The sequence below is a fragment of the Nonomuraea sp. NPDC049637 genome (assembly GCF_040675235.1).
Lineage (GTDB): Bacteria > Actinomycetota > Actinomycetes > Streptosporangiales > Streptosporangiaceae > Nonomuraea.
Window position 1 is genome coordinate 161960 of the sequence record NZ_JBFAOM010000011.1, and the last position, 57320, is coordinate 219279.

Below are 57320 nucleotides of genomic sequence, written 5' to 3' on the forward strand. Positions count from 1 at the left end.
CGTCCCCTGTGCTGTCGTCCCCTGTGCTGTCGTCCCCTGTGCTGTCGTCCCCTGTGCTGTCGTCCCCTGTGCTGTCGTCCCCTGTGCTGTCGTCCCCTGTGCTGTCGTCCCCTGTGCTGTCGTCCCCTGTGCTGTCGTCCTACACCCCATCCGCGGCGGCCCCGACGAACGTCCCCTTCCCCTTCACCGTGTGCACGAGCTGCCGCCGACGCAGCTCCCGCACCACGTTCCGGACAGTTGACCGCGCCACGTCGAACTCGGCCTCCATGGCCAGCTCGCTCATCACCGCCTCACCGGCCAGCAGCTCACCTCTCAGAATCTGACCCTCGATCATCTCGGCAATCTGCACATAGATCGGCACGGGGCCGTCTCGGTCGAGCATGCTCATACCTTAGACGTCTGGATACAAGCAGATGAGTGAATCTCAATCCTGGGGCCACGACTCTTCGGGCGACACGTAACTCCCACGCTGCGGCACGGTGTAGATCCATCCCTGCTCCCGCAACAACGCCATGGCCCGCCGCACCGTCTCGCGCGCCACGTCGTACTGCTGCACCAACGCCGTCTCACCCGGAATCGCCCGCTTGGGCTGGAAGTGCCCCGCCCTGATCTGCTTGGCCACATCGGCAGCGATCTGCCGATAGAGCGGCACTTTCCGCTGCTTACGCGGCGCTTCATCAGGTGCACCGACGAACGTTCCCTCGCCCTGGACCGTGTAGATGAGCCCTTCCTCGCGCAACACGTGGATGGCCCGGCGGGCCGTCGTCCGCGCGACCCCGAACTCGTGCTGAATGTCGGCCTCGCTCGGCACGGGATGCCCGGACGCGAGCCCCTCGACCCGCCGTCGAAGGATCTCCGCGATCTGTACGTAGATATGGGTGTCGCCGTCGTAGTCCAGCACACCGGCAACATAGACGAAGGTGTACGAGCCCTCCCATATCCTCCTGCCTGCTCAGACAGAGTCATCTTTCCGAATAGACGAGCGGATACAACCAGACGTATTCTGCGGCCATGACCGTCCTCCTCCTGGACTACGAACACTGCATCGGCATCCACCTCCCCGAACCCTGTCCAGACCGCACAGTCATCCACTGGTATCCCACGTACTCCCCCTACGAACGCGTACGGGTCCGGGCATATACCTGCCACTGCGCGCCCCTGATCTACGAGCTCTGCCAGATCGGCGGGCAGCGCTTCATCCGCCGAACTCGCAAGAACGGCAGGACCCCGATCCGGGAGGAGACTGTCCGAGGCTCCACGCTCAAGACCGAGTTGCTCTGGGACAGTCTGCTGACCGGCAACGCCCGATAACCCGGGCACCTACCAGACCAGTACTCAACTTCGGCTCATCCTCTTGGCCCTGGAGGACCCCGGCCCCTGGCTGCTACCTGCAGCAGCACGACCCCCCGCATTGTCTGCCCGCCTGAGGCCACCCATCGGGAGAGCCTGACAGAACCAGCCCTCTCGTCGAACGCACCCCTCAAGCTCCCGTGCAGCTCAAACGCGGCGCTGCGGCCCCGCGTAGGCCCGCTTCTGGAGACCTCTTCGTCGCGCGACACGAACACTCTCTACATACGTGCGGCCGTCCGAGTGGCCGGCCGCGCCAGCCCGCCACGATGGCAACACCGCCACAAAGCTCGCAGATCTCGCACCAGAGGCTTCTCGAGATCCCTTGCCCTCTGGATATAGTCATGCGCCATCCTGAGCAACGCTTGGCAGCCCCGGTCGCCGTACTGCAATTTCGCCAACAAGCTGTCACTCAAGCCCGATTTTCCTGACTATGAGGGACACATCGGCATTCCGTCCGAAGCCGGGCCGGAAAGAGAGAAGTAGGAGCCACAGTTCCAAAACAGCTTTGCATGCCATCTCGAAGGCGGCACACTGTTCCTCGCGGCCATCACGTTGGCTCCTTCGTTCTCGGACAAGGCCCTAGAAGGAGTACGGGATGGCCGTCACCATTTCCCGATACCGTCCCCACTCCTGGCCGATCCGCTCAAACCAGCCCTGAAACCGGCCTCCAGCATCATCGCCATCAAACGTCGGATCGGTCAAGCAGCCTCATTCAAGAGCCCCCAACCTGAACCGGGGGCTCAAATGCCACTCAGGCATCATCTTTCGCCAACAGGCGATCCAATCTGAGCCCGAGATCATCGAGCTGGAACCGTAGCCCTTCCAACATCGTCAACGTCTCCTCCAGGCTGGCCTTGCAGCTCTCGTCTATCCGTTCCCGAAGGCGCGCGATCTCGAAGTTGAGGATCTCAAAGTCCCGCCCGACCCCTGAGCGAACCTCGACGATCTCCGCCCTCGCCGTAGCCAGCCCGGCCAACACCGCATCACGGCCACCCGTACACGAGCGAGCCTCCAGCGCCTGCAGACGGAGTTGTAGATCGAGGATCTCCACCTCAACGTTCACGAACCCCCACCCCTTACCAGTGGACGACGAGGGAACCCGCCCACGGCGGCCGGCCCCACTTGCTGCGAGCACATATTGGCAAGACGCCCCTGCCTGAAGCGATACCCGTCAAGCCGCCCGGAGTGGTTTTCTTCCTCCGGCGTCCCAAGCATTTCCTGTGAACGTCCACATCCGCCCGTCTTGTCGGAGGAAATAACCTCACCTAGGCGAGGAGGATCAATCCGCCGCCCCCAGCAATGGACCGCCCGCCAGACCGGAGCGCCTAAACAGCCACCCGGACCGAAGATGATTCATCGATCAGTCTGGCTCGCTCGGATGTAGAAGCACGCAGAAATAGGGATGCAGCGCTGTCATGTCACCTCATGCCGGCCAGGTGCGCCGGAGTCTGGTAATCCTTGGCCGAAATCCTGATATGAGACGGCAACCTGCCGAAACAGGTACCGCAGAATTAGCTGAACTCGTGGGTGTCACACACCCTGCTGACTGGCCCACCGCCCGACATACAGGGGAGCCGTTCGTAATAGGCGGCGGGCCGGCGACCGAAGCTCAGTCTCGTCCGAACTACCACACACGGCACTCGTGATCACCATCCTTCACACAGAGTGGCCCTGGACCAACGACGTCACGAGACCTCCCGTTACCTCGTCGAACGCGGCCGCCTCTGCCGCTTGCCGCCCAACGTCCCGGCCGAGGGGCGCAGGCAGCCACCGCATTCGCCGCGCTCCTTGTGCGCATTGACGTGACCTGTCGGCAACGGAACAAGCTCGCTGGCCCACCCAGTGACCCTCCGAGCGAAGTCGTCCGCGACCGCACGGGGCGACACATCTAAAAGGGCAATACTCACGACGCTGACTGCCCCCGACGTCAAGGCCTGACACTCGGGTCCTCGCCGCCGATCCCCGGCGACACAGCGAGGAGCCCAACGACGTCGGCAGCCCCACCTCAACGGCAACAGCAGCGTTCAAGCGGTCACCCAGGGCGCCGGTCGTCACCTTGGCGACATCAGGCGCCCGCTACAGCCGATACATCCACCGCATAACGAGATCCTTCGGCCTGATCCCCGCCCTTGGCCGCAGAGTGACCTGCAACGGACAACCTCTGGAAGAGCCTCACCTGTCGTCCAGCAATGTGGCGAGTAGGCGATGATCAGCCTGACGCTTGATCCTTGCCCGTGGGCCTGATGAACCCCATGCGATGCGCTACACCGCGTCTCCCGCCGCCCCTCGCTCACGAACAGGCCGATCGAGGCCGGGATGGCAGGCGCCCTGCCCAAACACCGAACAGGCGCCTGCCAGCACCAGCGCCCTCACTTCAACCTTTACGCTTCCCCATCTTGATCACCTCGGTCAGCCGGAGCTCCAGGCTCGCCAGCACCGGATCTCTCTGCTGTACCGCTCCGGACCCCGCCTCGCGGCCAGCCCCAGCCGACGGCCCGATGTCGTAAGTCATGACAGCGCCAGGATGCACCACAACATCGCCGTTCATGTGCCTACCGATGCCTTGCGCGGCCTGCACATCTCTGAGCAGACGCCCCCAGGTTCCGTCCGCCGCCCAGCGGCGCTGCCGTTTGTAGACCGTGATCCAGCATCCGAACCGATCCGGGAGGCTCCGCCAAGGCGACCCGGTGCGCGCTTGATAGAGCACCCCGTTGATCAGCATTCGCTGGTCTCCGCGCCGCCGGCGTCCAGCGTCGCCGTCAGGCAGCAACGGCGCCAGCCGTTCCCACTCCGCATTCGTCAGGTCCGTATGGCGCATTTATCCCTATCCTCGACTGCTTTATACTCTCAGCCTCGTCACAAAGGACAATAAGGACGGCCATCGCAAGACTCCTTCGAATAGCAACGATTCAAGGGGTGAAGGAGGCTTGCAATGGCCGCAGGAACAAGTGTGCCTTCTTCGTCATGGTCAGCGCAGCAGATCGGCAAGGATTGGCCAAAATTTTCGAGCAACTGCGACGAGTGCGTAGACCATCACCGACCGTTCCTCATGACTACCGTCTCGCTGCAACAGTAATCTGTCACACGAACAGCCACATCCTAGAGACAATGGACAATCCGGCCCAATGTCTCCTGGAATAGCTAAGCGTGAGCCTCGGGCATGTGACTTGCCTCAGCGCCGCCGCGTCACGCTTCCTTGGCGGGCGGATACAGTTGTGGGCTTCCGTGTGCTGCCGGCTGTCGAGACGACTCAGAGGCCGCGGTCCGTTCTTGCTGTCGGTCCCTTGCCCACGAACTAAAGCGTGGTCCCGCGCATCCCGGAGAGCACGGGACCACGCTTGCACGAGTCTGTTGGCCGGCCGACGTCCATTACGGCCTCAACTCGTGTCATTAGGCTCTCATGACCGCCTCATGCGCTTCTCCTGTTCGACGCTATCGGAGGATGGTTCCTTTTGGGCCCCCGCGTTCGCCCGCCCGCCGCGGTCGTGGATGAAGGTGATTCACATGGAGATCCGCCTCCAAGCCGCATCCGTGATGATGAGATGGTCGAGGAGACGTAGCCCCACTGTCCGGGCGGCCTCGGCGAGGTGGGCCGTGACTTCCAGATCGGCCTCGCTGGGATCGAGAGAGCCTCCAGGGTGATTGTGGGCAACGCCGAACATGGCGCCACCGGTGGTGAGCACAAGGGAGATCGTCTCCCGTACGGGCACCGTCGTGTGATCGGCGCCGCCCTCCGTCAACACCGAACGTTTCAGCACGCCGCCCCGCGTATCACAAACCACCACGACGAAGCGTTCGTGCCCGAGGCCACGCAGTAAGGGGGCACAGACCTCCGCCAGGTCAGATGTGCTGGCGATGCGCATCCGCGCAGGTTCCGACGCCGCACGCCGTACGAGATGAAAGGCCGCCGCCACGCGCGCGGCCTTGGCCGGCCCTATGCCTCGCAGTGTGAGCAGCCGGTGCGGATCGGCGCGCCCGAGCGCATCGAGATCGCCGCAGTGTTCGATGACTTGACTGGCCAGGTCCAGCGCGCTTGCCCCGCGAAAACCGGAGCCGAGCAGAACGGCCAGGAGCTCCCGGTCGGCAAGCACCGCCGCGCCGCTCGACATGAGCCTTTCTCGCGGCCGATCGCGCTCGTACAGATCTTTGACTCGCATTCGCAACCTCCGCACCCGTTCTATCAACGAGGACCGACAATCTCAGCCCCCGAATTCCAGTCCGATAAAGGATGCAGTGCGCGGATATATCGCGCTTGACTTACGTCGATGGTAACCCTGTGCCGCGAACGCGAGGAATGGCCACCTTCGCAATGCCGTGACGCGTATCAAACCCAGTCAGTGATGATCTCGCGCAGCGAGATTGGAGGGATGTTCTCGGGTCTCCATATGGCCGCCGGCCGGAACGCGCGATTTGCCCGCTTTGATGTGGGCCCCGTTGCTGGTGGTGATTTGACGAAGCCTTGCCCGGGTCGCCTGACAATGCCGTCTACGATTTCACGGCAAGCTTTCGACCGCTCTTGTTCGCCCGAAAGAGTCACAGTATTCTCGGACATTCGATGCCATACAATAAAAATCGGATAGTCCTGGATCGGCGCTTTTTCGTGACCGCGCATGTGGTTCCGGAAGCTGTTCTGATGGCTCCGCTGGAGACTCACTCCCCAAAGCGGTGACTGTCGCGCTAATTCCGACTGGGGACAGCGCAGCTCACTAGCATCGATTCGGAGATCGCATCGAGCGCGAGCCATACCAACCACCCCGAGGCTTCACCCTGGGCATATCTCCGACCCCCGTTGTCGGCAGCTGGGCGTATCGTCGACACGAGTCGCGCTTCGGTGGTCCGAGGCCGTCGACCGCCTGCTCGCGGTCTTCGAGGCCATTACGTCGTTGGTCGGGAAGACGACGCCTTGCAGATGCGCCTCGCTCGCCGCGGCGGAACGGCGCTCCTGGCCGTCAGTTCATCCCTCTCACATCCGGGCCTTCAACGCGTCGACCTCGCAGCCTGGCGCAAACGGGTCGAAGCCGTGCTCGATGAGCCATCTGATCGCCAGCAAGCTCCGTGAGGACCACCACCCGCGGATCACGTCGAGGTCGACGTCGGCCCCATAGCCGGCGATCAGATCGTCCAGGCGCTCCTCGTGTCCGAGCGTCAAGATGGCGAGGTCGAACAGCGCATCACCCTGGCCCGCCTCGGACCAGTCGATCACGCCGGTGACCTCGTCACCGTCGACGAACACGTGCGTGATCTGTAGGTCGCCGTGCGTGAACACCGGTTTCCATGGCCGGAGCGCAGCCGCGGCAACCTCGCGATTGCGCGCGACCAGGTCGGTCGGAAGGACGCCATTCGTGACGAGCCACTCGCATTCGGCGTCGAGACGCGATGTGACCTCGTCCAGGCTCTGACCAGGCCATGGTGGCAGGGGCGCGTCATGGAGCCTCCGCACGGCGGCACCCACTGCGGCCCAGGCCGCCGGCGACGCGACAGACGGCTCGCCCAAACGTCCGAGTGCGGTCCCTGGAACAGTGGCGAGCGCGAGCACGGGCGGTTTGCGCCACAAAACCTCCGGCGTCGGGATCGGCGCCATGGCCATTGCTTCGACCTCGACGTCAGTGCGCGCCTGATCGGCGTCGATCTTGAGAAACACGTCGCAGGCACGCAGCGTCGCGCGCTCGTTATGCGCGACGACGACCTCGATCTGCTCCACGTCGGTCATTATCGCGAGGATGACTATCGACGTCGCCAGGTTATTCGCGTGCAGTTGGGCGGCTGATCACGTCCTGCTGCCCGCCGTTGTGCAGGACACTGACCATGACGGATCAGGTCGTGAGGCGTCCCACGCCCGCAGGCGCAAGCCGCCATCAGCGACGGGATGACTCAGCTTGATCTACGAACAGTGAAGCCTGTGCGGCTTGCATGGACCTCCGCCGCCAGGACTGATTGGAGGTAAGCAGCAATCCGCACCTCAGGTTGCAACGGGCTCCTGACAAGCTCTGACGCGAATCCTTATACCAAGGCCGAAGGTGGAGTTGCAGCCGGAAGAGGATTCGTTGTGAGGCGACCGAGTACCAGAACATCCCCGTTGGGGCCTCCGGCGCGTAGTCCCCGTGTGGAGCTCCGCGAGGGCGATGGGGCAGGGCGACTCTTACCACGCCCTCCGGACAATCAGTAGGCGCATAGCGATCCGGCTTGTGCTCCTTCGGTTCCTCAGGCGTCGCTTCCCGTGGGGCCTTCAGGCGGGTGCGTGAGGCTCCAGGCGGCAAGGAGCGGCGCCACCCGGAGCCCGGAACCGGTCAGACGGGCATGCTGTACATCACTCTGAAGCGATCGCCCGGAATGACGATGTCGCTCGTTTCGACAGGACGTTCGCCGGCCCAGTGCGTACGCTCCACATGCAGAACGTGAACCCCGGCCGCCAGATCGAGCGCATCGCTCTCGGCCGGTTGAGGCACCCGGGTGTGGATGCTCTCGACGACCTCAGTGATCTTTATGCCGTGCGCGTACATTCTCGCGACCAAGCTACGGCGTTCCTCCTCGGTGTGGGCGACGAACGCCATCGGCTCGTAAGCGGTGACAAGCTGAATCGGCTTGCCGTCTCCCCGAAAGACGTAGTGCGTTCTGGTCAGCGTGGAATGTTCGTCGATGCGTAGACGTCTGGCGATGTCGGGGCTGGCGTCGGCCGGTTCGCTGTGCCAATCCCACGTCACGCGTCTGCCTTGGGACTGCAGGTCGGACGCGAACGGCGCGGGGTGGTCCAGGAAGCGCCATCGATGCAAGGGTGTCAAATTTGGACGATCCCTGACGTAATGACCTGAACCGACACGGCCGATGATGAGACCCTCGCCCGCGAGGACGCGTAGAGCGTGACGGGCGGCGGTCTCGCCGACCTGGTACTTACGGGTCAGTTGCGCCCGTGAGGGAATGGGCGCGCCTGGGGGGAGGGTGCCGTCGAGGATCTGCCGCCGGATGTCTTCGACGACACGCAGGTAGACCGGATCTGAGGTGGCCACTAGTCCATCCCTGGGGGTTCGTGTGAGGCGTTGCCCCATGTTGCCGTATTCGACAGGTAACCGACCGTCATCGATGACTGCTGGAACCCCAACTTTGCGATGGCGAAAAATTATCGGAGAAACCCTGTAACGCTGATGTAAGGGACACCGATTCTCCGGTAGAGGTCGTCGATGTGTGTACCCCCGAGCACATATCGGCGACCTCTTCCATGCGCGCCCTCAGGTGCGGCCGTTGACGCATGCTCCCGCAGCTCATTCAGTACGTCGAGCTCCAGTTCCTGTCTTTTCATGGCATGTCCCCATCACCTTGCCGGAGGGACGGTTAGGGACGCACGGCAGCGGAGTTCTGAGAGAAGGACCTGTCAGATGGGAACGGAACAGCACCACGCTGCTCTGTCCTTGCCGGGCGCCCGCGTGACGGCCACAGCTACGCGTGCCCGCGAACGCGGAGAGTGATGGGCCGACCGGGCACACGTGATCAGCTACGGCAGGAGTCCCAGCTGCGGTGCTCAATGAGCGAGACAGCAGCCGAGGGCAGCGCTACCTCCCGCAGGGGCGCAGTACCCGCAGGGCAGTCAGCACCGGCCGCCGGCACCCGCAGCGCCATCAACACCCGGAAGGTCAACACCCGGAAGGTCAACACCCGGAAGGTCAACACCCGGAAGGTCAACACCCGGAAGGTCAACACCCGGAAGGTCAACAACACCGGCAAGGTCTCCGGCAGCACACGCAGGGCCATCAGCGCCTGTAGAGCCATCAGTGCCGACAGGAGCCGTCGGTCGGCGGATTCCCCACGGGTCAGTGCTCTCGCCGAGGGGTTGTGCGGCGGTGCAGCGTCGGAGTGCCCCTCTAGGTTGATGGCTGACGACAGCGGCTGGACTTCGTGGCACATACCCCTGGATGTGGCCGGCACCAGGAAGAGTGGTCCTCTGATATCCCAAAGAAGTGGCTGTGTCGTAGAGGCCACCTTCTCCTTAGGTTGTGAGATTCCGTCTTCGTCTTAGTTGTCGGCGCCGTCCATCCTGTGGGCCCGGCTGTCTGAGGCCGTGCTTGTAAGGAGACCATGTGATCAGCATCGGCAAGCTCATGCCGTCCGACCGGGATGTGTGGGAGAGCTTGTTCCGGGCGTACATCGACTTCTACCAGCGAGTCGAGCCCGACGAGATGTATGCACGAGCCTGGCAGGAGTTCCAGGCAGACACCCGGCTGCACGCCTTCGGCGCGAGACTGGACGGGCGGCTCGTCGGCATTACCCACTTCTTGGTCCATGCCAGCACCTCGGCCCCTGACTCGGACGTCTGCTATCTCCAGGATCTGTTTACCGCTCCTGATGTCCGGGGCAAGGGGGTGGGACGCAAGCTGATCGAAGCTGTCGCGGACTGGGCTCGGGATGGCGGCTGCTCCCGTGTCTACTGGAACACTCACGAATCGAACAGCACCGCGCGCCGTCTCTATGACAAGGTGGCCGAGAACCGAGGTTTCATCAGGTACCAGATCGAACTGTCCCGGTAGGGGGCGCCGTGGGGCTGATCTTTGCTCTTCGGGCCCGTCCGGGGATAGGCGGGTGTGGGTGGAGATGATGGGGGCTCGGCTGTCGGCGAGGTGATCGCGAGCGAAGTAGATCGGGTTACCCCATGCGGTTATCCTTGTCACCTTGCTCCTCCGAATGCCTGTGAATGAGGGCAAATGGCTCCGTCGGGCTGGCAAAGCGGGGTGGCGACGTCCAACGTTTTTCCGAATCCAGGTAGCGTTCGCACTATGGCATCGCCAACTGGAACCGCCGAAGCACCCTTCGGTCGCATGCTGACCGCGATGGTCACGCCGTTCACCTCTGACGGCGACGTCGACTACGAAGGCGTACGACGCCTGGCCACCTACCTGGTGGACGAGCAGCGCAACGATGGCCTGATCGTCAATGGGACGACAGGCGAGTCGCCCACGACCTCGGACGATGAGAAGCGACGGATCGTCAGCGCCGTCCTGGAGGCCGTTGGCGACCGCGCCGCCGTAGTGGCGGGAGTGGGGACGAACGACACACGCCACACCGTCAAGCTCGCGAAGCAGGCGGCGGAGGTGGGCGCCCACGGGCTGCTGGTGGTGACTCCCTACTACAACAAGCCCCCGCAAGAGGGGCTCTACCAGCACTTCACCCTCGTGGCCGACGCCACCGAACTCCCGGTGATGCTCTACGACATCCCCGGGCGCAGTGGCGTGCCGATCAAGACCGAGACGTTGATCCGTCTGGCGCAGCACGACCGCATCGTGGCCGTGAAGGACGCCAAGGGCGACCTCTTCGCTGCCAGCCAGGTCATGACGGCGACCGATCTTGTGTTCTACTCCGGCGACGACCTGCTCAACCTCGCCTGGCTGTCCCTCGGCGCCGCAGGGTTCGTCAGTGTCGTCGGACATGTCGTGGGCTCCGAACTGGCTCGCATGATCGAGTTGCACAAGAGCGGTGACGTGAAGCAGGCGCTGGAGGTACACGGCCAGGTGGCTCCTGTAGTGGACGGGATCATGCTGAAGGCCGGTGGCGCGATCATGGCAAAGGCGGCGCTGAGCTTGGTGGGTATGCCGGTGGGACCGGTACGTCTGCCGCTCGTGGCCGCGACGGAGAAGCAAATCGCCGAGCTGCGTGCTTGCCTGGTAGCCGGCGGGGTGAAGTTGACAGACGCATAGGAACGGGGAGGAACCGGGAGTTTTGAGAACACGATTTGACCATGGGGGCCGGGCATGAGCCATCCGCATCCTGAGCTTGGCCCCCCGCCGGAGCTGCCTTACGGCGGCCTGCGCATCGTCGCGCTCGGCGGGTTGGGGGAGATCGGCAGAAACATGGCCGTCTTCGAATACGACGGCCGGCTGCTGATCGTCGACTGCGGGGTATTGTTCCCTGAGCCCGATCAGCCGGGCGTCGACCTGATCCTGCCCGACTTCGAATACATCAGGGACAGGCTCGACGACATCGAAGCCGTCGTGCTGACCCACGCCCACGAGGACCACATCGGGGCGGTGCCTTACCTTCTGCGCGAGCGGCGCAACATTCCGCTCATCGGATCCAAGCTCACCTTGGCCCTGATCGAGGCCAAGCTGACGGAGCACCGGATCCAGCCGACCAAGGTCGAGGTCGTCGAGGGCGAACGGCACATCTTCGGGCCCTTCGACTGCGAGTTCCTCGCGGTGAACCACTCGATTCCCGACGCGCTGGCCGTGGCGATCAGGACGCCCGCCGGCATCGTCCTGCACACTGGTGACTTCCGCATGGACCAGTTGCCGAGCGACGGCCGGCTCACCGACCTCGGCGGCTTCGCCAGGCTCGGCACCGAGGGCGTCGACCTGCTGATGTCGGACTCCACCAACGCCGAGGTGCCGGGCTTCGTCACCAGCGAGCGGGAGATCGGGCCGGTCATCGACGAGGTGATCCGCACCTCGGAGCAGCGGGTGATCGTGGCGAGCTTCGCCTCGCACGTGCACCGCATCCAGCAGGTGATGGATGCCGCGGCCAGGCACGGCCGCAAGGTCGCACTGGTGGGCCGATCGATGGTCCGGAACATGGGGGTGGCTCGTGATCTGGGCTACCTCAAGGTGCCGCCGGAGTTGATCGTCGACTCGCGCGACATCGAGCAGTGGCCGCCGGAGGACGTGGTGCTGGTCTGCACCGGCTCCCAGGGCGAGCCCATGGCGGCGCTGTCGCGGATGGCCAATCGCGATCATCCGATCCGCATCGCCGAGGGTGACACCGTGTTGCTGGCGTCGTCGCTGGTGCCGGGGAACGAGACCGCGGTCAACAAGGTGATCAACGGGCTCACCAGATGGGGCGCTCGTGTCGTGCACAAGGGCAACGCCAAGGTGCACGTCTCCGGCCACGCGGCCGCAGGCGAGCTCCTCTATGTGCTCAACCTGACTCGCCCCTCGAACTTCATGCCGGTTCACGGCGAATGGCGGCACCTGCGGGCGCACGCCAAGCTCGCCGCGCTCACCGGTGTTCCCGACGACCACATCGTGATCGCCGAGGACGGCGTCGTCGTGGACCTGGTCGACGGCAGAGCGAAGATCGTGGGAGCGGTTCACGCCGGGTACGTCTATGTCGACGGCACCTCGGTGGGCGAGATCACCGACACCTCGCTGAAGGACCGCAGGATTCTCGGCGACGAAGGATTCATTTCGGTGGTCGTCGTGGTCGACTCCGCCACCGGCAAGCTCACCGCCGGCCCCGAGATCCACGCACGAGGCTCCGGTATCGATCCGGCGCAGTTCGAGGAGTTCATTCCGCAGATCGAAAGAGCTCTTCAGGACAAGGCCGCGGATGGCGTGGTCGACATGCAGGAGATCCGCCGGGTCGTGCGTCGCACGGTCGGCCGTTGGGTCAGCGACACTTACCGTCGCCGACCCATGATCATTCCCGTCGTGCTCGAAGTCTGAGCCGCTGAGCGGTACGGCAGGCACCTGAGCCTGCCGTACCCACGGTTGCGGAACGAGATGGCAGAGGGTGTATCGCAACAAGGTCCATGGAGCGGGCATCTCAAGCATCCCTCCTGCGTATGAGCCAGATGGCGGTCAGCAGGGGAAGAGCTGCGTACAACACCAGCACGGTGGCGGCCGCAGGCGGAGACAGAAGTGACCCGTACACCGACGTGGTGATGAGCTCGCCGGTGATCTCGCGGGGAAGCGCACCGATCATGATCGAGCCCAGCCGCTCACTCCAGGGCTCCGGGATGTTGCCCACGATCATCGGAATGACGTAGATCAATCCCACCAACAAGGCGATCGCGCCGGTGGCGGAACGCAGAAGCGCGCCCAATCCCAAGCCAAGCAGCGCGAATACGACCACCGTGGAACTCGTGACGAGCAGGAACGGAAGCTTGTCCGCGAACGACGTCAGATAGGCGCCGGAGAATCGGTCGCCAAGCACCCAACGCGAGACGAAATACGTCCCGAACACCGCCACCGGACCAATGACCAAACTCAATACACCGACCACGACGGCCTTCGCAGCGAGAAGCGGCCATCTCCGGGGGACGACCGTCAGACTCGTTCTGATCAAGCCGGTGGCGTATTCAGATGTGATGGCCATTGTGCCCAGGACGCCCATGCAAAGTTGCGGCACGATCACCAGGACCTCTTCCAGATCCGCTATCCGGGCAGCCGGACGTTGCTCCACGGGAGCGTCGTCGTACATGCCGGCCGCCATGGAGGCCAAGGCAAGACCCAGAAGAATCGTGCCGAGACTGATGCCGATGATGAGATAAGAAGAGCGAACCGAACGAACCTTCAGCCACTCAGAGGCGAGAACACTCATACGTCCCTCCGCTTGAGCGAGATGAAACCGGCAACGAGCGCGAGCACCGGGTAAGCCAGGAGGACCAGCAGCGCGGCCCACGGTGGAAGAAAACCGTCTCCAAGCCGGGACGACAGGCGATCGCCGGCCAGCTGGGGAACCAGGTTCGGCAGCAGCAGTGATGCGGCACGCGTGTTCCACGGCGCAGGTAGGTAAACGACAACACCAGGCAGGACGAACAGCAAGGCCACGACCGAGATGAGCGCGCCAGCCGTCGACCGCGTGGCCATGCCCAGGCCGAGCCCCACCAGAGCCAGCGCAGTCACCGAGGCCCCCGCGGCCAACAGCATCGGCACGTCGTCGGCCAGCGAAGTCTCATTGAAGCCCAGCCGGTGGCCATTGGCGATCAGACGGCTCGCCGAATAGGTGACCAGAAGGATGACGTGAGCCGCAGTCAACGTGGCCAGGCCGACGACGACGGCCTTGGCCAGAAATAAGGTGCTGCGCCGCGGAACGACGGTAAGACTGGCGCGAATCATCCCTGTCGCGTATTCGGACGTGACCGCCAGCACGCCGAGCACAGTGAGGCTCATCTGCAGGAGGGGCAGGAAGCCCTGTTCCGGCGCGGCCGCCTGCAGCGTTCCCCGATCTTCGGCGAGGTCGCTGACGTAGAGCGTCCAGATCACGCCGAGCACAGCCATGAGAGCCGACGCACCCATTGCGTGCCAGGTGGAAGTCACTGACCGGAGCTTCAGCCATTCGGCCAGCAGGGCCGCCCTCATCTCGCCGCTCCGAACTGGACGCTGCTCGCTGTCAGAGCCATATAGGCGTCCTCCAGCGAGGGATAGCGCGCGGTCAGCTCGCTGACCGTGGAGTGCGCGACCAACCGCCCCCGGCCCAGGATCACGATGCGTTCAGCCGTCAACGCCATCTCGCTCATCAGGTGACTGGAGAGCAGAACGGTCCTGCCCTCGGCGGCCAGTGACCGCATCAGGTCACGGATCCAGCGCACTCCGTCGGGATCGAGGCCGTTGACGGGCTCGTCGAACAGCAGCACACCAGGATCGCCGAGCAGCGCAGCAGCGATGCCGAGTCGTTGTTTCATGCCGAGGGAGAAGCCGGCCACGCGTTTGCGTGCCACACCCGCCAATCCGACCTGCTCAAGCACCTCGGCCACGCGTGTGGCACCGATGCCGTTGGTGGTGGCCAGGCAGAGCAGATGGTTGTAGGCGCTGCGCCCGCCATTGACCGCACTCGCGTCGAGCAGCGCCCCCACCTCGAACATGGGCTTGCGCAAGGAGGCATACCGTCGGCCGCCGACCAGAGCCTGGCCGGAGGTCGGCGCGTCCAGGCCGAGAAGCAGGCGCAGCGTGGTGGATTTGCCCGCGCCGTTGGGGCCCAGGAAGCCCGTCACATGGCCCGGCTCGACCTCGAAGGACAGATCATCCACGGCGAGCGTGTCGTCGTAGCGCTTGGTGAGGTGCTGAAGTTCGATCACGCTGAAGAAGATGCGGCATGCCGGGCCGGCGGCGCATCAGACCACGGTTCGAACTTCAAGGTCAGACCCTGGGCTGACGTGCACGGCTCGGCGAGCGGCTACCGTTCAACGCGTGAACGAGAACCATCCCTTCTTCGCCAGGCGTTGGAGCCGCGGTCAGCTGATCGTGCTCGATCTGGCAGCGGGGCTGGGGTTCGCGTTCGTGTTCGTCACAGCGGCGGTCACCGCGCCTGGGATGCCGCCGTGGTTGAAGATCGCCCTCCCGTGCGGGCTGGGCCTGCCGTTGGCGGTACGAAGGCTGTGGCCTGTGCCCGTCTTCTGCTTCACACTGACGCTTGCCCTCTTCGCAGTTGCAGTTGACGTGGTGGGATATGCCTGCATCGCACCCGCTTATGCGATCTATATCGTGGCGACGTCCGACAGGTTCGGGGCCGTGCTGCCGTCCTCGGCCATCGGTGTGGTGAGCATGATCAGTGTGTTCGGACTGGTGGTCGCCGGTGGCGCACCGCGCGGGGGCACGCCTGCTTGGCTCGTGCACATCGATCAGCCGCTGGTCGGCATCGCGGCGCTCGGCGGAGCCTGGACCATAGGGCGGGCCGTCCGGGAACGCAGGCTGTACGCCGCTCGTGAGGCCGAGCGAATGGCCGAGCATGCAGTGACGCAGGAGCGGTTACGCATCGCGCGGGAATTGCACGACGTCGTGACTCACAGCGTGGGCTTGATCGCGGTCAAGGCCGGCGTGGCCAATCACGTGCTGGCGACCAGGCCGGAGGAAGCCCACGACGCCTTGCGTGTGATCGAGACCGCCAGTCGGAGTGCTCTGGTGGAGATGCGTCATCTTCTAGGCATGCTCCGTTCGACTCAGCTGCCAGATCTTGCTCCCGTTCCGGGTATCGCGGGCCTGGAGGGCTTGGTGGCGCAGGCGAGGCAAGCTGGGATCGAGGTCGAGCTTGATCTCCGGATTGGCGGAGATGAGGTTGGCCAGGGAAGTCCTGGCTTGCGGGGTCAGGCTGACAGCACGCCATGTGGGCAGCGAGGCGCGGGGCCTGGCGAAGTAGGCGGGCCTCACGACGGGGAACAGGCCACGCGGTGGGACGGTGACCGCGCGCTGGATGAAGGCTTGTGCGGAAGAGTCGTCGCCGCGAATGGAGTGGGGGAACGACGAGGAGGCGGTGCGACGCAGGAAAGACGGTTGCCCGATGGCGTGGAGTTGTCTGTGTATCGCATCGTGCAGGAGGCGCTCACGAACGTGGTCAAGCATGCCTCACCGACTCGCTGTCGCGTCTCTGTCGTAACGGACGCGGGCGAGGTGCGGATCGAGGTGGTTGACGAGGGCCCAGGAAGGCGCGTGTCGCCCGGGGACGGCTCCGGCCATGGACTGATCGGGATGCGGGAGCGGGTCATGATGTACGGCGGAGTCTTTGAGGCAGCGAGTCTGCCTCGGCGAGGGTTTCGTGTCTTCGCGCGTCTGCCGTTTCAGGAGGCCTCATGATCAGAGTGGTCGTTGCTGACGATCAAGCTCTGCTCAGGGGGAGCTTCACGATGCTGGTCGACTCCGAGCCTGACATGACAGTGGTGGGCGAGGCGTCAACCGGTGCTGAAGCAGTGGCGGTCGTCTTGGAGCATCGACCCGATGTGGTGCTGATGGATGTTCGCATGCCGCACATGGATGGCATCGAGGCGACTCGGCGGATCGGGGATGTCTCGCGGGTTCTCGTGGTGACGATGTTCGACCTGGATGCGTATGTCTACGACGCACTTCGGGCCGGTGCGAGTGGGTTTCTACTCAAGGACACGCCGCCTGCTGACCTGCTCGCTGCCGTTCGCGTGGTTGCAAGCGGTGAGGCTTTGCTGGCGCCAACGGTGACGCGACGCTTGATCGAGGAGTTCACGAAGACCCCGGTGGTGCTTCGCCCGCAAGGACTGGACAGGGTGACGGAGCGGGAGAGAGAAGTGCTGCTGTTGATCGCTCGTGGGCTGTCCAATGGGGAGATCGCTGATCATTTGCAGTTGAGCCTGGCCACTATCAAGACACATATCGGCCGCTTGCTCGCGAAGTTGGATGCTCGTGACAGAGCGCAGTTGGTTATCGCGGCGTACGAAAGCGGGTTGGTTACCGCAAGGGGGTGATGCAGAGGGCCTGGATCGACCATTGCTCAGTGCTTTCTGTGGCGGGTCGGAGGTCTCCGCAAGAGGCGGATTTGTAAGGCGAGTGTCGAGACCGCAAAGCCGAATTGGGTGTATTGGGCGGTCGCTTGCCGTCGGTCGTCTGCATGTAGGGAAAGTGAGTACTTCGGCCGCACTTCGTGATTTGGGTCGTCTGGATGGTTGGGCGTAGTTGCGAGCGGTGGGTTCGGGGCGCTACGGGAGCCATCATCTGCCGGATGCGTAGCAATCGATGTTGATCGATTCTCGGCTGGTAAGGTCTTAGAGCGCTTAACAGAATGATCTCTGTTGTGCCTTGATCTCTCGCTGTAGTCGAGCGAGAGGGAGCGCGGGTGGCCAAGGTGAAGCTGTGGGAGGTCAGGGAGGAGTCGTGGTGGGTGATTGACCGTTGTCACCGCAGCGACAGCGGCGGTTCCGGCATCCGGGACGTAAACGGCTGGATGACTGGCTGGCGTTGCAGGGCATCCTGTTCGTGCTGCACACCGGGATCGTCTGGGAGCACCTGCCGCAAGAGCTCGGCTCCGGCGCTGGCATGACGTGCTGGTGAGGCTGGGCTGAGTGGAACAAGGCCGGCCTGTGGCAGCGGCTGCACGAGGTCCTGCACGAGGTCCTGCTCGATCGGCTGAGGGCGGCCGACGCGCTCGACTTCTCCCGCGCCGCGGTGGACTCCTTCCGGATCAGAGCGCTGAAAGGGGGCGCAGACCGGTCCGTCGCCGGTCGATCGAAGGCAGGTTGGCAGCAAGCATCACCTGATAGCCGAGGCCACCGGTATCTCGCTCGCGGTGATGCTGATCGGTGCCAACCGCGATGACGTCACCCGGTTGTGTCCGCTGTTGGACGCCATCCCGAAGGTACGCGGCAAGCGCGGCAGGCCGGCCGCGTCAGCGTCCTGGCGTGGTGCTCGCTGACCGCGGCTACGACCGCGACGAGTACCGCCGTCTCGTCCGCGAGCTGCAGATTCGCCGGCTGATCGACCGTTGCGGCACCCGAGCACGGCTCCGGCCTGGGCAAACAACGCTGAGTCGTCGAGCAGACCTTCGTCCTGCTGCACGGCTTCCGACGCTGGCGTATCCGATGGGGGTCCAGGCCGATATCCATGAGGCGTCCCTCAAGCTGGCGTGCCTGCTCATCTGCTGGCGGCGTCTCACCTCATTGCGTTAGCTGCTCTTTGAAAGCGGGGCCGCCGGGGGTCTGCCTGGCGGTGGTCCTCGGCAGACCCCTGCTGAGGTGTGGCGTCAGGATGAGACGGGCTCACTGGACCCGCCTGATGTTGGTGCTGAGGTGTCCAAGGCATGCCCGGTTCGGGAAAGGGGCGGCTGGACTCGTTGGCCGTTGGCTTGGTGGGGGCTGGCGCAAGCGGCATGGGGGCGTACTGAGGATGGACATGGTGGCGCCTGTTGCAGGTTCAGTTCGACCGTGATGAAGACGGTTGCCCTTCGGGGGAGTTGGTGCCCGCTCGCCGTGTTTGTGGCTCTTGGGTGCGGCCGCGGACGGTAGGTCCAGAGGGCAAGCCGACTCGAAGGGGCGGCCCGCGCGGGCACAGGTGTAGGGGTTGGTGCTCGCGCGGGCCGGAGAGGAGGAACCGTAGGTGCCCGCGCGGGCAAAATGGAGGGGGATTCTAAGTGCCCGCGCGGGTGTCAATGGGATCCGGCATCGGATCGGTCTGTCCTACTTCGAACAGATTGGTGTGGAAACTGTTCGCTGTTTCGGCTTGCTCAGGGTGAAGATTACTAGCCGGTGGCCTAGTTGTGGGAGTGAATTCTTATCTTGATGCTGGCGGAATGGTGAAGGAGGGGCAGCCTCGGGGGTAGTGAGGCTAAGTGCTTTCTTTGGCGTTTTGTGCGGGATTGTCGTGAGTTCGAGGAGATTGTCTAGGGGGTTTGAGTTTTTTGAGGGTTCCGGGTTCCCTGGGTCAGGGAGGGTGGTGTGGCCCCTTGGGGGTGGGTGTTCTTCGGGTCGCGCTTCCGCCAAGACGCGTTCCCATGTTCCGTCTTCGGTCCAGCGTTTGTATCGTTCGTAGCAGGTTTGCCAGGGGCCGTAGCATTTCGGGATTTCTTGCCAGGTCGATTCGGTCTCAAAACGCCACAGGATTCCGTTCACCATTTGCCGGTGTCCACGCCGCGGGCGGCCAGGGCCTGCGGTGGACGGGAGTAGGGGGGCGATCCGGTCCCATGCTTTGTCGGTCAAGTCGCTGCGTGTTTCCACGGCTCACTATTTAAGCGGGATCCGAGGGGGGGGTAAGGGGCTCCTGGGGGCGTTCTTTGGCCTGGAGGTGTGGGCGGGAGGCGGGAACCGTGAAGATGTCTGGTCTTTGGGTGTCAGGTCACAAATTATCAAGGCTTATGTCGTTTGGGAACTTTTGGGGGTGGCGATGTTGCTCTTGCGGTATGTGGTTGTGGTAGTTCCTCGTTGGTTGCTTGAAGTGTGTGCGGGCAAGGTGGCTAGCTGGGCGTGTTGCTGGCGCGGTGGGGTTCTGCCGGTACATGGGGGCTTTGTTTTGCGGGGGCGCAACTCTCTTGATTGGGGCGGGTTCTCGGCGTGGGTGTAGTGGGCTGGCCTTTGGTGTTGCGCGAGAAGGGCTGAGGGTCGATTGATTGAAGCATGCAGGGCGCTCGTCGTTGTGGTCTGCGCGTTAGAAGGCTGAGCACGCTCGGTGTGGAGGAGAAACTGTTCGAGCTGTGTTTGGCAGCAAGTTCAAGTCCGTCAGCGGTCTCGGCTGGTGGCTGATTAGGAATGGCCGCTGATGGTCGGCTCGTCTTCCGCGGGGTGGTTGAGAGGAAGGTCCATCGACTCTTGGGGAGCGTTGAGGGGCTTGAGGCGTTTGTGGTGCGGCGTACCTGGTGGCGGCTGCATGGTGTCGTGCAGTGGTAGGCAGGCAGGCGGGGGAGGGGCTGCGTCTGTGGCGAGGGCACGGTCTCAGGGCATGGGGGAGAGGGCGGCAGCGGAGGGGATGAGAGGGGTGACCTCTCGGTTCTCGTGGTGGAGGGGGACGAAAAGTAGATTTGTTCTATGAGTGATGTACGGGTGGTGTTCCGGAAGTACGGCGGGGCGTTGCACTGGAACCATCCGGGCACGGTGCTCGGAGACGATCAATATGGGGTTTGGGTGGCCGTGCCCGGCGGGACGGTTGCGCGCAAGGGGCATGGGCCGGCCATCACCTGGGACAACCACGCGACCATGCTGTTCCCGCGGGATGCCTGGTGGGCGGCATCGTTCAATGCGGCACCGCATCGCACTGAGGTCTACGTGGATGTCACCACGGTTCCCGAGTGGCGAGATGACGAGGTCACCATGTTGGATCTCGATCTCGACGTGATCAGGAAGCGGGACGGCCGGCTCATTCTCGACGATGAGGACGAGTTCGCCGAGCATCAGGTGGTGCTGGGGTATCCGCCGGAGTTGGTCGCCGGGGCGGAAGCGAGTGCGCGGTGGCTGATGGATGCGGTCGGGGCTCGTAGAGGGCCATTCGGGGGAGCGCACGTGAAGTGGCTCGCGATGATGGAGTGAGTGCCGTCGGTTCGGATGGTGGGTAGTGGGGCGGCGAGCTTGGGCTTGCGTCGGCGGCTGACACGGTGAGGTGTGTTGGGGCGTCGGATGAGGCTGCTGGCGCTGCTGCTCAGGCGGGTCACCTTGGATTATGGACGGCGATGGTGCGAGGTGGCCGAGGGAGCGCCTGATTTGTGGTGAATCCTGCGTCCGTAAAGGCGCGGTGGATGGCCTGCCGTGGCCTGATGCTGAGGGCGGCTGGTGCAGTTTCCTTTTGCTTGCGCTGGTAAGTGAATGTTCGCCCGTTGGCGAGGTCGCAGGCGAGCAGGGTGGTCTGGGACCGTCGTTGGGTGGTCGATCACCGCTTGCGGCATCGGCTCACTGGCGAGCGTCAGCGACCTCGTGCGGACTTTCCGTTGTGTGGATTTGAGCGCTTCAACATCGACGAGTGCGGGTGCATCGCTGGGCTTTGCGACGGTGGGTCGTTTCGGGACAGGGGCATCGGCGGGGGAGGTCGGTGGGGACCGGGCGGGACTAGGCCTGGGGGCGGATCGGCAGGTACGAAGGCGGGATCGGGGACGTCCAGGACGCGGTGTGCCGGGGTGCGGGGTGGCGGCCCGGGTGGAGTGGTAGCCGGCGGCCAAGGCGATCGTGTCGACGCTCAACCCAGCCCAACCCAACCCAGAACAAACAGCCCAAGCCAAGCCAACCCGGCCCAAGCCAAGCCAAACCAACCCGGCCAAACCAACCCGGCCCAACCCGGCCCGGCCAGGCGGGCGGGCGGTGGTCGGGTTGCCGATGACGTCTCAGGGGTGGACGTAGGTGACGTTCACCAGCGGGGGAGCTTCGCGGAGAAGGCGGGCTCGATGCGCCGCATGTAGGTCGTGTCGTCGCGGGCGCGGATGCCGCAGGTCTCGTACTGCTCGTGCATGACCGCCAGCGCGTCGCGGTCCAGTTCGACGCCCAGGCCGGGGCCGGTGGGCACCGGTACGGCGCCGTTCACGAAGCGCAGGCTGCCGGGGAGCACCACGTCCTGGCCGTCCTGCCAGGGGGTGTGGGTGTCGCAGGCGAAGGTGAGGTTCGGGGTGGCGGCGGCCAGGTGGGTCATCGCGGCCAGGCTGATGCCGAGGTGGGAGTTGGAGTGCATCGACAGGTCCAGGCCGAAGGTGCGGCACAGGGTGGCGATGTGCGTGGATCGTACGAGTCCGCCCCAGTAGTGGTGGTCCAGCAGGAGCACGCCGATCGCGCCGGCGGCGATGGCGGGGGGCAGGTGTTCGGGGGTGACGACGCACATGTTCGTGGCGAGCGGCATCGGGACGGCTCTGGCCACCTCGGCCATGCCCGCGATGCCCGGCGTGGGGTCCTCCAGGTACTGGAGTGCGCCGTCGAGTTCGCGGCCGACGCGGATGGACGTCTCGACGGTCCAGGCGGCGTTGGGGTCCAGGCGGAGGGGGATGCCGGGGAACGCCTCGTGCAGGGCGCGGATGCCGGCGATCTCCTGCTCGGGCGGGAGGACGCCGCCCTTCAGCTTGATCGAGGAGAAGCCGTGCTCCGTGATCAGGAGGGTGGCCTGCGCCACCAGGGACGCCTCGTCGAGGGCCGGGCCGAAGCGGTCGGGGTCAGCGTCGGGGTGGCCCGCCCACTTGTAGAACAGGTACGCGCTGTAGGGGACGGCGTCGCGGACGCGGCCGCCGAGCAGGTCCACGACGGGTACGCCGGCCGCTTTGCCGCGGATGTCCAGGCAGGCCACCTCGAAGGGGGAGAAGACCCGGTCGACGCTCTTCTCCTTGGTGGCGACGCCGGTCAGTCCGTGCAGGTCGGTCACGACGTCGCCGACGGTGGCCGCGATGCGGGCGTGCATCTCGTTGGTCGCGTGGACGTCGAGCCCGAGCAGGACCTGTGCGCACTCGCGGACCTTGGTGAGGTGGCCGAGGTCGCCGTAGGTCTCGCCCAGTCCGGTGATGCCCTCGTCCGTGACGATCTCGACGACGGTCCGCAGGGCCCATGGCTCGTGCACGCCGGCGGCGTTCAGGAGGGGCGGATCCCGGAAGGCGACGGGGGTGACGTGGATCTGCCGGATGATCATTTCTGAACCGCCGTCCATATATGTGAACAATGGCCAGATTTGTGGACAGGCTGCTGCGACTGTAAGAATCGGGCCGAGAAAGTGTCAAGACTCCGAAGGGCCACTCGATGATCTACGGATACGACCCCAGGACCGGTGAGACCGTGGGCGGCGGGCTGCCCGAGACCGACGGCGCCGGGGTCGACTTGATCGTCTCCGCGGCGACGGCTGCGGGCGCCGCGTGGCGCGCGACGCCGGCGGACGAGCGGGCGGCGGCGCTGGAGGCCGTCGCCGACGCCCTCACCGCGCACGTGGACGAACTGTGGCAACTCGCCGACCGGGAGACCGCGCTCGGTGAGGTACGGCTGCGGGGCGAGGTGGCGCGTACGGCCGGACAGTTCCGGCTTTTCGCCCAGGTCGTCAGAGACGGCGGTTACCTGGAGGCCGTCATCGACCACGCGGACCCGGCGCTCGCGCCGCCGCGGCCGGACGTGCGGCGGATGAACCATCCGCTGCCCGGGGTCGTCGCGGTGTTCGCGGCGAGCAACTTCCCGTTCGCGTTCTCGGTGGCCGGCGGGGACACCGCCTCGGCGCTGGCCGCGGGGTGTGCAGTGGTGGTCAAGGCACATCCGGGGCATCCGAACACGTCCGAGCGGGTGGCGAAGATCGTACGGAATGCCTTGCCTTATCCGGACCTGCTCGGGCTGGTGCAGGGGATGCAGGCGGGCGCCGACCTGGTACGCCACCCGCGGGTGGTCGCGGCCGGGTTCACCGGGTCGGTGGCGGGCGGCAAGGCGATCCAGAAGCTGATCGACGAGCGGGAGACGCCCATCCCCTTCTACGGGGAGCTGGGCAGCGTCAACCCCGTGGTGGTGTTGCCGTCGGCGCCGGCGCAGGAGGTGGCGAGCGGGTTCGCGGCGTCGCTGACGCTGGGGGTCGGGCAGTTCTGCACGAACCCGGGGCTCATGTTCGTGCCCGAGGACGATGAGTTGCGCAAGGCGCTGGTCGCGGCGGTGGAGGGGACGAGCGGCGGCCCCATGCTGGCCGAGCGGATCAGGGACGGGTACCTCGGCGGGCTCGGCCGGCTCGGCGAGCTGACGCTGCTGGCGGAGGGGAAGCCGGGCGAGGGGGCCTGGGCGGTGGCGCCCAAGGTGTTCACGACCGATCTGAAGTCATTCGGGGAGCGGCTGCCGGAGATCGCGGAGGAGTGCTTCGGGCCGGCGGCTGTTGTGGTGACTTATCGGGAAATTTCGGAGCTGAGGAGGGTGCTGGAGCGGTTGGAGGGGTCGCTCACGGCTACCGTCCATGGCGGTGATCCGGAGGAGGCCGAGGGCATCGTCGAGGTGCTCGGGCGGAAGGCGGGGCGGCTGATCTGGAACGGATGGCCGACCGGGGTGGCGGTCTGCTGGGCCATGCACCACGGCGGGCCGTGGCCTGCGTCGACGTCGGCGTACACGTCGGTGGGGGCGACGGCGATCGGGCGGTGGGTGGCGCCGGTCGCGTACCAGGACTGGCCGGAGGCGCTGCTCCCGGACGAGCTCAAGGACGCCAACCCCCTCGGGATCCCGCGCCGGGTGGACGGCCGCCCGCAGACGGCATGAAAGGCCGCCCACGGCCTTGAGACGGCGCCGTCGCCGTCGAAGGGGGTCACGGGAAAGCCGTCTAAGAGGGGCACGGGAAAGCCGTCGAAGGGGGTCACGGAAAACCCGTCTAAGAGGGTCATGGGCAAGAAGAGAACACCACCGAGCCACATCGGCAGTCCTTCCAACGGGAGGGTCTAGCGGATGCCCTCCCTGCGCAGAGTGGCAGCCAGCTTGCGGGTGTGCCTGATCACCGCTTCGGTGACGCGCTCGATCTCGGCGGGCGGCAGCGCGGCCGGCATCGAGCAGCTGATCGCGTCGGTGGCCGGGATGCGGTAGTCGACCGCCACGGCCACGCAGGCCACGCCGGGGGTGCCCTGCTCGCGTTCGAGGGCCCAGCCGCGGGTGCGGACCTGGTCGAGCTCGCCGGTCAGCTTGGTCAGGTCGGTGATGGTGTGCTCGGTCAGCGGCCGCAGCGGGTCGGGCAGCAGGGCCACGACCTCGTCGTCGGTGAGCTGGGCGAGCAGCACCTGGCCGAGCGCGGTGACGTGGGCGGGCAGCCGCCGGCCCACCCTGGGGATCACGTGCCCGGCCTCGCGTGACTCGCGGGTGGCCAGGTAGAGGACGTGGGCCTCGTCCCGGCGGGCGAAGTGCACGGTCTGGCCGGTCTCGTCGCGTAGGTCCTCCAGGGTCTCCTGGGCGAAGGGCAGGGCCGGGTCCTTGTCGAGGTAGGCGGTGCCGGTCAGCAGGGCGTGCGGCCCGATCCCGAACGCCCCCCTGGTCGTGTCGGTCTCGACCCAGTTGAGCTCGACGAGGGTGCGCATGAGGGCGTGGAGGCTGCTGCGCGGGAAGCCGGTGCGCCGCTGGAGCTCCGACAGCGTCATGGGGGCGGCCGACTCTGCCAGGGTCTCCAGGATGCGTACGGTCCGCTCGGCGGACTTGACCAGCTGCGGCTCCATGCTCGTCCCATCTCGGCGGCGGCTTCCGGTGGGTCAGAATATGGGATCCCGTCCAGATACATGGACATCGCACCCCGCGCGAACTGGCCGCTGAACCGCCGGGAAGCGCCTTCCGGGCGGCCTCCTGATGGTGAGACATCAGACCGCCTCCCGTTCGCATTCGCGGACACGGCATTCGCGGACACGGCATTCGCCGCGAATTGTGTACAACGGTCGGCATGCGCATTCTCATGACCGGCGCCGCGGGAAAAGTCGGCACCCTGCTCCGTCCCCGGCTCGCCCGTCCAGGCCGCACGCTGCGGTTGTCCGACCTCCATCCGGTCGAGCCGGGCCCGGACGAGGAATGGGCGGGCGCCGACCTGGCCGACCGCGCGGCCATGGCCGAGGCCATGAAGGGCGTGGACGCCGTCCTCCACCTGGGCGGCCAGAGCCGCGAGCGTCCGTGGGACGACATCGTGCACGCCAACGTCCACGGCACCCAGGTCCTCATGGAGGCCGCCAGGAACGAGGGCGTACGGCACCTGGTGCTCATGGGCAGCCACCACGCGGCCGGCTTCCACACCAGGCCGCGCGACGGCTCGGACCTGCCCGACTACGCCTTCCCGCGCCCTGACACCTTCTACGGCGTCAGCAAGGTCGTCATGGAGGCCCTGGGCAGCCTGTACCACGACCGGTTCGGCATGAACGTGACCGTGGTCAGGCTCGGCACCTGCACCGAGCGCGCGGCCGACACCCGCGGGCTGGCCACCTGGATCTCGCCCGGCGACCTGGCCCGGCTGGTCGAGGCCGCGCTGGTCGCGCCCGGCTACCACGTCGTGTGGGGCGTCTCCGGCAACGCCCGCCGGTGGTGGTCGCTGCAGGAGGCCCGCCGCCTCGGCTACGAGCCCCGCGACGACTCCGAGCCCCAGGCCGCCGCCCTCGTCACAGAACAGGGCGAGCCCGACCTGTCGGACCCGGTGCACGACCGCGCCGGCGGGGTGTTCACGCTCAACGAACTCGGCGGCGCCTGGTAGGCAAACGGTTGCAGAAACCTTGACGCCGGGACCGCCGAAGGTCAAGGCTTGGCTCTGGCAACCGTTTGCAAGGAGGACGGCCATGACGGTGACGATCAAAGACGTCGCCCGCGCCTGCGGCGTGCACGTCTCGACCGTCTCGCGCACGTTCTCGGCGCCGCACCTGGTCAATCCTGCCACGCGCAACCGGGTGCTGGCCGCCGCCGACGACCTCGGCTACCGGCCCAACAGGGCGGCCAGGGCGCTGACGACCGGCCGCACGTTCAACCTCGGCCTCATCGTCGCCGACATCGCCAACCCCTTCTTCCCGCCGCTGATCAAGGCCGCGCAGGCGCAGGCGCGGGGGCGCGACTACCACGTCTTCGTGGCCGACACCGACGAGGATCCGCGGGTCGAGGAGGAGCTGATCCGCACGTTCGCCAAGCAGGTGGACGGCGTGCTGCTGTGCAGCCCCCGGCTGTCCAACCGGATGATCGAACGCCTGGCCGAGGACGTGCCGTTCGTGCTGGTCAACCGGCGGATCAAGGGCATGCCCGCGGTGCTGATGGACGTCGGCAAGGGCGCCAGGCTCGCGCTGGAGCACCTGGCCGGGCTCGGCCACCGCAGGATCGCCCTGCTGTCCGGCCCGCCCGGCTCGTGGACCAGCAACGAGATGCAGGCCGCCGCGGCCGAGATGCGGGGCCTCGACCTGCTCTTCTTCGGCCCCAACCAGCCCACCGAGTCCGGCGGCCTGGCGGTGGCGCCCGAGGTGGCCGCCTGCGGGGCGACGGGCGTGCTGGCCTACAACGACCTCGTCGCGCTGGGCCTCCTCGAAGGGCTCACCGCGATGGGCGTCGACGTGCCGGGCCGGATCAGCGTGATCGGGTTCGACGACATCCTGCCGGGGCGGCTCGGCCGGCCCAAGCTCACCACGGTGGCGATGCCCGCGGCGGTGGCCGGGCGGATGGCGGTCGACCTGCTGCTGCAGTCAGAGGGCGAGGGCGCGGTGATCAACCTGGACACCGACCTCATCGTCCGCGAATCCACGGGAAGGGCCCAAACATGATCTTCGGAACGCTGCCGTCGGGGGAGACCGTCGAGCGCGTGGAGCTGTCGTCCGGACGGCTGCGCGCCGAGGTGCTGACCTACGGCGCCGTCCTGCGCTCGCTGGAGGTCTCCGGCCTCGACGTCGTGCTCGGTCTGGACACCCTGGAGGACTACCGCACCCGCAGCCGCTACTTCGGCGCCGTGGTCGGCCGCTACGGCAACCGCATCGCCGGCGGCCGCTTCACCCTCGACGGCCGCGAGCACCGCCTGCCGGTCAACAACGGCCCCAACAGCCTGCACGGCGGCACCGAGGGCTTCGACGGCAAGGTCTGGACGATCACCGCCCGCACCCCCGACTCCGTCACCCTCGAACTGACCAGCCCCGACGGCGACCAGGGCTACCCCGGCACGCTCACCGCCGCGGTCACCTACACCCTGGAGGACGACGCCCTTCGCCTCGACTACGCCGCCGAGACCGACGCGCCGACCGTGCTCAACCTCACCAACCACTCCTACTTCAACCTGACCGGCGGCGGCGACGTGCTCGGCCACGTGGTCAGGCTGGACGCCGCCCACTACCTCCCCGTGGACGACGGCAAGATCCCCACCGGGGAGCTCGCGCCGGTCAAGGGCACCCCCTTCGACTTCACCGAGCCGCACGCGGTGGGCGAGCGGATGGGCGGCGCCTACGACCACTGCTACGTGCTCGACGGCGACATCGAGGTCAGCGCGGGCGGCCTGACCATGCGGGTGACCACCACCGAGCCGGGCGTGCAGTTCTACACGGGCGGCATGCTCGACGGGGTCGCCACGCCGTACGGGCCCTTCGCCGGGTTGTGCCTGGAGACCCAGCACTTCCCCGACTCGCCGAACCAGCCGCACTTCCCCTCCACCGTGCTGCGGCCCGGCGAGCGCCACACCTCCTCGACCGCCTACCGCTTCACGGCCTGACCCCGCGCAGCTCGGTCGCGGCCTTGATGACCAGCAGCGCCACGTCGTCCTGGGACGGCTCCTGGGCGAACGTCTCGACGGCGTGCCGCACGCGTTCGGCCACCGCGTGGGCGCTCAGGCCGCGGCAGGTGGACAGCAGCGCCGACAGGCCGTCGTCGTCGTCGAGCAGCCGGTCGCCGTCGCGCCGTTCGGTCACGCCGTCGGTGACGCACAGCAGCACCTCCTCCGGCGCCAGCTCGAACGTCTCGACGTAGAACCGGGCGCCGGCCTCGACGCCGAGCAGCAGTTGCGGCGCGGCCACCGTGTCGACCGCGCCGTCGGCGCGCAGCAGCAGCGGCGGCGGGTGCCCGGCGGACGCGATCGTGCACAGCGCGCCGCCCTGGGGCAGCGGGATCAGCTCGCCGCACAGCAGGCTGAGGAACCGGCCGTCGTCGCCCTCCTCCAGCAGGGCCTGGTTGAGCCGGTCGAGGATGTCGGCGACCGTGTAGTGCTCCTTGGCCAGCAGCCGGACGGCGTGCCGGGCCAGGCCGGTGACCGCGGCGGCCTCGGGGCCGCTGCCGCACACGTCGCCGAGGGCGAAGCACCAGTGGTCGGAGACGGTGAACAGGTCGTAGAAGTCGCCGCCCACGTCGGCGCCCTCCTCGGCCGGCTCGTAGACGACCGCGGATTCCAGGCCCGGCATGGGGGCCACGCGCATGGGCAGCAGGCTGCGCTGCAACACCCGCGAGGTGGTCGCCTGGCGGGCGTACAGCATGGCGGTGTGCAGGTTGAGCGCGACCAGCCGGCACAGGTCGGCCAGCAGGTCGGCCAGCTCCAGCGGCAGGGTGGGCTCGGCGCGGCCGATCACCAGCGCGCCGTGCGACCTGCCCTGCGTGAGCAGCGGGAACGACAGCACCGTCTCGGGGCCGACGGGCCAGCTCACCTCGTCGAGCGCGGTGCGCGGGATCGCCGGCAGCGACCTGCGCAGGTTGGCGTTGTAACGCTCCTCGCTGTGCCAGACGTGGGCGAGCCTGGTCATGCCCGCCAGATCGGTCAGGTAGACCGCGGCCCACGTCGCGATCTTGGGCACGACGAGCTGCGCGGTCAGCGCGGCGATCAGCTCCTCGTCGTGCACCCCGGCCAGCAGCTCGCCCGCCTCGGCCAGGAACGACAGCCGGCCCCGGTGGGCGCGCTCGCGCTCGGCCAGCCGCTCGCGCTGCACCGGCACCGCCACCTGATCGGCGATGTGCTGCAGGCTGACGGTGAGCTCCTGGTCGAAGCGGCCCGGCTGGGCCGCGGTCACCACGATGTAGCCGGTCACCTCGCCGCCCACGCTCATCGGCGCGCACGCCAGCGACCTGGCCCGCAGCTGCTGGGCCAGCTCGACGTCGCCGGCCAGCAGGTCGTCGATCATCGACGGCGTCCTGCCGTCGGGGCCGAACACGCCCGCGGCCAGCACGCCGACCAGCCCCGCCGTCGCGCCCGCGCCCGCCGCCACGCCGAACCGGTCGCCGCCCTCGGCGGCCAGCAGCACGTACGCCGCGTCGCCGCCGCTGCTGGTCTGGACGATCCGCGCGATGGTGTCCAGCAGCTCCGCGAACGGCATGTCCCGGTCGAGCAGGTCCTTGATCCGCCGTCCGGCCTCCCTGTGCAGCGGCGCGGCCGGCGGCGTCAGCACGTAACGGTGGTCGCCGGCCACCATCATCCAGATCGACCGCCGCTCCTCCGGGCCGCCGCGGCTGCGCACGTGGGAGACGTAGACGGGGATCAGCCGGCCGTCGAGGTGGCGCATGCGCGCCTCGCCCCGCCAGCGGCCCAGCGACAGGGTGCCGGCCAGGGACATGGCGTACGGGCCGTGGCCGCGCCAGGCCACCAGGTCGGCCAGCGGCCTGCCGACGGCCTGCTCGGACGTCCAGCCCAGCAGGTGCTCGGCCTCGGAGTTCCACGACAGCACGGTCCCGTCGCCGTCGGCGAGCAGCACCCCGACGTGCAGCCCCTCGATGGGCGCGGCCACGGTGGCGGGCGCCAGGCCCGGCGTGCCGACCATGACCTCCTGGTGGTCGGGCCCGTCGGTCAGCTCCATGCGGACCCACACCCGTTTGGCGGTCCTGGTGTAGGTGACGCCCCAGGCGTCGGCCAGCATGGCGGCCAGCGCCAGCCCGCGCCCGGACGTGCGCGCGGGGTCGGTGGACATGGCCTCGGGGGTCGGGACCGTCCTGCCGGGCCGGTGGTCGTCGACCTCGATCTCCAGCCTGGCCGGGCTCGCCGCGACGTCGAGGCGGCAGGTCAGCTCGATGCCGGTGCCCGCGTGCACCACGGCGTTGGTGACGAGCTCGCTGGTCAGCAGCACCGCGTCCTCCGTCAGGTGGCTGAGGCGCCACTCGCCGAGCACCTGGCGGATGAAGCGGCGCGCGTGCGCCGGGGCGTGCGGAGTGCCGTCGAAGGCTGTGCTCGACACTCTGGTCGTGTCCACTGTGCGTCCTAGAACATCACTCGTTGTGGCAGTTCGGTCACAGTCAGAGTGTCAGATGGGTGCCGTTGATACCTCCGGTTGTGAAGAAGGTGCTCCCGGCTAACGCACGTCCCGCAGAAGGCCGACCAGCGGCGCCGCGGCGGCCGTCACGACCGCGCAGGCCAGGAAGAGCAGGAAGTAGTTGGGCCCGGGGGCGAAGGGGTCGCGGCCGACGCCGAGCAGCACCGGCGCGAGCGCGGGCGCGACCGCCGACGGCAGGTGCTTGGCCATCGCGAACGCGCCCAGGAAGCGCCCGGCCTCGCGCTCGTCGGGCAGCACCTGGGTCACCATGCCGAGGTCGACCGCGTAGTAGACGCCGGTCGCCGCCCCCGAGACCACGGCCACCAGCACCACGACGGCCACGCTCGCGGTCGCCGCCTTGAGCAGCAGCATGGCGGCCAGGATCACGGTCGCCCACAGGACGAACGGCCGCCCCCTGCCGATCCTGGCCGCCCAGCGCCCGCCGAGGTAGGCCAGCAGGCCGGACAGCAGCGTGCTGACGATCGTCGTCAGGCCCACCAGCGCGGTCGCCGCCGCGGTCGCCACCTGCAGACGGCTCTGCAGGTAGTAGAGCGAGTACGACGAGATCAACGCGAACCCGATGCTGACCAGCACCCGCTGGATCCACAGCAGCCGGAAGTCGCGCGCCCCGGCGGGCAGCACCAGCAGCGCCGAGGCCAGGCTGCGCAGGCTCACCGGCCGCCGCCCGGCCGGATCGAGCCGGCGGTCCGGCAGCGCCACCCACAACACGAGCGCGGCGGCCACGGCCAGCGCCCCGCACACTGCGAACGCCGTGACCAGCGAGTCCTTGAACACCTGGGCGACCACCATCGCGGGCACGACGCCGACGATGTTGCACATCGAGAACACGCCGGCGACCCGTGTCCGGCGCTCGGGCGGGAACTGGTCCACGACGGTGGCGGTCAGGCCGGCCACCATGGCCTGGTAGCCGCAGACGGCGACGATCCAGCCGAGCGCGACCAGGGGCACCGAGCCGGCCATGGCGAGCAGCAGCAGGCCGGCCAGGCCGGTGAGCGAGCCGCCGAGGATCCAGGGGCGGCGCATGCCGTACCGGCCGGCGGTCCGGTCCGACAGGTGGCCGGAGATCGGGTTGGCGATCACGGTGGCCACGCCGCCGAGGGCGGTGACCAGGCCGAGCGTGGTCTCCTTGCCCGCCGGGGCGATCTCCTGGATCTTCAGCCCGAGCCCGAGGACGAGGGGCAGCGCGCCGGCGGCGGCGTAGCAGAGCTCGGCCAGGCCGATGGCGGCGACCAGGCCGCGGCGCAGGCGTACCGGCTCCCGGGTGAGCGTCATGGCAGCAGGGCGGCGCGCAGCCGCCGGATCCGGGCGGCGGTGAGGCCGTGGGCGAGCAGGAACCTCTCGGCGCCGCCCAGGTCGTCCAGGGCGGCCAGGAACGTGCGCATCGCACTCTCGGGCGCGTCGAGCAGCGCGGCCGGAATGCCCCCGGAAGCCCCGGAAGCCCCGGCAGTCCCGGACAGGCCGAGCATGGCCAGGACGTCGGGGAGCGCCCGCGCGGTCAGGGCGTAGTCGCGCACGATGGCCTCGTGGTCCACGCCGAGCAGGTCGAGGATGAGGGCGACGACCATGCCGGTCCGGTCCTTGCCGGCCGCGCAGTGCACGAGCGCGGGCAGGCCGTCGGCGATCTCGGCGACCACCTCGGCGAACCAGGCGGCCCGGTGGTGGAGGAGGCCGACGTACAGGTCGCCGAGGTCGAGGTCGGCGGGCAGCGCCGCGAGCCGGGCGGGGGAGGAGTCGCCGCCCGTGCCGAGGGCGGCGTGACGGATGCCGTCGTTCGGCAGGCCGGCCCAGTCGCCGGGCCGGCGCTCGTCGTCGCCGCGCAGGTCGGCGATGAGCCGGAGGCCGGCGACGAGCCGGGCGTCGTCGGGGCTGAGGGTGTGCGGTTGCGCCGAGCGGTAGAGCACGCCCGGACGCAGGGAGGTCGCGGTGGCGACGTCCCGGAGGTTCAGGAGGGGCATGGGTCATATATATGAGTGGACGGTCTGCGGAAAGGCTGCCCGCATGTGGCCGGAGGATGAACCCTGCGGCACCTTTAAGGTGTTCACGTGCCACGACAAGCCCGCTACCGAGAGATCGCCCAAGTCCTCGGCAGGTCCATCGAGTCGGGCGAGCTGGCGCCGGGCGAGCGCCTGCCGACCGAGGACGCGCTGGCCGAGCGCTACGGCGTCCACCGGCTGACCGCCCGCCAGGCGATGGTGGAGCTGCGCAAGGCCGGCCTGGTCGAGACCCGGCAGGGGCTCGGGAGCTTCGTCAGGCGGGCGCCGCGCCGGATCGAGGTCTCCGTCGACCCCGAGACACGCCGGCACCGCCCTTCGGACATCGCTGGCATGGCGGGCGTGTTCGGCGGCGGCGAGCGGGTCGTGGAGCGCGCGGAGACGGCGCATCCCGTGGCGGCCGGTCACCTGCGGCTGTCCGGCGGCGTCGTGCACGAGATCACCACCCTGCTCCGCAACGCCGAGCGGCCCTGCGTGCTCAGCCGCTACCGCCTGGCCCCCGAGCTGGCAGGGTTGCGCCTCGACGCCAAGGCCGGCGTGCTCGCCTCGCTGGAGGCCGCCGGGCACGCCTACCGCTACGCCTGGCACGCCATCTCGGCCGAGCCCGCCGACCTGCACGACCAGAGCATGCTGGAGATGCAGGCGGGCGAGGCGGTGCTGGTGCGGGAGGGGCTGCTCACGCACGAGGGCCAGCCCCTGTGCCACGTCGAGCGGCGCTGCCGCGGCGACATGATCTCGTTCGTCACCCGATATGACTGAGCAGGACCTCGGTGTCCAGCTCGTAGACCGGCGGCGCGGCCGACAGCGGCACGAGCGTGGCGAGCGCCCCTGACGGGCCGAGGTCCACCCGGGTGAACGCCTGCAGCGGCAGCGCCCGCGTGCGCCCCGCCGGGGGCATGGTGTCGGCGGCGTAGGCGCTGCCGGGGCCCACCCAGACCGGGATTCCGGCCAGCGTGCCGGCGCTCGCGCTGTGCGTGTGACCGGCCAGCAGGAGCCGCACGTCCGTCCCGGCCAGCACGCGGGCCAGCCGTTCCGGCTCGCGCAGGCCGATGCCGTCCATGAGGGGCAGCACGCTGGGGATCGGCGGGTGGTGCAGCACCAGCACGCTGCCGTCGGGCGCGGGCGTGGCCAGGGTGTCCGCCAGCCAGGCGAGCTGGTCGTCGTCGAGCTCGCCGTGGTGCCGGCCGGGCACGGAGGTGTCCAGTGCGACCAGGCGCAGGCCGCCCGCCATCGTGACGGCGTCCCAGGGGCCCTCCTCGACGCGCGGCCGGGCGGCGGCGTTCAGCCCGGCCAGGCCCGCGCGGAAGGCCGCGCGCTCGTCGTGGTTGCCCATGGCGGTCACGACGACCGCGCCGAGCGCCCCCGCGGCCTGCCCGACCGCCTCCGCCAGCAGCCGGTACGAGGCCAGGTCCCCCTGGTCGGCCAGGTCCCCCGACAGGACGACGGCGGCGACGTCCGTCCCCGAGGCCAGGACGGCGGCCAGCGCGGCCCGCAGAGCGCCCACCGGGTCCGCCGAGCCGTGCAGCGGCCCCTCGGGTACGACATGGACGTCGGTGAGATGGATCAGCGTGTACGTCATGACCGCGAACCTGCACGACGCCACTGAACGTGATCAGTCATCTATATGAATACAGTCGGACATTTCGGGCGCACGGCGCGTCTTCGCGCGTGCGACGCCGTCTCCGACGTACCTTTGGCATCATGGCCACCCGTACGCCGAAAAGCGCATCGAAGGGGCCGGCGAAGCGGTCGACCTCGCCTCGATCGACCCCCGCGAAGCGGCCGGCCACGGCGGCGGGGCGACCGAGACCGAAGGCCGCGAGCTCCGGCCGCAAGTCCTCCGTGACCCATCCCGACCCGATCAGCTGGGTCTTCACGATGATCGGCAAGCTGATCGTCGGGCTCTGGATGCTGCTCGCCAACGGCATCGGCAGCACCGCCCGCGCGCTCGGCAAGAACGCCCGCGAGCTCGACCCCGCGCACCGGCGCGACGGCGTGGGCCTGTCGGTGCTGGCCGGCGCGATCGTGCTGGCCGCGATGACCTGGCGCAACCCCGAGGGCACGGTCTCCGGCGTCGTCAACACCGTCGTGCACGCCGTGTTCGGCTCGCTGGCCTGGGCGCTGCCGCTACTGCTCGGCCTGCTGGCCTGGCGTTACCTGCGCCACCCCGACCAGAATGCCGACACCGGCCGCATGGTCATCGGGTGGAGCGCGCTCATGGTCGGCGTGCTCGGCGTCATCCACGTGGCCAACGACACCCCCTACCCGGCGGGCCAGGGGCAGGGCATGGACAAGGTGTCGGCCGCCGGGGGCATGATCGGGTTCATCGTGTCGGCGCCGCCGATGAGCATCCTGCCGTCGTGGATCACGATCCCGCTGCTGCTGCTCCTGTCCGGGTTCGGCGTGCTGGTGATCACCGCCACGCCCGTCCACCGCATCCCCGAGCGGCTGTCGGAGCTGCGGCACATGTTGTTCGAGCGGCACGCCGAGCCGCTCGCGCCGCGCGAGCCCGCCAAGCGCCGGCCGCGGGCCAAGAAGGCGGAGGCCGAGGGCGCCGAGACGGTCAAGCCGTACGACACGCCGGTCATCGCCGAGAAGGACAAGCTGGCCGACCACTCGCCGGAGATCGTCCCCGGGCTCGTCGACGGGCCCGCGGACGAGGAGCCGTCCGTGCCCGAGCGCAGGCCGGAACCGCCGGAGCCCACGCCCGCGCCGCGCAAGGTCGAGCAGCTCGTGCTGTCGCCGCAGGCGGGCCCCTACAGCCTGCCCGACCTGCAGTTCCTCAAGCCGGGCACCGCGCCCAAGCCGCAGACCAAGGCCAACACGACCGTGGTCAACGCGCTGACCAGCGTGCTGGAGCAGTTCTCCATCGACGCGCAGGTGATCGGCTTCACCCGTGGCCCGACGGTCACCCGCTACGAGATCGAGCTCGGCCCGGCGGTCAAGGTGGAGAAGGTCACCGCCCTCACCAAGAACATCGCCTACGCCGTCAAGTCGGCCGACGTCCGGATCCTGTCCCCGATCCCCGGCAAGTCGGCGATCGGCGTCGAGATCCCCAACGCCGACAAGGACCTGGTCGCGCTCGGCGACGTGCTGCGCTCCCAGGTGGCCCAGGCGGACCACCACCCGATGATCGTGGGCCTGGGCAAGGACGTCGAGGGCCGGACCATCGTCGCCAACCTCGCCAAGATGCCCCACCTGCTCATCGCGGGCGCGACCGGCGCCGGCAAGTCGGTCTGCGTCAACGGCCTCATCACCAGCATCCTCATGCGCTCCACCCCCGACGAGGTGCGCATGGTGCTGGTCGACCCCAAGCGCGTCGAGCTCAGCGTCTACGAGGGCATCCCGCACCTCATCACGCCCATCATCACCAACCCGAAGAAGGCCGCCGAGGCCCTGGAATGGGTCGTGGGCGAGATGGACCGCCGCTACGACGACCTGGCCGCCAGCGGGTTCCGGCACGTCGACGAGTTCAACAAGGCCGTGCGCGCGGGCAAGCTGGTGCCGCCGCCGGGCAGCGAGCGGGTCTACCAGCCGTACCCGTACCTGCTGGTGATCGTGGACGAGCTGGCCGACCTCATGATGGTGGCCCCGCGCGACGTCGAGGACTCGATCGTGCGCATCACGCAGCTCGCCCGCGCGGCCGGCATCCACCTGGTGATCGCCACCCAGCGGCCCTCGGTCGACGTCGTCACCGGCCTGATCAAGGCCAACGTGCCGTCCAGGCTGGCCTTCGCGGTGTCGTCGCTGACCGACTCGCGGGTCATCCTCGACCAGCCGGGCGCCGACAAGCTGGTCGGCCAGGGCGACGCGCTGTTCCTGCCGATGGGCGCGAGCAAGCCCATCCGGATCCAGAACGCGTTCGTCTCGGAGAAGGAGATCGCCGAGATCGTCACGCACTGCAAGGAGCAGATGCAGGTCGAGTACCGCGACGACGTGGCCGCCGCGCCGGTCAAGCGGGAGATCGACGAGGAGATCGGCGACGACCTCGACCTGCTGATCCAGGCCGCCGAGCTGATCGTGACCACCCAGTTCGGCTCGACCTCGATGTTGCAGCGCAAGCTGCGGGTCGGCTTCGCCAAGGCCGGACGGCTGATGGACCTGCTGGAGAGCCGCAACGTGGTGGGCCCCAGCGAAGGCTCCAAGGCCCGGGAAGTGCTGGTGAAACCGGACGATCTGCCCGGCCTGCTGGCAGACCTGCGTGGCGAATGACCCCAATGCACGGTTCCACGGCGATAACTGATTGAATATGAACCACTACGCACTGTCGTGGTGGGGAGGCGTTCGCTGTGCAGGAACAGAGCATCGGGGCCATGCTGGCAGCGGCCAGGCAGGCGGCGGGAATGACGGTCGCGCAGGTCAGCGCGGCGACCCGGATCAGAGAAACGATCATCAACCGGATCGAGCAGGATGACTACGACCAGTGCGGGGGCGCGTTCTACTCCCGCGGTCACGTCAAGGCCATAGCCAAGGTCGTCGGGCTCGATCCCGAGGCCACGGTCCACCTGTTCGACCAGCAGTACGGCGGGCCGCCGCAGCCCGTCCGCGCCGCCGCGGTGTTCCAGGCCGACCGCACGCTCGCCCTGCGCGAACGCCGGGGGCCCAACTGGACGATGGCGCTCGGCGTGGCGCTGGCCGTCGTGGTGGTGTTCGGCACGGTGCGCGTGCTCGGCGGCGCGAGCGACCAGGTGCGCACCGCCGACGTGCACGCCATCACGCCCAAGCCCAGCGTGCCGCCGAACACGCCCATCACCGAGGGCCCCAGGGCCGCGGCGGGCAAGGGCAAGGCGGGCAAGGGCATGGTCACCCTGAGGATCGAGGCCAGGCGTACGTCGTACGTGAACGTGCGCGACGGTCAGGGCCGGATGCTCTTCGCCGGGATGTTGAAGGCCGGGGACAGCTCGACCTGGCGGGCCGCCGAGAAGGTCAGCCTGCTCCTCGGTGACGCCGGAGCGGTGTCCTTGCAGGTCAACGGCAAGAAGGTGGACAAACTCGGGGGCCGGGGCGAGATGGTGACCCGCTCGTTCGGCCTCGACGCGTCGCCTCCGCGGTAGTCCGGCGGGGAGGCCGTGCATCAGGTGGTGGCCAACTCCCGATACCGTAGTGTTCACCATGTCATCCCGCCGAACCGCATCGCTGATCACCCTGGGCTGCGCGCGCAACGAGGTCGACTCCGAGGAGCTGGCCGCGCGACTAGAGGCTGCCGGCTGGCAGCTGGGCGACGACGACCCCGACGTCGTCGTCGTCAACACGTGTGGCTTCATTGACTCGGCCAAGAAAGACTCCATCGACACGCTGCTCGCCGCCGCCGACTCCGGGGCGAAGGTGGTGGCCGCGGGTTGCATGGCCGAGCGCTACGGCAACGAGCTGGCCGAGGCACTGCCCGAGGCGAGCGCCGTCATCTCCTTCGACGACTACACCGAGATCGGCGGCCGGCTCGACGACGTGCTGGCCGGGCGTCCGCTCAAGCCGCACACGCCGCGCGACCGCCGCACGCTGCTGCCCATCTCGCCGGTCGAGCGCGGCAGCGCGCCCAAGACCGGCATCCCGGGCCACGGCGAGCTGCCCGACGGGCTGGCGCCCGCCAGCGGCCCGCGCGTGCTGCGCAAGCGCCTCGACGAGAGCCCGGTCGCCTCGCTCAAGCTGGCCTCCGGCTGCGACCGGCGCTGCACGTTCTGCGCCATCCCGGCCTTCCGCGGGGCCTACGTCTCGCGCAACCCCGACGAGCTGCTCGCCGAGGCCGACTGGCTGGCTCATCGCGGCGTGCGCGAGCTCGTCCTGGTCTCGGAGAACTCCACCTCCTACGGCAAGGACCTGGGCGACCTGCGGGCGCTGGAGAAGCTGCTGCCGCAGCTCGCCGCCGTGCCGGGCATCGACCGGGTGCGGGTCAGCTACCTGCAGCCCGCCGAGCTGCGGCCGGGGCTGATCGACGTCATCACCGCCACCGAGGGCGTGGCCGACTACTTCGACCTGTCCTTCCAGCACGCCAGCGGCGGCGTCCTGCGCCGGATGCGCCGCTTCGGCGACCCCGAGCGTTTCCTCGGCCTCCTGGAGAGCGTGCGCAAGGGCGCTCCCGAGGCGGGCGTGCGCTCCAACTTCATCGTGGGCTTCCCCGGCGAGACCGAGGAGGAGTTCGGCGAGCTGGTCGGCTTCCTGGAGCAGGCCAGGCTCGACGTGATCGGCGTGTTCGGCTACTCCGACGAAGACGGCACGGAGGCGGCCAACCTGCCGGGCAAGCTCGACCAGGAGGTCATCGACGAGCGGGTGCGCGTGCTCACCGAGCTGGCGGAGGAACTGACCGCCCAGCGCGCGGAGGAGCGCATCGGCACGGAGGTCGACGTGCTCATCGACGACGACCTGGGAGACGGCGGCTACGAGGGCCGGGCCGCCCACCAGGGCCCGGAGGTCGACGGCTCGGTGACGGTCCAGGGCATCGGCCTGGTCAAGGGACAGATCGTGCGCGCGGTCGTGGTCGACGCCGAGGGGGTTGACCTGATCGCGCGCATCAAGGCCAGTCCATGACCAGGGACGAGCGCCGCGTGGTGAGCCCGTGGAACATCGCCAACGTCCTCACGGTCCTCCGGTTGGCGCTCGTCCCCTTCTTCGTCGCATGCCTGTTCCTGCCCGGCACCGGCTGGCGGCTGGCCGCCCTGGGGGTGTTCGGGGTCGCCTCGATCACCGACCATCTCGACGGCGAGCTGGCCCGCCGCTACGGGCTGATCACCGATTTCGGCAAGATCGCCGACCCGATCGCCGACAAGGCGCTCACCGGGGCGGCGATGGTCTGCCTGTCGATCCTCGACGAGCTGCCGTGGTGGGTCACGATCGTGATCCTGGGCCGCGAGCTGGGCATCACCCTGCTCCGGCTGGTCCTGTTGCGGCACGCGGTCATCCCGGCCAGCTACGGCGGCAAGGTCAAGACCGTGCTGCAGATCGCCGCCATCGTGCTCTACATCCTGCCGGGGGTGCCCGACCCGCTGCGATGGGTGGTGATGGGCGCGGCGCTGGTCGTGACCGTCGCGACGGGCGTCGACTATCTCGTACGGGCGGTCAAGCTGCGCCAGGTGGCCAGACGGGCGCGTGGGGAGTGAGCTGAGCGATGACGGACGTGGCCGAGGTCCTGGCCCTGCTGGTGCGGCAGAGCGCCACCGTGGCGGTGGCCGAGTCGCTGACCGGCGGGCTCATCGGGGCCGCGTTCACGTCGGTCTCGGGGGCGTCCAAGGCGTTCCGGGGCGGGGTGATCTCCTACGCCACCGATCTCAAGCACGAGTTGCTGGGCGTGCCCGGCGAGCTGCTGCGGCGCGAGGGGGCAGTGCATCCCGAGGTGGCCGCGGCGATGGCCGAAGGGGTCGCCCGGGTGTGCGGGGCGGGATACGGGCTGGCCGTGACGGGTGTGGCCGGCCCCGAACCGCAGGACGGAAAGCCCGTGGGCCTGGTGTACGCCGCGGTCCACGGCCCGGGCGGGGAGAACCTGGTGCGTGAGTTGAGCCTTGAGGGGTCGCGCGAACGTATCCGGGTAAGGACGGTGCACGAGGCAGTCGATCTCCTCGCAGGTGTGCTGAAGGCCAACAAAGGGGAACATTCCGGATGATTACCGTGTTACGTCCCGAGCGAACATGCGAAGCACGGTCTGACGCGGTGTCGGTGGATACGGGTACGGTGGAGCTGTGAGTGAGGTCCGTGAGCCAACTGCAAGCACCGAGCGCCCGGCAGGCGGGCCTGATGAGTCGCGCGACCAGGCACGAGCGGCAGACCCGGGGAGGCGACGCCCCATGATGACGGCGAGGAGTATGTACGAAGCCAAGAAGACCAATGTGCGGCACGATCCGATCGCGCGGGGCGTGGTGAAGACATCCACGCCGGGGAGGGAGCGACAGATGATTCTGCTGCGTCAGCTGCTCGGTGACGTGCTGAGGCGGTTGCGGGTGCGTCAGGGGCGCACGCTACGCGAGGTGTCCACGCTGGCGCGTGTCTCGCTCGGTTATCTTTCCGAGGTCGAGCGTGGCCAGAAGGAAGCCTCGTCAGAGCTGCTTGCGTCCATTTGTGGTGCTCTGGGAGTGCCGCTCTCGCAGGTGTTGCGTGAGGTTTCCGACCAGTTCGCGCTGGCGGAGCTCCAGGCCGCGCCTGTGCTGGCCGACATGCCCGAGCACGAGCGACTGCCCCTTGCCGAGACGGTTCCCGGTTCGATCGGCGACACCGTGTTCCCCGAGGTCAAGGACATGGTGGCGGCCTAACGCGGCTGGCAGCCACCACACCACAGGATCAGCCTTTCCTGTGGCTGTGCCCCCATCTCCCCGCGGCTGATGCGCGTGCCGCATCGGCGACAGGGTCTCCCTGCCCTGCCGTAGACCCAGGTCTGGTTCGCCGGGCGGCGATCACCTGTCGTCACCGTGCCGCCATGCCCCTTGTTGGCCTCCAGCAGCCGGTGGGCCAGCGTGACAAGCCCTTCGAGATCCTCGATCTCCCCGACCTTCCGCCACGGCCAGATCCCGCGCAGGAACAGGGTCTCGGCGCGATAGATCGTGCCGATCCCCGCCAGGTTGCGCTGATCGAGCAGCGCTTCGCCGATCGTCCTGTCCGGTGCCGCTCGTAGCCTTCGCACGGCTTCGCCCGGGTCCCAGTCGGCGCCCAGCAGGTCCGGCCCCAGGTGTCCCACCAGCCGCTCCTCGTCGGCGGTCGTGACCAGGTCGACCATGCCGAGCTTGAGCCCCACCGCCTGCCACTCCGCGTTGGCCAGGATCAGCCGCACCTGGTCGCCGCCGGCCGTGCGCCGCCCCGCGGGCATGACCCGCCAGCTTCCGTCCATGCGCAGGTGGGTGTGCACGGTCAGGCCGCCCTCGACCCGCGTCAGCAGATGTTTGCCCCTGGAGACGGTGGTGAGCACCGTACGGCCGCTCAGGTCCGCGGTGGCGTGCCGTGGGACGCGGAAGTCCGACCTGGTCAGCACGCGGCCGTCGAGCGCGCCGCGCAGGCGCGCCGCGGTGCGGTAGACGGCGTCTCCCTCGGGCATCCCTCCAGTCTAGGTACCCGCCTCCCGGCCGGGACGGCGGCCACGGGCCCGAGGGCGCCCGCCGCCGCCACCGGCCGGCGTCAGTCCCAGGCGGCGGGGTCGGCGGCCAGCTGGCGGACGCGCTCGGGAAGGCTGCCCGTGGCCACCTGCTCGAGCGTGACCTCCTCCAGGATGGCCCGCTCGGTGGCGCGCAACGCGATCCACACCTGCTGCAACGACTCGGCCGGGCCTCGGTAGCCGACGTGTTCGGGACGCTCGCCGCGCACGTTGGCCAGCGGCCCGTCGACGGCCCTGATCACGTCGGCGAGCGAGATGTTCGCGGCGGGCCGGGCCAGCACGTAGCCGCCCTCGGGGCCCCGCTGGCCGCGCACGAGGCCGGCGCGGCGCATCTGGAGCAGGATGTTCTCCAGGTATTTGGGAGGCATGTCCTGTTCCTTGGCGAGCTCACCCACGGTAGTCGGACCCGCGCCGGCTGCGGCGAGTTCAGCGGCGGCACGGAGGGCGTAGTCGACACGAGCGGAAAGGCGCATGTTCTCGATTATCCCTCCTGGTCAACACTGGTTAGGCGCAAGGTCGTCAGAACGGGCAGGTGATCCGAATACGGCAACCTCGGCGCCTGACCGGAAATCGCCGTCAATCCCTTGGTGAGCAGCACGTGGTCGATGCGCTCCTTGGGGGCGTCGGCGGGCGAGGTCGGCGGGTCCCCGAACGCGGTCAGCGGGTCGCTCAGCCCGGCCGCCTTCAGCACCGCCATGGCCGGATCGGCGGGCCGGGTGTTGAGGTCGCCCGCCAGGATCACGGGCCGCCTCACCTGCTCCCCGGCTCCGGCGCCGCGGTGCCCGGCCTCCTCGGCGTCCCGGCCGGCGGCCAGGGAGCGGACGATCGCGGCAACCTCCGGGGCCTGGCCGTCGGGGGCCTGGAGGTGGGTGTTGACGATGCCCACCTCCCTGCCGCCGACGTCCAGGACGACCGTCTGGGCCTGCGCCCCCGTCGGGTAGTCGTGGGCGCCCAGGGGGTGGGAGTGCACCTGCCTGACCGGGAGGTTGGTGAGCAGCGCGTCGCCCCACACCTGGTCGGCGGCGGGCGCGAAGTGGTAGCGCATGCCGAGGCCGCGGGCGATCCTGGCCAGGTCGTCGTGGCCGCCGTTGAGCAGCCAGCCGCGGTCCACCTCGCTGAGCAGCACGACGTCGGGCTTCTGGGCGGCGGCCCAGGCCGCGATCCTGTCGAGCGACAGGCGGCCGTCCAGGCCGTAGCCCATGCGGATGTTGTAGGCGATCAGGGTGAAGGTGTCGCCCTGCTTGGCCCGTACGGGCGGCGCGGACGGCGCCCCGAGCGTGACGAGCCCCACCAGCAGCACGGCGACCGCCATCGGCAGCCAGCCGATGCGGACCGGCGCGGCCGGCGGCGGCGAGTGCCGGACCAGGGCCGTGATCACGCTGAGCACGGCCACCAGCACCGCCGCCGCCACGAGGACCAGGCCGTTGGGGAAGCCGAGGTTCATGTCGTAGGCCGCGTAGTAGACGAACAGCCCGACGAAGAAGACCAGCCCGCCGCCGAGCACGGCCACGCCAGGACGTCGCCCGGCGGGATAGTCGGGCCGCGCGGTTCCGGCGAGCAGGGAGCCGAGCCAGCTGATCACCAGCACGGCGGCGTAGGGCGCCGACAGGGCGAGCAGCACCGTGAAGGCCACCAGCAGGACCCCGAGGATGACGTCGAAGACCGGCGACAGCGGCGGGTGGGCGGCCACCACCACGGCCATGACCAGGACGACGGCGAGCAGGCCGGTGCCCGCCAGCACCTGCCACAGATCGGCCGGGCTCTGTTCCGGCTTGGCCCAGCCCGTGGCGGCCACGCCGGTCAGCAACATCGCCGGGCCGAGCAGGAACCACGTCAGCGCGGGCGCGCGGTCCACCTCGGCGGCCGGCGGGCGCAGGAGGCTCAGGAAGGCGGCGCAGAGCGAGAGCACCGCGAGCCACGGGAGCAGGCCGTCGCGCCAGACCAGGTCCACGCCGTCCAGCAGCAGGTGGACGATCAGCGACAGGCTCAGGCCGCCCATGACGCCGACGGGCACCGCCCGGCGCGGGACGGCGTGGGCGCAGCCGTACAGGAAGACCAGGCCCGCGGTGACGCCGGCGGAGGCGACGGGGAGCTGGCCCACGCCCGCCTGCAACAGGATCCTGGTGAGGACCAGCGCCGCGGCGCCGCCGAGCAGAGCGTGGCGCGGCTTGGCTAACAGCGCCAGGAAAGGCAGGATGAACCAGGCGGCGGCGTAGAGGCCCATCAGCTCCGGCGGCGTCTCGCCCGCGCGACCGAACAGGGTGATCAACGACGGGAGGAAGACTCTCAACACGTCCAGCAGCAGCACGAGGCCGAGCGCGAGCATGATCGCCGGGCCGCGGGGGATTGTCATGAGGCATCCTCGTGTTCGGCTCCGATGATATGCAAGAGCTGGGGCGCTAAACTTCCAACAACCTTTTCGAATTGACGGTGGGAATCAGCGTGGAGCGTCGTCCTGGTGTGCCCAGACTTCTCCGGGAGATCAACGATCGGGCCGCACTGGAGCTGTTGCTGGCCACCGGCCCCATGACGAGGGGGCAGATCGGCGACCTGACCGGTCTGTCCAAGGTCACCGCCTCCCAGACGCTCGCGCGGCTGGAGGAGCGCGGCCTGGTCGAGGTGGTGGGCGCGCAGGCGGGCGGCAGGGGGCCGAACGCGGCGCTCTACTCGGTCATCCCCTCCAGCGCCTACGTGGCCGGTCTGGAGGTCGGGCCCGAGCTCATCTCCACCGCCGTCGCCGACATCCACGGCCGCACCATCGCCGAGGTCACCGTCGATCCCGGCGGCCACGACGACCCGGTGGCCGCCGTGCACGGCGCGATCGTCAAGGCGTGCCGCAGCGCCAAGGTCAGCCTGGCCAAACTGCGCGGCGTGGTGATCGGCACCCCGGGCGTGGTCGATCCGCGCAGCGGCGACGTGCGTTTCTCCTTCGACCTGCCGGGCTGGCACGAGGGCATCCACGAGGCGCTCGCCGGCGACCTGCGGCGCGAGGTGACGATCGAGAACGACGTGAACCTGGCCGCCATCGCCGAGTACGCCGACGGCGCGGCCAAGGGCGTCGACGACTTCGTGCTGGTGTGGGCGAGCCGGGGCCTCGGCATGGCCGTCATGCTGGGCGGCAAGCTCCACCGGGGGCGTTCGGGCAGCGCGGGGGAGATCGGCTACCTGCCGGTGCCCGGCGTGCCGCTGCCGGAGGACATCCGCACCAAGCCGGGCCGGCTGCCGTCGCTGGCGGGCGGCCTGCAGTCGCTGGTGAGCGCCGAGGCGGTGGCCGAGCTGGCCCGCGGCTACGGTTTCGAGGCCGAGAGCGCCGGCGAGTGCGTCGAGGTCGCGGTGGCGGCCGGGTCCCGCGGTGAGCCGATGCTCGACGAGATCGCCCACCGGCTGGCGCTGGGCGTGGCGGCGGTGTGCGTGATCCTCGACCCGGGGCTGGTCGTGCTGGCCGGGGAGGTGGGCCACGCCGGGGGATCCGCGCTGACCTCCAGGGTGGAGGAGGCCGTGGCGCGGATCTGCCCGGTGCGGCCGCAGGTGGTCACCACGGCGGTCGCCCACGCCAACCCGGTGCTGCGCGGCGCGGTGCTGGCCGCCCTGGACCAGGCGCGCGAGGAGCTCCTCGCGCCCTGATCCGGCGGGCCGTGACCGCCCTGCTCAGGCGGTGATCAGTTCCACGGCGGCCTGGGCGTTGGCCCTGGCCGCCCCGTACGTGGCGATGTAGGCGGCGCTGTCGGGCCGCCAGACGGGCAGGCCCATCTCGATCACCGTCGCGTCCTGGCGGGCCGCCACCAGAGCGGAGACCAGTTCCTGGCTCGCCTGGTAGCGGTGGGCGTCCTTCACCACGATGACCAGCGACCGGTTCACGGCCTTGGCCAGCAGGGCGGGGACGTCGGCGGCCGCGGGCTCGACGCGGACGATCTCGGCGTCCGGCAGCCACGGGCCCACACCCCATGGCACGTTCCCCACGGCGATCGTGGGCGGGGTGTCCACCTCGATCACCAGGGGTTCCACCAGGGGTTCCGTCTCGCCGGTCAGCTGCACGGCGCGGCGGGCGGCGTGCAGGCCGACCCCGTTCTGCGCGGTCGCGATCACCTCGGGCGTGCCGAACCAGGCGCGCAGCGCCCCCACACGCTCGGCCGCCTCCTCCAGCCTGGCGGCCGGCAGCCGGCCCTCGGTCACCGCGGCCACGATCTCCCCGATGACCCGCTGGACGTCGTCCTCGCCGGGGATCGGGCCGAGGCAGATCAGGTCCGCCCCGGCCGCGAGCGTGAGCACGGCGCCGTTGGCCAGGCCGACGCTCTTGGTGATCGCGTGCATGTCCAGCGCGTCCGTGATCACCACGCCGTCGTAGCCGAGCTCGCCCCTGAGGAGCCCGGTCAGAGCGGCGGGTGACAGGGTGGCCGGAGTGTCCCCGGTCACCACCGGAACGGCCACGTGGGCGGTCATCACGGTCCTGGCGCCGGCCTCGATGGCCGCCTGGAACGGCGCGAGCTCGCGGGCGCGCAGCACGTCCAGGCCGACGTCCACGACGGGCACGGCCAGGTGGGAGTCCACCCGGGTGGCGCCGTGGCCGGGGAAGTGCTTGACGCAGGCGGCCACGTTCACCGACTGCAGGCCGTTGACCGCCGCCACCGTGTGCCTGGCCACCAGCGCCGGGTCGGCGCCGAAGGACCTGGTCCCGATCACCGGGTTGTCGGCCTCGGTGTTGACGTCCGCGCTCGGCGCGAGGTCCAGGTTGATGCCGCACGCGGCCAGCTCCGACCCGATCGCCGCGTAGACCCGGCAGGTCAGGTCCACGTCGTCGACCGCCCCCAGCGCCGCGTTCCCCGGGTACGGGCTGCCGACGTGGTAGGCCAGCCGGGTGACGTCCCCGCCCTCCTCGTCGAGCGAGATGACGGGCTCGGCCGAGGCGCGCAACGTCGTGGTGAGCGACCTGACCTGGTCGGGACCGGCGACGTTGAACCCGAAGAGCGTCACGCCGCCCAGGCCGTTGTCCAGCTCACGCAGCACCCAGTCGGGCGCCGTGGTGCCCTGGAAGGCGACGAGCAGCGTGCCGGCCGCGAGGCGACGCAGCCCCCGATCACTCTGACTCATGGCTCCTCATCACTTGAATGAAGGCACGACCGGGTACGGCCCGGACCAGCCGAGCCGTACGAGGATCAGTGCCTGTTACCCCTTCACGGCGCCGGCGGTGAGACCGGCGACCATGCGGCGTTGTACCAGCAGGAAGAAGACGACCACCGGAAGGGTCATCAGGGTGGAACCGGCCATGATCGCGCCCCAGTCGACGCCCTTCTGGCCGAAGAAGTACTGCAGGGCGACCGGCATCGTGTAGCCCTCGGACCCCGACATCAGGTAGAGGGCGAACACCAGATCGTTCCAGGCGGTGATGAACGAGAAGATGCTCGTGGCCACCAACCCCGGCGCGACCAGCGGGAACAGCACCTTCCAGAACGTCGTCAGGCGGCTGGCGCCGTCGATCCAGGCCGCCTCCTCCAGCGTCCGCGGCACCGCGGCCACGAACGTGCGCAACATCCAGATGCCGAACGGCAGCGTCAGCGCGACCTGGGTGATGATCAGTCCGAGGAGCTGGTCACCGAGGCCGACCCGCTTGACCATCATGTACAGCGGGATGAGCAGGCCCTCGGCCGGCAACATCTGCACGATCAGCAGGATGACCAGGAACGTGCCGCGCCCCTTGAAGCGGAAGCGGGCGATGGCCGTGGCCGACAGCAGCGCGAAGACCGAGCCGATGAGCACGGTGCCGAGCGCCACGATCGCGCTGTTGCGCATGTAGAGCCAGATGGAGTTGTTCGCCACGCCCTCGGTCAGCACCCGCGCGAAGTGGTCGAAGGTGAAGTGCGTCGGGAACGGGATGAACTCCGTCGTGAAGATCTGGTCGTTCTCCTTGAAGCCGGTGGAGACCATCCAGTAGACGGGGAAGACCGCGTAGAGGAAGACCAGCACACCGGCCGTGTTCAGGAGGATCTTCCCGAGCTTCTTGCGGGCCAGCGCGTTCACATCTCCTCCTGCTTCACGATCTGCCGGACGTACGCGACGGTGATGATGAGCAGGATGATCGTCAGCACGATGGAGATCGCCGCGCCCGTGCCCAGCTTCTGCGGGGGCTTGAACGCCTCCGCGACCGCGTACATCGACAGGTTGAAACCGTCGCGGTTGGTCGGGCCGTTCATCAGCACGTAGAGCTGGCTGAAGACCTTGAAGTCCCAGATGATCGACAGGATCGTCAGGACGGCGAAGACCGGCTTGAGCAGCGGCAGGGTGATCTTCCTGAACGTCCGCCACGCCCCCGAGCCGTCGACCTTGGCCGCCTCGTACAGCTCGGACGGGATGCCCTTGAGGCCCGCCAGCACCGAGACCGCGATGAACGGGAACCCGGCCCACACCACGCACACGATCAGCGCGACGTAGAGCGGGAAGGTGTCGTTGAGCCAGGGGGTGCCCGACCAGTCCCGCTGGCCGGCGGGCGGCGCGGCCAGCCAGTCGGGCAGCAGGTTGAGCAGCCAGTTCACGATGCCGGACTCGGCGTCGAAGAGCGAGCGCCAGATGACGCCCTGCGCGACCGGCGGCACGGCCCAGGCGAACATGCACCCGATGACCACGAACAGGGACATCTTCTTGCCGAGCTTGTTCAGCAGCACGCCGACCGCGGTTCCCACGATCAGGGTGAGGCTGACGGCGACGAAGGCGAACACCACGGTGTTGCGCAGAGCCGACCAGAAGATGTCGTTGGAGAGGACCTTGTTGAAGTTGTCCAGGCCCACCCATTCGGCCGGCTTGCTGCCCCTGATCTGCGCGAGCCCGACCTTCTGGAAGGCCATCACGCCGAGCTGGAACATCGGGTACAGCAGCAGTCCCGCGATGACCAGCAGACCGGGGATGAGCAGCACGTACGGGATGCTCCACGTGGGCATCCCGGTGGCCTTGACGGGCCCGCCGCCCTTCTTACGGCGGCGCCCCGGGGCGGGGGACGAGCCCCTGCCCCGGGTGACCGTAGTCGTGTTCGCCATCGTTACTGGTTCAGGATCTCTTCGAGTTCCTTGTTGGCGTCAGCGAGAGCCGTGGTGGTGTCCTTCTTGCCCTCGATGACGGCGCGCGCCGCGTTCTGCAGCACGGCCTTGGTGGCGTCGGCCTCGGCCCAGTTCGGGTCGGCCGGGAACGCCTTGGCCTTGGCGAAGGCCTGGGCGAACGGGCCCTGCGCCGGGTCCTCGTTCAGCGCCGCCAGGGTGTCGGGGTAGACCGGCAGCAGGCCGCCTTCCTTGGCGTAGCGGTCGGCCCAGGTCTTGCTGGTGGCGAGCTTGATGTACTCCTTGCCGAGGTCGGCCTCCTTGGTGCCGCCCCACAGCGCGATGTCGTTGCCGCCGAAGAAGGACGGGGCCAGGCCGCCGGTCTTGGCGGGCAGCGGGAAGAAGCCGAGCTTGTCGCCCTTCAGCTTGCCCTTCGAGTCCTCCTCGATGCCGGGCAGGTCCCAGCCGGCGGTGAGGTACATCGCCACCTTGTTGTTGGCGAAGCGCTTGCGGATGTCGACGGTGTTCAGCGTCAGGTTCGCCTTGCTGGACAGGCCGCCGGTGACCAGACCGGTGTAGGTCTCGAAGCCCTTCTGGAAGCCGGGGTCGGTCAGCTTGCCGACCCACTTGTCGCCCTCCTTGACGGCGAACTCGCCGCCCTCGGACCAGGCGAACGCGGCCAGCAGGTGGTTGGCGTCGGAGCCGCCGTTGAAGGCGAAGCCGTCGACGCCGGCGCCCTTCTCCTTCTGGATCTTCTTGGCCGCGGCGACGAGCTCGTCCCAGGTCTTGGGAACCTCGATCTTCAGGTCGGCGAACCAGTCCTTGCGGTAGAGCACCGCGCGGGCGCCGGCGCCCCACGGGATGCCGTAGATCTCGCCGTCGACCGTCTCGTAGCCGTAGAGGTTCTCGGGGATCTGGGCCCGGTCGCCCTCACGCGCGATGTCGGTGATGGGGGTGAGCGCGTCCTGGCTCTGCCACATCGGGACCTGGTCGTTGCCGATCTCGGTCACGTCCGGGCCGGTGCCGGTCGCGGCGGCGGCGAACTTGTCGGCCACCTGCGGCCACGGGATCCACTCAAGCTTGACCTCGGCGCCGGTCTGCTTCTTGAACTCGGCGTTGAGCTCTTCCATGTACTTGGCGGCGGCAGGGTTGCTGTCGCCCAGACGCCACACGCTGAGCGTCTTGCCCGCGAACTTCGGGCCACTGGAAGCGGGGGCGGCCGCGCTGGACGACGGCTTCGGCTCCTCGCTTGACCCACAGGCGGCCAGGCCCAGGGCCAGGGCGGCCGTGGTGACCGTAGTGGCTGTGATCTTCGCGATCCTCACAGGGTTCTCCCTTCCCGGGTGCTGGCCTACGGTCCGCACCAGGCTGATCGTCAAATGCCGAACGACGCTGTTAAACTAACAAGAAACTTTCTTAAAAGAAACGCTCGTTAGCCATTCGTGACGAGAGGGGTGCGGTAATGAGTCGAAGCCCGGGGATCCCCCGGCTGCTGCGCAGGTTGAACGACCGCTCGGCACTTGAACTCCTTCTCGCGGACGGTCCGCTGACCCGCGCCGAACTGGGGGAGCGAACGGGGCTATCCAAGGTAACCGCAGGTCAGCTGCTCGCTCGACTCGAAGAGCGGGGGCTGGTGGAGGTCGCCGGCGAGCGCGCCGGCGGCCGGGGCCCGCACGCCGCCCTGTACGCCGTGGTTCCGTCGAGCGCGTATGTCGCCGGGCTGGAGGTGCTGCCCGACAGCCTCACTGTCGGTGTGGCGGACATCACAGGTAAAATCGTTGTCGAGGTGACGGTCAACCCGTCCGACGCCCGCGATCCGGTCAAGGCGGTGCACTCGGCCGTCCAGCGGGCCTGCGCCACCGCCAGCGTCGAGCTCTCCCAGCTCCGCTCCTTCGTCATCGGCACCCGAGGCGTCGTCGATCCCCGCAGCGGCGACGTGCGCTGGTCCTACGACCTGCCCGACTGGCACGTCGGCGTGCTGGCCAGCCTGCGCCAGACCCTCGGCGGCTCGGTGACGATAGAGAACGACGTCAACCTGGTCGCCCTGGCCGAGAGCCGCTACGGCGCTGCCGTCGGCCACGACGACTTCGTGGTCATCTGGGCCGGCGTCGGCCAGGGCCTCGGCGTCATGCTCGGCGGCCGGCTGCACCGCGGCATCACCGGCGGCGCGGGCGAGATCGGCTGGCTGCCGGTGCCGGGCGAGCCGCTGCCGTCCGACGTCTCGCAGCCGCAGTCGGGCTCCTTCCAGCGCCTGGTGGGCCACGACGCCCTGCGCGGCCTGGCCGGCGAGCACGGCGTGATCGGCTATACCGTGCCCGACCTGGTCCGCAACGGCGACGAGGACTACCTGGACGAGGTGGCGGGCCGCCTGGCCGTGGGCGCGGCGGCCGTGGCCGTCGTGCTCGACCCCGGGCTGATCGTGCTCAGCGGCGACGTCGGCCGGGCCGGCGGCGAGCGGCTGGCCGCCAAGGTGGAGGAGGCCGTGGCCCGCGTGTGCCCGAGCCAGCCGACCGTGGTGACCACCAAGGTGACCGGCAACGCGGTGCTGCGCGGGGCCATGGTCGCCGCCCTGGAACAGGCCCGGGAGCAGGTTTTCTCCGACACTGTGTGAGAATTTCTGCCCATGTGGCAGCTCGACACCGACGTAGTCCTCATCTCCGACCCGCGCGTCTCGGCGATCCCCGTCCAGGAGTGCGGTGAGCCGCTGGCCGACGTACGCGGGCGGCTGCGGGTCGACACGCGGATGGCCGACGCCGACGGCGCGTACGCGCACCTGCGCGCGGGGCTGCTCGACCGGCTGGAGCGGGCCGAGAGCTCGTTGCCCGACGGCTTCCACCTGCTGATCGTCGAGGGATATCGGCCCATCGCCACGCAGCGGCGCATCTTCGAGGGGTACCGCGCGGAGCTCCTCACCACTTACCCCGACATGACGCCTGACGAGTCCTATGTTGCGGCAAGTCGGTATGTGTCTCCCGTCGAGGTCGCCCCCCACACCGCCGGCGCCGCCGTCGACCTGACCCTGTGCGCCCCCGACGGCACCGAGTACGACATGGGCACCCAGGTCAACGACAACCCCGAGGAGAGCGGCGGCGCCTGTTACACGGCCGCCGCCGGCGTCCCGGCGCAGGCCCGCGCCCACCGCGAGATCCTGGCCGCCGCCCTGGAACCCGTCGGCCTGGTCAATTACCCGACCGAGTGGTGGCACTGGTCGTACGGCGACCGCTACTGGGCCATGTCCACCGGCGCCCCCGCCGCCCTGTACGGTCCTGCCCCCTTCTAGCCAGGTTTTCCCCCGGCAGCGGTACGGGCACAACCTGTGGCGGAGGCTCTTCGGACTCCCCCAGCGAGGTGTGCATGGTTCCGTTGATCGGGATCGAAGAGGAATACCTCGTCGTCGATCCCCGCACCCGCCACGTGTCCCCCCGGGCGGCCGAGGTCCTGGCCGCCGCGACGGACATGCTCGACGTGGCCCACGAGATCACCCGTTTCCAGGTGGAGGCCCGTACGCCGCCCTCCGCCGACCTCAGTGAGCTGGGCTCCCAGCTCCGGGCAGCACGGAAGGAGGTGGCCGAGGCGGCCCGGTCCTGCGGCCTGGCGGTCGTGGCCAGCGGCATCCCGGTGCTCGGCAACGTCATGCCGCCGCCGCTCACCGACGACCACCGCTATCTGCAGGGCAAGGAGCTCTACCGGGCGTTGCAGGACGAGATCAGCATCTGCGCGCTGCACGTGCACGTCGACGTACCGGACGAGGAGATCGCCGTCTATGTCGGCAACCATCTCAGACCCTGGCTGCCGACGCTGATCGCGCTGGCCGCCAACTCGCCGTTCTTCGTGGGCCGCGACACCGGCTACGCGTCCTGGCGGGTGATCAGCTGGGGGCGGTGGCCGGTGTCCGGGGCGCCGCCGTACTTCCCGACGTTCGGCGACTACGAGCTGGCGCTGCGCGCGCTGTCGGAGTCGGGCGCGCTGATGGACCCCAAGACGGTCTTCTGGGACACCCGTCCGTCGCCGAGGCTGCCGACGGTCGAGATCAGGGTGGCCGACGTGCCGCTCGACGTGAGCGACAGCCTGACGATCATCGGCCTGATCCGGGCCCTGGTCGTGACCGCGTTGCGGGAGGTGGCGCGCGGCGACCGCGGGCTGCCGATCCCGTCGGAGGTGCTGCGGGCCGCCTACTGGCGGGCCGCCCGGGACGGCCTGGTCGGCGACAGCCTCGACGTGCGGCACGGGACGCTCGTGCCCGCCACGGTGATGGCCCGCCGCCTGTTCGGCCACGTGAGCGCCGCGCTGGCCGAGGCCGGCGACCTGACCTTCATCGAAGAGGGCCTGGAACGGCTGCTGAGCAAGGGCTCCGGGGCGGTGCGCCAGCGGCGCGTGCACGCCCGGGGCAACGACCTGAACGACGTGGTCGATGACCTGATCGAGGCCACCGTCGCCTGAACCGCCCGTTCAACACGCTACGACGCACGTACGACGCAGCTACGACCCAGCTACCACGCAGTTTTCGACGCAGTTTCAACGCAGCGCGAGCACCGCCGCCACGCCGAGGCCGAAGGTCACGACGACCCCGCGCAGCACGTTCGGCGGCATGAGCCGGGCCACGCGGGTGCCGAGGAAGCCACCCGCCAGGCTGGCCTGCGCCACCACCGCCACGGCCTGCCACTCCACCGGGCCGAACAGCGCGAACGCCACCACCGACACCGTACTGACGACCAGCGACAACGCGGCCCGTACGGCGTTGACCCGGTGCAGGTCGTCGTGCAGGAACATGCCGAGCACGGCCAGCAGCAGCACGCCCATCCCGCCGTTGAAGTAGGCGCCGTAGCAGCCGCCCAGGAACACCCCGGCGTACACCAGCCTGCTCGGCGGCCGCCCGGCCGCGCCGCCGAAGCGGTCCTTGAGCCACGGCTGGGCCAGCAGCGCGAGGCTGGCGAACGTCACCAGCCACGGCACCAGCGAGTCGAACAGCCGGCCAGGCGTGAGCAGCAGCAGCGAACAGCCCGCCACGGCGCCCGCCACCGTGGCGGCCGACAGCGCCGCCACCCTGCGCCGCTGCCCGCGCAGCTCGGCGCGGTAGCCGACGACGCCGCCCAGGTAGCCGGGCCACAGGGCCACCGCGTTGGTCACCGACGCCGTGACGCCCGGGTAGCCGAACGCCACCAGCGCCGGGAAGGAGATCAGCGTGCCGCCCCCGGCCAGAGCATTGACCGCCCCCGCCAGCAACCCGGCCCCGACCAGAAAGACAACCTCCCCCACCGTCACCACCCCACCTCCGGCCAGGACGCCCGGTCGGTGGTGGTCCGCGCCTTAGGGCGGGACGTGTGGTGGCTGGTCATCGGCCCGCCGCGTAGCCCTGGGCGCCGCGGGGGTTGGCGGCGGCCCGCAGGAAGGCGCCGTCGCGGGCCACCGCGCTCAGCCTGCCGAGCGACCACGGCCCCTCGACCTCGACCGCGTGCCCACGCCGCCGCAGCTCGGCCACCACCCCCGGGTCGAGCCGCTCCTCGACGTGCAGCACCCCGGGACGCGAGCCACGCGGGAAGAACGAGCTGGGGAAATGCGCGGAGTGGAACATGGGCGCCTCTATCGCCTCCTGGAGGTTCAGCCGCCCGTGCACGACGGCCAGGAAGAAGTTGACGCTCCACTGGTCCTGCTGGTCACCGCCCGGCGTGCCGAACGCCAGCCACGGCCTGCCGTCCCTGGTGGCGAACGACGGCGAGAGCGTGGTGCGCGGCCGCGCGCCGGGCCGCAGCGAGGCGGGCAGCCCCTCCTGCAGCCAGAACATCTGCGCCCTGGTGCCCAGGCAGAAGCCCAGCTCGGGGATCGTGGGGGAGCTCTGCAACCAGCCGCCGCTGGGCGTGGCCGAGACCATGTTGCCGAACCGGTCCACGACGTCCACGTGGCAGGTGTCGCCCCGCACCGCGCCGTCCGGCGTCACCGTCTGCTCACCGGCGCCGGTCAGGGTGCGCGGGCCGCCGGTCGGCGGTGCGTCGTGGCGGGCGACCGTCGGCTCGCCGATGCCCGGACGAACCGTCGGCTCGCCGATGCCCGGACGAACGGGCGCCGGAATGGCGGGGGAGCCGGCCGTCGTGCCGGGCGGGAGGACCGGCAGCCGCGGCTCCCGGCCGCCGGGCGCGCCCGGCCGCAGCTCCAGGCTGGCCTCGGGCCCGATGAGCCGCCGTCGTTCATCGTTGTACGCCGCGCTCAGCAGGTCGGCCATGGGCACGTCCGCGTCGCCGTACCAGGCTTCGCGGTCGGCGAAGGCGAGCTTGGCCGCCTCGGTCACCACGTGCACGTAGTCGGCGCCCAGGAAGTCGGCGGCGTCGAGGTCGACCCCGGACAGCAGGGCGAGCTGCTACAGGAAGACCGGACCCTGCCCCCAAGGTCCCGTCTTGTACACGGTGTGCCCGCGGTAGTCGAAGCTCACCGGCTCCTCGACCGTGGCGGACCAGCGGGCCAGGTCGTCCCCGGTGAGCAGGCCGCCGTGGACCTCGCCCGAGCTGTCCCGCCAGGCGGTGCCGGTGCTGAAACCGGCGACGGCCTCGGCGACGAAACCCTCGTACCAGGCGTGCCGGGCGGCGGCGAGCTGACCTTCGCGGGTGGCCGACGCGGCCTCGGCCTCGGTGACCAGCCTGCGATAGGTCGCCGCGAGCACCGGGTTGGCCAGCCTCGAACCGGGCGCGGGCACCCGGCCGTCCGGCAGCCAGGTGGCCGCCGACGTGGGCCAGTCGTGCCGGAACAGCTCCTCGACCGTCCCGATCGTGGCGGCGATCCGGTCGAGCACCGGCACGCCGCGCTCGGCGTAGTGGATCGCCGGAGCCAGCACATCGGCCAGCGACCAGGTGCCCCAGCGCTCCAGCAGCAGCATCCAGCCGCCGAACGCGCCCGGCACCGTCGCTGCCAGCAGACCCGTGCCGGGGACGACGTCCAGCCCCATCGCGGCGAAGCGCTCGACGGTCGCGGCGGCGGGGGCGACGCCCTGGCCGCACACCGCCGACACCTTCTGCTCCTGCTCGCTCCACAGCAGGATCGGCGCCTCGCCGCCGGGGCCGTTCAGGTGCGGTTCGGCGACCTGGAGCACGAACCCGGCCGTCACCGCCGCGTCGAAGGCGTTGCCGCCGCGCTCCAGCACGCCCATCCCGGCCGCCGAGGCCAGCCAGTGGGTGCTGGCGACCATGCCGAAGTCGCCCGTCAGCTCGGGCCTGGTGGTGAACAACGGTCTCTCCTCCGGGGGGACGGTTCAGGAGACTGTATACAATCCCTGGGCCTCACCCGCGCCGCGGGGTGCCGATTCCCGACTGTGCGTCCGGGTGGTTCGCGTCGTCCGCGTCGTCCGCGTGGTTCGGGTCGGCCGGGTGGTCCGGGTCGGCCGGGTGGTTCGCCGTGCGGGTCACGGCCGCGAGGAACGACCGGCGGGCGGCGGCGACGTGCGCGACCGCCCTGGCCTGGGCCTCGTCCTCGTCGCCCGCCGCGATGGCCTCGCACAGGCTCAGGTGTTCCGTCCAGGAGTGCGGCCCCCGGACGGCGGCGGTCTGGCTGAAGACCCACTGCGCCCGCAGCACCATGGGCTTCATCATCAGGTTGAGGTAGGAGTTGCCCGCCGCCTGGCCCACGGCCAGGTGAAAGGCGGTGTTGAGCTCGGCCACCTCCGCCGGTCGTCCGGCCTCCACGGCCTCCTTCGCCGCGTCGAGCACCCGGCGCAGCCGCGCGACGGCCTCGGGGCTGCGTTTGCGTGCCGCCAGCCGGGCGGCCAGGCCCTCGACCGCCATGCGCACGTCGAAGAGCTCCTCGCCCTCCTCGGCCGTCAGCCGCGCGACCGTCGCGCCGACCCGCGGGACGACCTCGACGAACCCCTCGGCCGCCAGCACCCGGATGGACTCGCGCACGGGGTTGCGCGACACGCCGAGCAGCGCCGCCAGCCGATCCTCGACCAGCCGTTCCCCCTGGGCCAGCTCACCCGACAGGATGCGACGACGCAGCTCCTCGGTGACCTCGCCCAGCAGCGTCGTACGCCCGGCGCCCCGCATCACATCAGCCATATGGCCGCCCATCGTATACAGATCCATGGGCGGCCGATCCCCGGCGACCACCGACCGGTCAGGCACGCAGGCGCAGCCCCCGGGGGGTCGGATGGAACCCGGCCGCCTCCAGGGCAGCCGCCAGCGGCGATTCCACGATGGACGCGCCGTCGGCCCGCTCCACCGTCAGCTTCCCGAGCGCCCCGTCGCGTACGGCCAGCGCCAGCGCGTCGACCGCCGGTTGCAGCCGCTCGTCGTCGGCGAACGACAACAACGTCTTGCCGCCCCGCTCCACGTAGAGGACGAGGTGACCGTCCACGAG

General features: G+C 69.0%; 50 protein-coding genes and 2 pseudogenes (1 of these 52 cut by a window edge). 23 read left to right on the plus strand and 29 right to left on the minus strand.

Translation table 11 applies throughout. The annotated features are described in order from the left end of the window. Positions 1–139 precede the first annotated feature (139 nt). Both AB0J71_RS17955 and AB0J71_RS17960 read right to left on the minus strand, forming a co-directional pair. Positions 140–382 (minus strand): GntR family transcriptional regulator, encoded by a 243-nt coding sequence (locus AB0J71_RS17955; RefSeq protein ID WP_352320777.1) that lies wholly within the window; start codon positions 380–382, stop codon positions 140–142. Between the two features lie 42 nt (positions 383–424). Beyond that, positions 425–901, minus strand: a complete 477-nt coding sequence (locus AB0J71_RS17960) for a GntR family transcriptional regulator (RefSeq protein WP_352320779.1) — start codon at positions 899–901, stop codon at positions 425–427. Positions 902–1011: 110 nt separating this feature from the next. On the opposite strand from AB0J71_RS17960, the gene AB0J71_RS17965 reads away from it, so the two are divergent. Beyond that, positions 1012–1311: a hypothetical protein gene (locus AB0J71_RS17965; protein ID WP_364415029.1), complete on the plus strand. Its 300-nt coding sequence runs from the start codon at positions 1012–1014 to the stop codon at positions 1309–1311. 790 nt (positions 1312–2101) lie between these two features. On the opposite strand, the gene AB0J71_RS17970 is transcribed toward AB0J71_RS17965, so the two are convergent. The 6 genes from AB0J71_RS17970 to AB0J71_RS17995 all read right to left on the minus strand — a co-directional run bounded on the left by AB0J71_RS17970 (position 2102) and on the right by AB0J71_RS17995 (position 9111). Beyond that, positions 2102–2413, minus strand: a complete 312-nt coding sequence (locus tag AB0J71_RS17970; RefSeq protein ID WP_352320782.1) for a hypothetical protein — start codon at positions 2411–2413, stop codon at positions 2102–2104. Positions 2414–3724: 1311 nt separating this feature from the next. Then, positions 3725–4168, minus strand: a complete 444-nt coding sequence (locus tag AB0J71_RS17975) for a transposase (RefSeq protein WP_352320783.1) — start codon at positions 4166–4168, stop codon at positions 3725–3727. A 682-nt stretch (positions 4169–4850) separates the two neighbouring features. Then, positions 4851–5507 (minus strand): DNA repair protein RadC, encoded by a 657-nt coding sequence (gene radC / locus AB0J71_RS17980; protein WP_352320785.1) that lies wholly within the window; start codon positions 5505–5507, stop codon positions 4851–4853. 806 nt (positions 5508–6313) lie between these two features. Then, on the minus strand, positions 6314–7060 hold the full coding sequence (locus tag AB0J71_RS17985; protein ID WP_364415031.1) for a phosphotransferase: 747 nt from the start codon (positions 7058–7060) through the stop codon (positions 6314–6316). A gap of 577 nt (positions 7061–7637) precedes the next feature. Continuing rightward, positions 7638–8354, minus strand: coding sequence for a GntR family transcriptional regulator (locus AB0J71_RS17990; RefSeq protein WP_352320788.1), 717 nt, complete (start codon positions 8352–8354; stop codon positions 7638–7640). A gap of 478 nt (positions 8355–8832) precedes the next feature. After that, positions 8833–9111 carry a hypothetical protein gene (locus AB0J71_RS17995; protein ID WP_352320790.1) on the minus strand — a complete coding sequence of 93 codons (279 nt, stop codon included), beginning with the start codon at positions 9109–9111 and terminating at the stop codon, positions 8833–8835. A gap of 308 nt (positions 9112–9419) precedes the next feature. On the opposite strand from AB0J71_RS17995, the gene AB0J71_RS18000 reads away from it, so the two are divergent. The 3 genes from AB0J71_RS18000 to AB0J71_RS18010 all read left to right on the plus strand — a co-directional run bounded on the left by AB0J71_RS18000 (position 9420) and on the right by AB0J71_RS18010 (position 12770). Further along, complete coding sequence (locus AB0J71_RS18000) at positions 9420–9866, plus strand: GNAT family N-acetyltransferase (protein WP_352320792.1); 447 nt, start codon at positions 9420–9422, stop codon at positions 9864–9866. A 246-nt stretch (positions 9867–10112) separates the two neighbouring features. Further along, a complete protein-coding gene (gene dapA, locus AB0J71_RS18005) occupies positions 10113–11030 on the plus strand; it encodes a 4-hydroxy-tetrahydrodipicolinate synthase (protein ID WP_352320794.1) in 918 nt (305 codons plus the stop codon). Positions 11031–11084: 54 nt separating this feature from the next. Next, positions 11085–12770, plus strand: coding sequence for a ribonuclease J (locus AB0J71_RS18010; protein ID WP_352320796.1), 1686 nt, complete (start codon positions 11085–11087; stop codon positions 12768–12770). Positions 12771–12870: 100 nt separating this feature from the next. Here the strand turns inward: AB0J71_RS18010 and AB0J71_RS18015 are convergent, their stop codons facing one another. From AB0J71_RS18015 to AB0J71_RS18025, 3 genes are read right to left on the minus strand one after another with little or no spacing between them, the layout of a single operon-like run. Beyond that, a complete protein-coding gene (locus AB0J71_RS18015) occupies positions 12871–13647 on the minus strand; it encodes an ABC transporter permease subunit (RefSeq protein WP_352320798.1) in 777 nt (258 codons plus the stop codon). After that, positions 13644–14408 carry an ABC transporter permease gene (locus AB0J71_RS18020; RefSeq protein WP_352320800.1) on the minus strand — a complete coding sequence of 255 codons (765 nt, stop codon included), beginning with the start codon at positions 14406–14408 and terminating at the stop codon, positions 13644–13646. The genes AB0J71_RS18015 and AB0J71_RS18020 overlap by 4 nt, the downstream gene beginning before the upstream one ends. Next, a complete protein-coding gene (locus AB0J71_RS18025; RefSeq protein ID WP_352320802.1) occupies positions 14405–15124 on the minus strand; it encodes an ATP-binding cassette domain-containing protein in 720 nt (239 codons plus the stop codon). The genes AB0J71_RS18020 and AB0J71_RS18025 overlap by 4 nt, the downstream gene beginning before the upstream one ends. 112 nt (positions 15125–15236) lie before the next feature. On the opposite strand from AB0J71_RS18025, the gene AB0J71_RS18030 reads away from it, so the two are divergent. From AB0J71_RS18030 to AB0J71_RS18040, 3 genes and pseudogenes are all read left to right on the plus strand, one after another. Continuing rightward, positions 15237–16616, plus strand: a complete 1380-nt coding sequence (locus AB0J71_RS18030) for a sensor histidine kinase (RefSeq protein WP_352320804.1) — start codon at positions 15237–15239, stop codon at positions 16614–16616. Next, positions 16613–17254, plus strand: coding sequence for a response regulator transcription factor (locus tag AB0J71_RS18035; RefSeq protein WP_352320806.1), 642 nt, complete (start codon positions 16613–16615; stop codon positions 17252–17254). The genes AB0J71_RS18030 and AB0J71_RS18035 overlap by 4 nt, the downstream gene beginning before the upstream one ends. A gap of 377 nt (positions 17255–17631) precedes the next feature. After that, positions 17632–18451: pseudogene (locus AB0J71_RS18040) on the plus strand (IS5 family transposase). 507 nt (positions 18452–18958) lie between these two features. Here AB0J71_RS18040 and AB0J71_RS18045 read toward each other — a convergent pair. Further along, a complete protein-coding gene (locus AB0J71_RS18045; RefSeq protein WP_364415033.1) occupies positions 18959–19495 on the minus strand; it encodes a transposase in 537 nt (178 codons plus the stop codon). An 804-nt stretch (positions 19496–20299) separates the two neighbouring features. On the opposite strand from AB0J71_RS18045, the gene AB0J71_RS18050 reads away from it, so the two are divergent. Then, the gene (locus AB0J71_RS18050) at positions 20300–20797 is read left to right on the plus strand and encodes a DUF402 domain-containing protein (protein ID WP_364415035.1); all 498 of its coding nucleotides are present in this window, start codon (positions 20300–20302) and stop codon (positions 20795–20797) included. Positions 20798–21605: 808 nt separating this feature from the next. Here AB0J71_RS18050 and AB0J71_RS18055 read toward each other — a convergent pair. Continuing rightward, positions 21606–22862 carry a glucarate dehydratase family protein gene (locus AB0J71_RS18055; protein ID WP_364415037.1) on the minus strand — a complete coding sequence of 419 codons (1257 nt, stop codon included), beginning with the start codon at positions 22860–22862 and terminating at the stop codon, positions 21606–21608. Between the two features lie 107 nt (positions 22863–22969). Between AB0J71_RS18055 and AB0J71_RS18060 the strand changes: the two genes are divergently transcribed. Next, positions 22970–24442 carry an aldehyde dehydrogenase (NADP(+)) gene (locus AB0J71_RS18060; protein WP_364415039.1) on the plus strand — a complete coding sequence of 491 codons (1473 nt, stop codon included), beginning with the start codon at positions 22970–22972 and terminating at the stop codon, positions 24440–24442. A 176-nt stretch (positions 24443–24618) separates the two neighbouring features. On the opposite strand, the gene AB0J71_RS18065 is transcribed toward AB0J71_RS18060, so the two are convergent. After that, entirely contained in the window at positions 24619–25380 is a 762-nt protein-coding gene (locus AB0J71_RS18065) for an IclR family transcriptional regulator (RefSeq protein WP_352320815.1), read from the minus strand. Positions 25381–25598: 218 nt separating this feature from the next. Here AB0J71_RS18065 and AB0J71_RS18070 point away from each other — a divergent pair, with 218 nt between their 5' ends. The 3 genes from AB0J71_RS18070 to AB0J71_RS18080 all read left to right on the plus strand — a co-directional run bounded on the left by AB0J71_RS18070 (position 25599) and on the right by AB0J71_RS18080 (position 28370). Continuing rightward, positions 25599–26393 (plus strand): NAD(P)-dependent oxidoreductase, encoded by a 795-nt coding sequence (locus AB0J71_RS18070; RefSeq protein ID WP_352320817.1) that lies wholly within the window; start codon positions 25599–25601, stop codon positions 26391–26393. Positions 26394–26475: 82 nt separating this feature from the next. Continuing rightward, positions 26476–27438, plus strand: coding sequence for a LacI family DNA-binding transcriptional regulator (locus tag AB0J71_RS18075; RefSeq protein ID WP_352320819.1), 963 nt, complete (start codon positions 26476–26478; stop codon positions 27436–27438). Further along, the gene (locus AB0J71_RS18080; protein ID WP_364415041.1) at positions 27435–28370 is read left to right on the plus strand and encodes an aldose epimerase family protein; all 936 of its coding nucleotides are present in this window, start codon (positions 27435–27437) and stop codon (positions 28368–28370) included. Before AB0J71_RS18075 ends, AB0J71_RS18080 begins: the two co-directional genes overlap by 4 nt. Here the strand turns inward: AB0J71_RS18080 and AB0J71_RS18085 are convergent. The 3 genes from AB0J71_RS18085 to AB0J71_RS18095 form a co-directional block, all read right to left on the minus strand. Further along, entirely contained in the window at positions 28360–30822 is a 2463-nt protein-coding gene (locus AB0J71_RS18085) for a SpoIIE family protein phosphatase (RefSeq protein ID WP_364415043.1), read from the minus strand. The two genes, AB0J71_RS18080 and AB0J71_RS18085, sit on opposite strands and share 11 nt — an antisense overlap. Positions 30823–30921: 99 nt before the next feature. Then, positions 30922–32175, minus strand: coding sequence for an MFS transporter (locus AB0J71_RS18090; protein ID WP_364415045.1), 1254 nt, complete (start codon positions 32173–32175; stop codon positions 30922–30924). Continuing rightward, positions 32172–32858: a tyrosine-protein phosphatase gene (locus tag AB0J71_RS18095; protein ID WP_364415047.1), complete on the minus strand. Its 687-nt coding sequence runs from the start codon at positions 32856–32858 to the stop codon at positions 32172–32174. Before AB0J71_RS18095 ends, AB0J71_RS18090 begins: the two co-directional genes overlap by 4 nt. A gap of 87 nt (positions 32859–32945) precedes the next feature. Between AB0J71_RS18095 and AB0J71_RS18100 the strand changes: the two genes are divergently transcribed. Then, positions 32946–33653 carry a GntR family transcriptional regulator gene (locus AB0J71_RS18100; protein WP_352323167.1) on the plus strand — a complete coding sequence of 236 codons (708 nt, stop codon included), beginning with the start codon at positions 32946–32948 and terminating at the stop codon, positions 33651–33653. Here AB0J71_RS18100 and AB0J71_RS18105 read toward each other — a convergent pair. Next, complete coding sequence (locus AB0J71_RS18105; RefSeq protein ID WP_364415049.1) at positions 33637–34473, minus strand: metallophosphoesterase; 837 nt, start codon at positions 34471–34473, stop codon at positions 33637–33639. The genes AB0J71_RS18100 and AB0J71_RS18105 overlap by 17 nt on opposite strands. Before the next feature lie 122 nt (positions 34474–34595). Here AB0J71_RS18105 and AB0J71_RS18110 point away from each other — a divergent pair, with 122 nt between their 5' ends. The 6 genes from AB0J71_RS18110 (at position 34596) to AB0J71_RS18135 (ending at position 41128) form a co-directional block, all read left to right on the plus strand. Next, positions 34596–37106, plus strand: coding sequence for a DNA translocase FtsK (locus tag AB0J71_RS18110; RefSeq protein ID WP_352323165.1), 2511 nt, complete (start codon positions 34596–34598; stop codon positions 37104–37106). Positions 37107–37183: 77 nt separating this feature from the next. Beyond that, positions 37184–37948 (plus strand): helix-turn-helix domain-containing protein, encoded by a 765-nt coding sequence (locus tag AB0J71_RS18115; RefSeq protein WP_364415051.1) that lies wholly within the window; start codon positions 37184–37186, stop codon positions 37946–37948. Positions 37949–38006: 58 nt separating this feature from the next. Next, a complete protein-coding gene (rimO, locus tag AB0J71_RS18120; protein ID WP_352323163.1) occupies positions 38007–39416 on the plus strand; it encodes a 30S ribosomal protein S12 methylthiotransferase RimO in 1410 nt (469 codons plus the stop codon). Beyond that, complete coding sequence (gene pgsA, locus AB0J71_RS18125) at positions 39413–39985, plus strand: CDP-diacylglycerol--glycerol-3-phosphate 3-phosphatidyltransferase (protein WP_352323162.1); 573 nt, start codon at positions 39413–39415, stop codon at positions 39983–39985. Before rimO ends, pgsA begins: the two co-directional genes overlap by 4 nt. Before the next feature lie 8 nt (positions 39986–39993). Next, entirely contained in the window at positions 39994–40485 is a 492-nt protein-coding gene (locus tag AB0J71_RS18130; protein WP_352323161.1) for a nicotinamide-nucleotide amidohydrolase family protein, read from the plus strand. 286 nt (positions 40486–40771) lie between these two features. Further along, complete coding sequence (locus AB0J71_RS18135) at positions 40772–41128, plus strand: helix-turn-helix transcriptional regulator (protein WP_352323171.1); 357 nt, start codon at positions 40772–40774, stop codon at positions 41126–41128. Here the strand turns inward: AB0J71_RS18135 and AB0J71_RS18140 are convergent. From AB0J71_RS18140 to AB0J71_RS18150, 3 genes are all read right to left on the minus strand, one after another. After that, positions 41125–41904, minus strand: coding sequence for a DNA-formamidopyrimidine glycosylase family protein (locus AB0J71_RS18140; protein ID WP_352323160.1), 780 nt, complete (start codon positions 41902–41904; stop codon positions 41125–41127). The two genes, AB0J71_RS18135 and AB0J71_RS18140, sit on opposite strands and share 4 nt — an antisense overlap. An 80-nt stretch (positions 41905–41984) precedes the next feature. Continuing rightward, positions 41985–42434, minus strand: coding sequence for an Rrf2 family transcriptional regulator (locus AB0J71_RS18145; protein ID WP_352323159.1), 450 nt, complete (start codon positions 42432–42434; stop codon positions 41985–41987). Positions 42435–42442: 8 nt separating this feature from the next. Next, positions 42443–44314 carry an endonuclease/exonuclease/phosphatase family protein gene (locus tag AB0J71_RS18150; RefSeq protein ID WP_352323158.1) on the minus strand — a complete coding sequence of 624 codons (1872 nt, stop codon included), beginning with the start codon at positions 44312–44314 and terminating at the stop codon, positions 42443–42445. 89 nt (positions 44315–44403) lie between these two features. On the opposite strand from AB0J71_RS18150, the gene AB0J71_RS18155 reads away from it, so the two are divergent. Beyond that, positions 44404–45585 (plus strand): ROK family transcriptional regulator, encoded by a 1182-nt coding sequence (locus tag AB0J71_RS18155; protein ID WP_352323170.1) that lies wholly within the window; start codon positions 44404–44406, stop codon positions 45583–45585. A 24-nt stretch (positions 45586–45609) separates the two neighbouring features. On the opposite strand, the gene AB0J71_RS18160 is transcribed toward AB0J71_RS18155, so the two are convergent. The 4 genes from AB0J71_RS18160 to AB0J71_RS18175 form a co-directional block, all read right to left on the minus strand. Continuing rightward, on the minus strand, positions 45610–47049 hold the full coding sequence (locus AB0J71_RS18160) for a glycoside hydrolase family 3 protein (protein WP_352323157.1): 1440 nt from the start codon (positions 47047–47049) through the stop codon (positions 45610–45612). A gap of 75 nt (positions 47050–47124) precedes the next feature. Continuing rightward, complete coding sequence (locus tag AB0J71_RS18165; RefSeq protein WP_352323156.1) at positions 47125–47976, minus strand: carbohydrate ABC transporter permease; 852 nt, start codon at positions 47974–47976, stop codon at positions 47125–47127. After that, on the minus strand, positions 47973–48986 hold the full coding sequence (locus tag AB0J71_RS18170) for a sugar ABC transporter permease (protein WP_352323155.1): 1014 nt from the start codon (positions 48984–48986) through the stop codon (positions 47973–47975). Before AB0J71_RS18170 ends, AB0J71_RS18165 begins: the two co-directional genes overlap by 4 nt. 2 nt (positions 48987–48988) lie before the next feature. Then, complete coding sequence (locus tag AB0J71_RS18175) at positions 48989–50308, minus strand: extracellular solute-binding protein (protein ID WP_352323154.1); 1320 nt, start codon at positions 50306–50308, stop codon at positions 48989–48991. Positions 50309–50445: 137 nt separating this feature from the next. Here AB0J71_RS18175 and AB0J71_RS18180 point away from each other — a divergent pair, with 137 nt between their 5' ends. The 3 genes from AB0J71_RS18180 to AB0J71_RS18190 all read left to right on the plus strand — a co-directional run bounded on the left by AB0J71_RS18180 (position 50446) and on the right by AB0J71_RS18190 (position 53423). After that, complete coding sequence (locus tag AB0J71_RS18180; RefSeq protein WP_352323153.1) at positions 50446–51594, plus strand: ROK family transcriptional regulator; 1149 nt, start codon at positions 50446–50448, stop codon at positions 51592–51594. A gap of 12 nt (positions 51595–51606) precedes the next feature. Further along, complete coding sequence (locus tag AB0J71_RS18185; protein WP_364415053.1) at positions 51607–52263, plus strand: M15 family metallopeptidase; 657 nt, start codon at positions 51607–51609, stop codon at positions 52261–52263. A gap of 74 nt (positions 52264–52337) precedes the next feature. Then, complete coding sequence (locus tag AB0J71_RS18190) at positions 52338–53423, plus strand: glutamate--cysteine ligase (protein WP_352323151.1); 1086 nt, start codon at positions 52338–52340, stop codon at positions 53421–53423. A 75-nt stretch (positions 53424–53498) separates the two neighbouring features. Here AB0J71_RS18190 and AB0J71_RS18195 read toward each other — a convergent pair whose 3' ends face one another. From AB0J71_RS18195 to AB0J71_RS18210, 4 genes and pseudogenes are all read right to left on the minus strand, one after another. Continuing rightward, positions 53499–54239 (minus strand): sulfite exporter TauE/SafE family protein, encoded by a 741-nt coding sequence (locus AB0J71_RS18195; protein ID WP_364415055.1) that lies wholly within the window; start codon positions 54237–54239, stop codon positions 53499–53501. A gap of 76 nt (positions 54240–54315) precedes the next feature. Beyond that, a pseudogene (locus AB0J71_RS18200) lies at positions 54316–56157 on the minus strand (gamma-glutamyltransferase family protein). A gap of 91 nt (positions 56158–56248) precedes the next feature. Next, a complete protein-coding gene (locus tag AB0J71_RS18205; RefSeq protein WP_364415057.1) occupies positions 56249–57019 on the minus strand; it encodes a GntR family transcriptional regulator in 771 nt (256 codons plus the stop codon). 58 nt (positions 57020–57077) lie between these two features. Continuing rightward, positions 57078–57320, minus strand: partial view of an ATP-dependent helicase gene (locus AB0J71_RS18210; RefSeq protein ID WP_364415059.1) — the 3' portion only. It continues 4575 nt past the right edge of the window; only the last 243 of its 4818 coding nucleotides appear in the window; its start codon lies beyond the right edge, outside the window — the gene reads right to left on this strand; the stop codon is at positions 57078–57080.

Coding starts and splice junctions, on each gene's coding strand:
- AB0J71_RS17955 (WP_352320777.1), bottom strand. CDS start 382: ATGCTCGACCGAGACGGCCCCGTGCCGATCTATGTGCAGATTGCCGAG.
- AB0J71_RS17965 (WP_364415029.1), top strand. CDS start 1,012: ATGACCGTCCTCCTCCTGGACTACGAACACTGCATCGGCATCCACCTC.
- AB0J71_RS17975 (WP_352320783.1), bottom strand. CDS start 4,168: ATGCGCCATACGGACCTGACGAATGCGGAGTGGGAACGGCTGGCGCCG.
- radC (WP_352320785.1), bottom strand. CDS start 5,507: ATGCGAGTCAAAGATCTGTACGAGCGCGATCGGCCGCGAGAAAGGCTC.
- AB0J71_RS17985 (WP_364415031.1), bottom strand. CDS start 7,060: ATGACCGACGTGGAGCAGATCGAGGTCGTCGTCGCGCATAACGAGCGC.
- AB0J71_RS17995 (WP_352320790.1), bottom strand. CDS start 9,111: ATGGCTCTACAGGCGCTGATGGCCCTGCGTGTGCTGCCGGAGACCTTG.
- dapA (WP_352320794.1), top strand. CDS start 10,113: ATGGCATCGCCAACTGGAACCGCCGAAGCACCCTTCGGTCGCATGCTG.
- AB0J71_RS18010 (WP_352320796.1), top strand. CDS start 11,085: ATGAGCCATCCGCATCCTGAGCTTGGCCCCCCGCCGGAGCTGCCTTAC.
- AB0J71_RS18015 (WP_352320798.1), bottom strand. CDS start 13,647: ATGAGTGTTCTCGCCTCTGAGTGGCTGAAGGTTCGTTCGGTTCGCTCT.
- AB0J71_RS18020 (WP_352320800.1), bottom strand. CDS start 14,408: ATGAGGGCGGCCCTGCTGGCCGAATGGCTGAAGCTCCGGTCAGTGACT.
- AB0J71_RS18035 (WP_352320806.1), top strand. CDS start 16,613: ATGATCAGAGTGGTCGTTGCTGACGATCAAGCTCTGCTCAGGGGGAGC.
- AB0J71_RS18050 (WP_364415035.1), top strand. CDS start 20,300: ATGAGTGATGTACGGGTGGTGTTCCGGAAGTACGGCGGGGCGTTGCAC.
- AB0J71_RS18055 (WP_364415037.1), bottom strand. CDS start 22,862: ATGATCATCCGGCAGATCCACGTCACCCCCGTCGCCTTCCGGGATCCG.
- AB0J71_RS18060 (WP_364415039.1), top strand. CDS start 22,970: ATGATCTACGGATACGACCCCAGGACCGGTGAGACCGTGGGCGGCGGG.
- AB0J71_RS18065 (WP_352320815.1), bottom strand. CDS start 25,380: ATGGAGCCGCAGCTGGTCAAGTCCGCCGAGCGGACCGTACGCATCCTG.
- AB0J71_RS18070 (WP_352320817.1), top strand. CDS start 25,599: ATGCGCATTCTCATGACCGGCGCCGCGGGAAAAGTCGGCACCCTGCTC.
- AB0J71_RS18075 (WP_352320819.1), top strand. CDS start 26,476: ATGACGGTGACGATCAAAGACGTCGCCCGCGCCTGCGGCGTGCACGTC.
- AB0J71_RS18080 (WP_364415041.1), top strand. CDS start 27,435: ATGATCTTCGGAACGCTGCCGTCGGGGGAGACCGTCGAGCGCGTGGAG.
- AB0J71_RS18090 (WP_364415045.1), bottom strand. CDS start 32,175: ATGACGCTCACCCGGGAGCCGGTACGCCTGCGCCGCGGCCTGGTCGCC.
- AB0J71_RS18095 (WP_364415047.1), bottom strand. CDS start 32,858: ATGCCCCTCCTGAACCTCCGGGACGTCGCCACCGCGACCTCCCTGCGT.
- AB0J71_RS18105 (WP_364415049.1), bottom strand. CDS start 34,473: ATGACGTACACGCTGATCCATCTCACCGACGTCCATGTCGTACCCGAG.
- AB0J71_RS18110 (WP_352323165.1), top strand. CDS start 34,596: ATGGCCACCCGTACGCCGAAAAGCGCATCGAAGGGGCCGGCGAAGCGG.
- rimO (WP_352323163.1), top strand. CDS start 38,007: ATGTCATCCCGCCGAACCGCATCGCTGATCACCCTGGGCTGCGCGCGC.
- pgsA (WP_352323162.1), top strand. CDS start 39,413: ATGACCAGGGACGAGCGCCGCGTGGTGAGCCCGTGGAACATCGCCAAC.
- AB0J71_RS18130 (WP_352323161.1), top strand. CDS start 39,994: ATGACGGACGTGGCCGAGGTCCTGGCCCTGCTGGTGCGGCAGAGCGCC.
- AB0J71_RS18135 (WP_352323171.1), top strand. CDS start 40,772: ATGATTCTGCTGCGTCAGCTGCTCGGTGACGTGCTGAGGCGGTTGCGG.
- AB0J71_RS18140 (WP_352323160.1), bottom strand. CDS start 41,904: ATGCCCGAGGGAGACGCCGTCTACCGCACCGCGGCGCGCCTGCGCGGC.
- AB0J71_RS18145 (WP_352323159.1), bottom strand. CDS start 42,434: ATGCGCCTTTCCGCTCGTGTCGACTACGCCCTCCGTGCCGCCGCTGAA.
- AB0J71_RS18150 (WP_352323158.1), bottom strand. CDS start 44,314: ATGACAATCCCCCGCGGCCCGGCGATCATGCTCGCGCTCGGCCTCGTG.
- AB0J71_RS18160 (WP_352323157.1), bottom strand. CDS start 47,049: ATGAGTCAGAGTGATCGGGGGCTGCGTCGCCTCGCGGCCGGCACGCTG.
- AB0J71_RS18170 (WP_352323155.1), bottom strand. CDS start 48,986: ATGGCGAACACGACTACGGTCACCCGGGGCAGGGGCTCGTCCCCCGCC.
- AB0J71_RS18180 (WP_352323153.1), top strand. CDS start 50,446: ATGAGTCGAAGCCCGGGGATCCCCCGGCTGCTGCGCAGGTTGAACGAC.
- AB0J71_RS18185 (WP_364415053.1), top strand. CDS start 51,607: ATGTGGCAGCTCGACACCGACGTAGTCCTCATCTCCGACCCGCGCGTC.
- AB0J71_RS18190 (WP_352323151.1), top strand. CDS start 52,338: ATGGTTCCGTTGATCGGGATCGAAGAGGAATACCTCGTCGTCGATCCC.
- AB0J71_RS18205 (WP_364415057.1), bottom strand. CDS start 57,019: ATGGCTGATGTGATGCGGGGCGCCGGGCGTACGACGCTGCTGGGCGAG.